The organism is Armatimonadota bacterium, from assembly GCA_036504095.1.
GTDB lineage: Bacteria > Armatimonadota > DTGP01 > JAKQQT01 > JAKQQT01 > DASXUL01.
Genome location: DASXVS010000017.1, coordinates 57,672 through 114,615, shown reverse-complemented (window position 1 = coordinate 114,615; position 56,944 = coordinate 57,672). Strand labels below are relative to the sequence as shown.

Genomic DNA, 56,944 nt, shown 5'->3' with positions numbered 1-56,944 from the left:
GTCGGGGCTCTCGGCGGCATCGCGGCGGCTTTACCTCTCCCCCGCCCTCGGCGCGACGGTGCGCTGAATGTAGGAAGTGACCACGTCCACCGCCATCTCGTTGTGCCCGCCTTCCGGCACGATCAACCGCGCGAACTGCTTGCTGGGTTCGACGAACTGAAGGTGCATCGGACGAACCGTGGAGAGGTACTGGCGATAGACGCTGTCCAGCGACCGGCCGCGCGACTGGATGTCCCGGCGCAGACGGCGCATAAAGCGGATGTCATCCGGCGTATCGACGAACAGCGGCACATCGATGATGGCCCGCAACGCCGGTTCCGCGAGGATCAGTATGCCCTCCAGCAGGATGATGGGCGCGGGTTCCACCTTGGTGTAGCCGCTGCGCGCGTGCCGCGAGAAATCGTAAACCGGGTGGTGCACCGCCCGGCCTGCCTTCAGCGCGGCGAGATGCTCCACCAGCAACGCGGTGTCGAAAGCGTCCGGATGGTCGAAATTCGTGCGCTCTTTTTCCTCCTCGGTGCAGGCGCCGGTGTCCTTGTAGTAGGAGTCCTGGTGCAGCAGGAGAGGCTGGTGCGGCGCGAGACGTGCCCGGATGGCGCGGGCGAGGGTCGTCTTGCCGGAGCCCGTGCCGCCGGCGATGCCCACGACGATGTTTTGGCGGGGTTGCATTCCAGATTCATCATAGCAGACAGGAGGCAGGAGGCAGGAGTCGCGCGGCGTGGCGGGAGTTGGCGGCATCTTGAGCGGTGCGCAGCGGGGAACGAGCGGTACGAAGTGGAAGGGCAGCGCAGTTCCCGACCTCGCCGGCCGGGGTCCGGCGGATAGCTAACGTGCTATGATTGCGCCTATGGAGGCTGAACGATGAACCCAAAGTACTTCCTGATCTTTGCACTGGCCGTCGTTTTGGCGACCATCGGTGTCACCGTCGGGTCTCAGCGAATCCGGCGGTGGGGACCCCATTCCTGGTCGGCCCAGCTCAAAGCAAACGCCCCCGCCGCCTCTAAAGGGACAGCGGGCTTGATCATCAACGGCCCCATGCCCAATTTCGCCCTGTACGATACCACCGGGGACCGCCATGCCCTTAAGGATGCGCGCGGCAAGATCGTCGTCCTGCTCGTTCAGGGAAACAGGTGTCCCTGCAGCGAGTCGTACGTTCCCCGGATCAACGCGATCAACCGGGACTACCGTCCCCGGGGCGTTGAGGTGTGGGCGTTCAACCCCAACCAGAACGAGACCGAGACCGAGACCCGCGCCTTCGCCCGCCGGCAGCATTGCGAATACCTGGTAGCCTACGACCGTGGCTTCGTGGCGGCGGGCGCGCTTCACGCGGCGTGCACGACAGAAGCGTGGATCGTCGATCGCCAGGGGATTCTGCGCTACCACGGCCGCGTGGACGACAACATTTTCGAGCCGAAGAAAGTGAAGGTCAGCGACCTTCGAAACGCGCTCGATGACCTTCTGGCCAATCGGCCGGTCGCGGTGCCCGAAACCCGCGCCTACGCCTGTTCCGTGCGCCGTCTGGGAGCGTGAAACTGGCCGTTAAGAAATATGTAGGAATGGTTGCCACAAATCGAGGGTATGTCAGTTACTGAACCGGCAGTATGAAGGCGGCGCCCAGGCCGGCCGCCTTCAACACCCGGGCAGAGCAACTGATTTACCCACTGGGCAGACACCGGCACAAACACCGTGGAGTTCGCGCGAAGCGCGTGCATTTAAAACGGGCTGTGCCGAAAGGGAGAACCGCCGGCGGATGGAAACGATGAGTGCGGGAGGAAACCACGCGTGGACCTGAACCGGCGACAATTCCTGAAGGTGCTTGGCATCACCGGCGCAGCCGCAACCGTTGAGGGGTGCGCCGGCACAAGCCATGACAAACTCATCCCGTATCTCATCCCGGTGGAGAGCATCAAGCCGGGCCAGTCCACGGATTTCGCCACAGTGTGTCGGGAGTGTCCCGCGGGGTGCGGCATGGTCGCCCGCGTGCGCGACGGCCGGGCACACAAGGTCGAGGGAAACCCCGACCACCCGGTCAATCGCGGTGCGCTCTGCCTCCGCGGCCACGCCGCCCTCCAGGGTCTCTATAATCCCGATCGCATCACGGGCCCGATGGCCCGCGATGAACACGGCCGCCTCCAGCCGATTTCGTGGGAAGACGCCGAGCGGCGTCTTCAGAAGGCGTTGTTCACCGCCTCCGGCGCGAGGGCGCTTTGGATCGGCCGGCTCGAAACCGGGTCGATGGATCGCCTGATCGGCGCGTGGCTGCCGGCGATCGCGCCCAATCACACGCGGCTGACCTACGAACCGTTCGCGCACGAGCCCCTGCGGGCCGCCGCCGGCCGAGTGCTCGGCAGCCCCGAGATCCCCCGATTCCGGATCGCCGACGCCCGCATGCTGATCTCCTTCGGCGCGGATTTCCTGGAGACCTGGCTCAGCAACGTGGAGTTCGCCCGCGATTTCGCCGCCTGGCGGGACGCCCGCCGCGCGGGTAAACACACCGGCCGGTACGTCTTCATCGGGCCGCGCCTTTCGCTCACCGGCGCCAACGCGGATGAGTGGATCCCGGTGCGCTCCGGGGCGGAAGGCCTTGTGGCGCGCGCCCTGGAAACCGCGGTGAACGGCGGCGATCCCGGCAGCCTCGCGGAGCAGGCCGGAGTGAATGTGGACGTTATTCGCCGGCTCGCCCGCGAATTCAAAATGGGCGGTCCGTCACTCGCGCTGCCCCTCGGGGTCGCCGGCTCCGGGGCGGATGCCACGGACGCCAACGAAGCGGTGCTCCGATTGAACAAGGCGGCGGGAAACGTGGGGCGAACGGTGGTCATGGGCGAACCCCACGCGCTCAGCGCGGTCAGTTCGCACGCCGAGGCACTGGAGGCGATGCGCTCCGCCGCCGGCGCCGTTGTATTCCTGCACCACGTTGATCCGGCCTATGACCTTCCGGGAACCGGCGCGCACCTTTTCGAAGGCGCGAAGGAAGTGGTCAGTTTCGCGAGTTACCTCGATGACACCACCGCCAAAGCGGCTACGCTGGTTCTGCCCGATCACACGCCGCTGGAGTCCTGGGGAGAGTATACTCCGCGCGCCGGTGTGACCGGCCTGATGCAGCCGGCGGTTGCGCCGGTGTTCAACACGCGCGCCACCGGCGACGTGCTGCTGGCATCGGCCTCGAAGATGGGCCGCGAACTGGGCGCCGCTTCATTCAGGGACTACGTCCGAAAGGCGCATAAGCTGGACGACGACGCATGGAACGCGGCGCTTCAGAAGGGCCTCGTCGCGGGCGGCGAAATCCCGTCAATCCCCGTTTCGGCGCGCGGTAAGGCGTCCCCCGCCAGCCGGCCGGCCGCCAATGCTGACGAGATCCTTCTCCACGTTTACCCCTCGCTCCACTTCTACGACGGCCGCTCGGCGAACCGGCCGTGGGCGCAGGAGATCCCCGACCCCATGGCCAAGGCCGTGTGGGGTTCCTGGGCCGAGATTCACCCGGACCTGGCGGGAAGCCTCGGCGTGCGTAATGATGACGTTCTCGTTCTGAAAACTTCCGCGGGGAGAATCGAAGTTCCTGCCCTGGTGACGGACAAGGTCCACCCGAAGGTGGTTGCCGTGCAGATGGGGCAGGGCCACGCGGAGTTTGGGCGATATGCCAAGGGAACCGGAGTCAGCGCCGTCAGCCTGGTCCCGGCGGACACCGAGGACGCCTCGGGCGCCCTGGTGCTGTCCGGGTTGCCGGTGGAAATCACGAAGATACCGGTGCGACGCACATTGGCAGTCCTGCAGACGTCCACGCGGCAGATCGGTTCGGCGATGGCGCGCGGCATGACGCTCGCCGGCCTCGTCCGGCTACGGAAAACAGGCGATTCCGGCGAGAAAGAGGGCGAGGACCTGAAGGCCAGCGCCTCGCTCTACGCCACGCGGGCGAAGGGCGAGCATCACTGGGGAATGGCCATTGACCTCGATCGCTGCATCGGCTGCAACGCGTGCTCCGCGGCGTGCTACTCGGAAAACAACGTCCCGATCGCAGGGGAAACCGAGTGCGGGCGCGGCCGCGAGATGGCCTGGCTCCGCATTGAGAACTATGAGGGCGGGCCGGAGGGCGGCAAGCTCCTGCAGATACAGGGGAAGCGTCCCGACGCTGAAGGCTCCCGAAAAGTGGACATGCGGTTCCTGCCGATGCTGTGCCAGCAGTGCGAAAACGCGCCGTGCGAGTATGTCTGCCCGGTGGACGCCACGGTTCACAGCAGCGACCACCTGAACCAGCAGGTCTACAATCGCTGCGTAGGCACGCGGTACTGCTCCAACAACTGCCCCTACAAGGTCCGCCGCTTCAACTGGTACGATTTCGCTTGGCCGACACCGATGGACCAGATGCTCAACCCGGACGTCACCAAGCGCGGGCGTGGCGTGATGGAGAAGTGCACCTTCTGCATCCAGCGTGTCCGCGGCGGTGTGATTGACGCGAGGGCGGACAAGCGCCCTGTTCGGGACGGCGAAATCGTGACCGCCTGCCAGCAATCCTGTCCGGCGAACGCCATCACCTTCGGCGACCTGAATGACCCCTCCAGCGAGGTGTCCCAATTGTCCAAAGATGCGCGCGGTTACGGCGTGCTATCCGAACTGAACACGTTCCCGAACGTCACTTACCTGTCCCGGGTGAGGGCGGACTGATTTCTGGATTTTGAGACGGATAATGCACGAGCATACCCACCAAAACGCGCCGAACGGCGAGGCATACAGGAAGGTCACCGACGATGTGCTGCGGCCCATGCAGTCGTACAGCCTCGGCTGGATGGCCGGCGTCGCGTTCTGCGCCTTCCTGATTCTGGTCGGAGCCATATCGGAAGGGTACCAGCTGAAGTACGGCATGGGCATGAGCGGCCTGATGCACCCGATGATGTGGGCGGTGTATATCACCAACTTTGTCTGGTGGATCGGAATTGCCCACTCCGGCACGCTCATCTCGGCCTTTCTGTTCCTGTTCCGTGCGCCGTTCCGCGCCGCGTTCAGCCGCGCCTCCGAGGCGATGACCCTGTTTGCGGTTATGACGGCCGGCCTGTTCCCTCTGATCCACCTCGGCCGGCCATGGCGGGCGTACTGGCTGATGCCGTATCCCAACGAGCGTATGTTGTGGATCAATTTCCGGTCGGCGCTCGTTCTGGACGTCTTCGCCGTCACGACGTACTTCATCGTTTCCACACTGTTCTTCTGGCTCGGGCTGATCCCCGATGTGGCGGTCGTCCGCGATCGTTCGAAGGGGTGGAAGCGGACCATCTACGGCCTGCTGTCGGTCGGCTGGGAAGGGCGCGGGAAGCAGTGGCGCCACTACTGGATGGCGTATTCCGTGCTGGCGTGCCTTGCGGCGCCGCTGGTTGTGTCGGTCCACTCCGTGGTATCCTGGGACTTCGCGTCCGCCATCGTTCCCGGGTGGCACTCCACGATTTCGGCCCCGTACTTCGTGGCCGGCGCCATCCTGTCCGGATTAGCCATGGTGCTGACGCTCCTGATCCCGCTACGCAAGAACCTGGCGCTGCAGGAATACATTACCATCGACCGGATGGAGCAGATCGCGAAGCTCACGCTGCTGATGTCGATGGTGGTGGGATACTCGTACCTTAGCGAACATTTCATGACGCTCTACGGGCGGGAACCCTCCGACCTTGCCGACCTGTGGAACAAAGTCCGCGGGACTTGGGCCTCGCCGTTCTGGGCCATGAACTTCTGCAACGTGATCGCCCCGCTCATCCTCTTCTGGCGCCCGGCGCGACGGAATATCCCCACGCTGTTCGTCGTTTCGATCATCATCAACATCGGCATGTGGCTGGAACGGTTCAACATCATCGCGGGCAGCCTGGCGCGGGACTACAACCCTTACGCGTGGGCGCCCACCTTCTATCACTTCCGCCCGGTTGAAGTCGGCATCACGCTCGGCAGTCTCGGCTGGTTCATGTTCTTCTTCCTGCTGTTCACCAAGTTCCTCCCGGTGCTGCCGATCGCAGAATTGAAGCGCGATATCCTGCTGGAGCATCGCGAGGACATCGCGATTGAGGAAGCGCACGAGCATCCGAGGGTGCCCGGCGGGGTCAAGCCCGCGGAGGCGACCGAATCATGAGCGAGCTTCGAGGAGTCGTGGGCTACTTCGACGATCCGGACGCCCTGCGCGCCGGCATCGACCACTTCAACGGCATCCGCGGCATGCGCCCGGAGGTGTACACGCCCATCCCGGACATGTCGGCGATCTACGCCCTGAACCCGAGCACCAGCGGGGTCCGGTGGTTCAGCCTCGTCGGCGGCCTGTCCGGCATCGCGGCCGCCCTTGCGATGACGATCTGGATGTCCTGGGACTACCCGGTGATCGTCGGCGGCAAGCCGATCACGTCGCTCCCGCCGTATCTGGTGGTCGCTTTCGAATTGATGGTTCTGTTCGGGTCGATCGCTTCCGTCATCGGGTTTCTGTTTATGTCGCGCCTGCCGGACCTGACCCCCAGCGACGCGTATCGCCCGCCGATGGGAGTGGACAGGTTCGCATTGTATCTGGCGTGCAGCGACGAGACCGAACGCGGCCGGGCGGCCGGGGAGCTGCTGGCAGCGGGCGCCACGGAAACCGTAGATATCCACCATGCCGGGCTCGGTCGATTGCAGGTGAACCAATGAGCGATCAACAACTGCAACCGGGCGATGTGCGGCGGCTGGAGCGCTACGCGTCCACGCTGTATTCCCCCGCTACCTGGGTTCAGGCGGCGGCTCTGGTGTGCATCCTTGTGGGGGTCATTGGTTTCGCGGCCGGCCTGACACTTTCGCCGGGGCGGGCCTGGGGCGCGTTCCTCGCCAACTTCCTGTTCTGGACCGGCCTGTCGATGGCGTCGATGGCCATGACCGCCACCTTCAACGTCAGCCATGCGTGGTGGGGGCGGCCGATCCAGCGCATCACGGCCGGATTGTCGGCGTTCACGCCGGTTTCGCTGATCGCGCTCGGCATCCTTTGGTTTGGCCGGCACGAGATATTCTGGTGGCTGGGCGACGCAGACCGGAGCCCGTGGCTGCAGATCGGCCCCCTGTTCATCCGGGACGCAGCGATTCTGGCCATCGCCTCGTTCCTCGCGATCTGGAGCCTTCGGAGCAGCATCCGGCCGGACCTCGGCGCGATGATCGAAGATGGGGTCAGTTCGCGGTCGGGCCTGGCGGGTTGGGCGACGCGGGGATGGAAGGGCCGGGGCGAAGAGAAGGCGCGGTCGATGCTGACGCTCAAGGTGCTGGCGCCGGTCTACCTTCTGGTGTACGTGTTCGGCATGTCGATCCTGGCGATCGACCTTGAGATGTCGTTGAACCCCGGCTTTCGCAGCACGATGTTTCCGGTGATCTACTGGATCGGGGAATACTTCGGAGCGTTTGCCGCCGCGACGATACTTCTTTGCAGCTGGCGCTCCCTGAAGCCCCTGAATGAGCTGTTCCCGGTGGCGACCATTCGCGATCTCGGCAACATGCTCTGGGGCACAAGCATCTTCTGGGCGTACGTGAACTGGTCTCAGTATTTCGTGATATGGATGGGCAACCTTCCCACGGAGGCTGCCTACGTTGCGGCGCGGTGGCGGACGCAGCCGTGGGAGCCGCTCGCCTATACGATGCTCGCCTGCTCGTTCATCGTGCCGTTCGCCCTTCTGTTCCTGCGAGGGCTGAAGCGAACGCCAAACGCCATCGCCGCCATCGGGGCGCTCGCCCTGGCCGGCATCCTGATCCAGCGATTCCTGGACATATTCCCCGGCATGCGCACGCTCGGTCCATCGGATTTCGGGCTGGTGGAAGTTGCCGTTACGATCGGCTTCATGGGTGCGGTCGCCCTTCCGTACCTGTGGCTGATGCGCCGCGTGCCGGTGTATCCGGTTGAAGATCCGCTGTTCCTGCGCGGGCTTGCCACACGGGGGGTTGAAGTATGAGGTGGGAGACGCGAAACGTCATCTTCGGGCTTGTCATCCTGATCGCGTTGCTCCCGCTGCTGTTCGTCAGGTCATCCAAAGCGTTTGGAGTGAACGCGCCGAAGCAGCCGGTGGATTTCTTCCATCGCGTCCACGCGGGTGACAAGCAGATTGCCTGCCAGTACTGCCACGCCCAGACGACGCAGTCGTCGTTCGCCGGCATGCCCGCCACCCAGCTCTGCATCCGCTGTCACAGGGTCATCATCCCGAACCACCCGGAGATCAAGAAGCTCAAGGCCTTCTGGGAAAAGGGCGAGGGCGTCCCATGGGAACGGGTGAACCGCCTCCCCGGGTTCGTCTACTTCACGCACAAGGCGCACATCTCGGCCGGCGTGCCGTGCGAGACCTGCCACGGTGATATGAGAAAGATGGACCGCGCGCGCCAGGCAACCCCGATGAACATGGGCTGGTGCGTAACGTGCCACCGCACCAATAAATACAAGAAAGCCCCTACGGATTGTGTCGTATGCCACAGATAACCGACAATCAGGACTACAGCGCGGGCGGATCGCCGATTCCGCCGGACGATGAAATCCGGGAGCGGCGCTTCCAGGAGCGTAACCTTCGCCTGATCACGGGGTTGGTGTTCGTGATCGTCGTGGTGGCGCTCGTCCTTCCGGGCGTTCTCTATTTCGGACACGAACTGCCGCCTTGGAGCATGCGCTACAACCAGCCGGCCGACTCCACGGGCTACCAGACGCCGCCAACCCAGCAGTTTGTCGTGGCGGGCGCGGTGCCGAGGACAGGCGTTCCGCACGCGTATCCGGACCAGGCCGACGGCGCGGTCCCTGCGGCGGCCGCCCGCATCAAAAACCCGCCGGCCGGCGACCCGAAGGCCCTCACAACCGGCAAAGTGGTCTACGCCGAGAACTGTGCCTTCTGTCACGGTGTTAACGGGCTGGGAGATGGGCCCGCGGGCGAGAGTTACATCCCGCGCCCGCCCGACCTCACGAACCGTAAGGCGCAGTCGCTGTCGGCCGGGACTATGTACTACAAGATTACCAACGGTATCCTGTCGACCCCCATCCCGGAGGCTCGGAAATACCTGCCGCGCGAGTGGCACGCCTTCCGGGGTACGATCAGCGAGCGCGATCGATGGGCTGTGGTTTCCTACATCAGGTCGCTCCGCCTGAGCGGCGCGGCGGAAGCGCCGGGACCCGCCGAATCGGCGGCGCCGATGCCGCCAACGGGGGATACGAACTAACTTTGCAGGCATTTTGAGGGAAGTATGCGATTACTCGACGATAGGCCGGGAAGCGCGGCACGAAACTGGATGGTCTCCGGCGCCATATGGATGGCGGTCGGCGTCACGTTCGGCCTCCTGGCGGCGACGGAAATGGCTTCGCCGGATTTCCTGGGCGGAATCCCGTTCCTCGTATTCGGGCGGATCCGTCCGATGCACGTGAACACGGTCTGGTACGGATTCCTGTCCATGGTGCTCATCGGCGCCGGCCTCCATATTGTGCCGCAGCTCTCCAAGACCACGTTGTGGTCGGAGAAGATAGCCAATGGGGCGATGTGGATCTGGAATTTCTCGCAGCTCGCCGGCATCTGTTCGCTGGCGGTGGGGATCACCACGTCGCACGAATACGCCGAGTACAAAGGCCCGCTCAATTGGCTGAGCATCATCGCGCTGGCCATGCTCCTTTACGTTCAGTTCAAGACCGTTGCGAACCGCAAGGAGCCGCTTATCTATGTGTCGGTCTGGTATTTCCTCGGCGCGCTCGTGTGGACCTTGACGGAGTGGGCGTTCCTCAACAGCACCGGAGTGCACCGCGGCCTGTATGATGCCGTGTGGCACTGGTTCTACGGCCACAACATCTTCGGCTTGTGGATCACCCCGATGGCGATCGGCGCCGCGTATTACGTGATACCGCGCGAAGTGCGGAAACCGCTTTACAGCCACACGCTGTCGCTCATCGGTTTCTGGCTGCTGGTGACGGACTACGCGCCCACCGGCACGCACCACTTGCTACAGGCGCCGATCCCGGATTGGGAGAAGGTTGTGGCGACGGTCCACAGCATGCTTCTGCTGATTCCGGTCTGGGTGTTCCTCTCGAACATCTGGCTGACGATGCGCGGGCGAATGGGGCGGATCGAGCAGTCGATGACATTGAAGTACATGTTCGCCGGCTCCATCTGGTACTTCATCGTGTCCACCCAGGGCAGTCTCCAGTCACTGATGTCGGTTCAGCGGCTCACCCACTTCACGAACTGGGTTATCGGCCACTCGCACGCCGGGCTGCTCGGATTCGGCGGCTTCATGGCGGTGGGAATCATTTACGACGTGCTTCCGCAGGTGACCGGCAAACCGATCTGGAGCGTGAGGCTGGCAAACTTCCAGTACTGGCTGATGCTTATCGGCCAGGGCGGATTCATGATTATCCTCACAACCGCCGGTCTCATCCAGGGAGGGGCCTGGCTGAATGGAGAGGCGGTTTACCGAGTGCTGCCGGAATTGAGCGTCTACATGACTTTGCGGGCGCTGGACGGCGTCACCATCTTCGCGGGCGCCTGGATTCTGTTGTACAACGTGCTCAGAACGCTTTACTCGAAGAAGCCCGACGTGGAGGAGGACGCGCCGCTGATGAGCACGCGCGACATCGCGCCGGTCGACCTCAAGCCGATAGGACTGGAGGCCGCCCAATGACCCGCAGAGATGATGCCGCGGCTCCGCCGATGCGCAATCGGAGGACGAAGCCATGCGCATGACGGAGAAGGTGATCACGGTCGGCGGCCTCCTGATCCTGGCGGCGGCGGGGTTCAGCGTCGCCGTTCTGCCCTGGATCACGCGTCAGGACGTGGATAAGCCATCGGATATCGCGAGGCCGTACACGGCGCTCGAGGCCAGAGGTCGCGCGATTTACATCCAGAACGGGTGCATCTATTGTCACTCGCAATACGTGCGGCCGCAGGACTGGGATAACACCGCCACGCGCATTTCGGAGCCGGGCGACTACTACTACGACAAGCCGCACCTGCTTGGCTCCTCGCGGAACGGGCCGGACCTCTCTCAGGAGGGCGGCATGCGGCCAAATGATTGGCACATCGCCCATTTCTTCAACCCGCGCTACACCCGCCCCGCATCGATCATGCCGGAGTTCAAATACCTGAAGAAAGACGAGCGCGACGCCCTCATCGCATACGTCCAGTGCCTCGGCGGCAAGCTGGCCGACGCGCGCGTGAAACGCATGGAAATATGGCACGCCGCGCTGGCGAAGGCGTATGAGCGCGGCCCGGATGCCAACTTCGCCTATTTGCATACGCTGGTCCCGGCGCAATGGCGCACCATGCCGAATCCGTACGGCGCGACCGCCGAATCTCTTGCGCGGGGCAAATTCGTTTACGAGCAGGAATGCATCGGCTGCCACGGCAATTTCGGCGACGGCAACGGGCCTTCCGCGAAGTTCCTGTACCCCAAGCCGGCCAACTTCAGCACGCTGAGGCGCCTCGGCGCTTCCGGCGGGCTGCTCTACTATCAGATCATGAATGGCATCAACGGCACGGCCATGATGCCGTTCAAACGTGAGCTTGAGAGCGAAAAGATCTGGGATGTCTCGAACTATGTCGCCACGACATTCATCGGGCACGACGACGGCAACACAACTCCGCGCGGCGAGGACGAAATTCAGGAGCCGGTGGACCTGAGCAACACACCGCCGGACCCAGACAAGGTGACGGCGCCGCCGCCCACTTCGCCCGCGTTACAGCCGGAGCAGGACGCCGCCAACAAGCGCAATAAGGAGAACGGCACGTCGTTCGTCCGGCCGTCAGGCACTCGCTCCAGGCTCACGCGGCCGGACCACAACGGACCGGCGTCGGAGGAGAACCCTCAATGAGTTACTTCAGGCAGGATGCCTTGACGTCTCAGAAGGAGTGGTTGTCATGCACTCACTAGGACATGTATTGCTGCATATGGCCCCCGGGATCGGGATGGTGATCGTCATCATCTGGGCGATGTGGCGCACGGGCCAGCTCTCGAATAACAGGCGGGCCGCGGAACTGCCGCTGGAGATACCGGGGTCGCCCGATGTACCCATCCAGGCAAGGCGCGTTCCGGTTGTCGCGCTGGCCATGGCGATTCTGCTCGGAATAGGCATCGGTATCCCCATCGCCGCTGTGGTCATCGGCTCCCACATCCAGGTGACTGATACGCTGCACAAGGGGGCGGAGGAACGCCATTGAACCGAGGCACCGGTTTCTATCCCTGGTTAACGGATTGGCATGTCATCGTTGCGATCATCGTGGGCGGCTTGATCCTCGTGCTTGGCCTTTACGCGGCCATGCGTCAGGGACGGCTGGAAAGCGATGCCCGCGACGACGACAAGGAACACATCGATCACTACGCGGGGATAATCGAGGGCGGCCACAGGAAGCCCACGGTCTTTGTGATCATCCTGAGCATCGTCCTGGTGATCTGGATGATCGGCTATGTCGCGAATATCGCCATCAATGGCCTGGGCTACTGAGGAGCGTCCCAACATGAAACAGGGAAAACTATCCGGTAACGGTGACGACAGGGACCATGGCATCCACCCCGCGGGGGGGGCAGCCGGGCCCCGGATTGACCACGGCTGGGGCGATTTCCGCACGTGGCTCATCATCGTGGGGCTCAGCGTGGCGGTGATTGTCACGACGCTCATCATGTATTCGATCATCGGCAAGCACACGCTGCAGAACTGGAACCTGGGAAACCCGCCAACGTCGACGAGCTTCATCTCCGGGCAGTAGGCAGGAGGCAGGAGACAGGAGACGGTAGGCAGTAGTCAGTAGTCAGTAGTCAGTAGACAGTCGGCGGTAGGCAGTAGTCAGTAGACAGTCGGCAGTAGGCAGTAGGCAGTAAGCAGTGGACAGTAGTCAATAGCAGGCAGGCCGAATTCGGTCGACCGAAGCATGAGTCCTGGAACCCGGAACTCGGAACCGGGAACTCGAAACTCGGAACCCGGAACTCGAGACCCGGAACTCGGAACTCGGAACTCAGGACTCGGAACCCCGAACTCGAAACCCGGCACCCGGGACCCGGAACCTCCTTTCGCAACCGGCCCCTCCGCTTTCGCGTCTAAGATGGGTACCAGGGAAAGCAGTATCCCGAAATCATCTTTGTCGCCCGAGTGGCGAAAGGAGTTGAGCATGCGAACTACGTTCATTCCCATTGCCCTTGCGCTCTCCGTTGTGGCAGTTGGGGCCCATGCCCAGCAGGCCAAACCGGGCGGAAAAGTGGCGGAACCGACCTCGACCGTCGCCTTGACGGTAAAGGGACCGCAGGCGACAATGTACCTGACCGTGAGCGCGACGTCCGCCGACGTTCGCGGCCTGATGCGGGACATCGCCAAGAAGATTGGCGCAACGGTCTACTTCTCCCCTTCCGTAACGGGGTCCTACACCGGCTCCATTGAGGCCGTGGAACCGGACGCGGCGATGTCCACGGTGGCCGCCGCGTTCGGCTGCAAGGTCGTGCGCTTCAATCTGCCTCAGGACGCCCCGGTTCTTACCGAAGCCGCTGCGGCCAAGGTATATGCCGGCATGCTGGCGCTGCCGACCGCCGCCATCGTGAGCGACGCCAAGTCCAAGCGATCCATGACGGTGAACGGCGCGCTCGGGGGCGTGATCCCGGACGGCCCGGTTGTCTACTACGTACAGGGCAAACTCACGCCGGACCAGGAAGAGGCGGGCGCGGAACAGCGCGTGGCCGCGAAGGCCGCACAGGCCAACGCACCGGCAACGGCTATCCAGAATGCCGTGACGGCATTCCAGGCGATGTCTCCGCAGGATCGGATGCAGGCGATGCGCGATGTGCAGCGCCAGATCATACAGAACATGTCGCCGCAGGACCGCCAGGCGCTGTTCAATAACATGCGCAGCGGCCGAGCCAACCGCGGGAACCGCGGCGGCTGAGCGGAAACGATGAGCGATGAACGATGAATGGCGTTCTCGTCGTTCGCTGCTCTTTTTGGTTGTCTACCGCAGTACCACGGGCGTGACGCCCAGCGGCACAAAGAGCGAGGGGTTGCCCAAATGGGCAACCCCTCGCTGATTTCAAGCCCGGTTGGTGGCTTACAGGCCGGACAACTGCTTGTTGATGGCAATGTAGCCGGTCCACTCCGCGGGAACTTCTTCTTCGAAGAAAATCGCGTCCACGGGGCATTCGGGCTTGCACAGTCCACAGTCAATGCACTCATCGGGGTTGATGTAGAGCATATCGGGCGTCTGGCCCTCCTCTACCTCGTAGATACAGTCTACCGGACACACCGCAACGCACGCGCGGTCCTTAACACCCACGCACGGCTCGGCGATTACGAACGCCATTGGCTGACCCTTCCTTTCGTTAACTTGCGGTTGGCAAGGCGCTGCGGCAGGCGAGATGCCCGGAACCCGCTCTTCCCCCCGTTCAGGTCAATATACACGCGGAGTCGTGAGTCAAGTCAAGACGGTGAAATCGTGCGAGTTGAAAGGATTGGCGGAGCATGATAAACTGTGAAATAGGACATTTGTTCGCCCCTCACAGGGGAGGGCGGCTGGGGAGGTACCGATGGCCGGGATCCGCGTGATTGATCTGGTGGACGGGGACATGGTGGACGACGAGTTCGGCGTGGTGGAACGCTCGCGTCCAACGGGCAAGAACGGCGAACCATACGCTCTACTTGAAATCCGGGACGCCACGGGGAGCATTAGCGCGAAGCAGTGGAAGGTGGGCGACACGGAGTGGAACCGTATCGCCAGCGCAAACTGCGTGCACATCAGGGGACACGTCCAGCTGTACAATGGAAAGCTGGGTATCATTGCGGACTGGATACGGCCCGGCGCCGACCCCAATCGCACCGACGGCTTCATCCCGGAGTTCCCGGGAGATCGCGAAGCGATGTGGAAGGCTTTCTGCGGCCTCGCCCACACAGTGAAGGACCCGAACCTGGTGGAGCTGTTGCGCCGCGTCTTCAAGCTGCCCGGTTTCACCGCCGCGTTCCGCCAGGCAACGGCGGCACAGAAGATGCACCACGTAGGCGTCGGCGGCCTGCTGGCGCACACGCTGGAAGTGTGCGACCTCTGTATGGCCGTCTGTGAACGCGCCCCGGGCCTTCGACGGGACCTGCTCCTCACGGGTGCGATCCTGCACGACATCGGCAAGACGGGGGAAATGGACATCGGGCGCGCGGACTTCGGCACCACCGTTGAAGGCGGCCTCGTCGGGCACGTAGTGATGGGCGCGGCGATGGTTCAGCGCGTCATCGAAGGCATCCCGGACTTCCCGCCGAACCTGCGAGCCGCGGTCCTGCACCTTATCCTCACGCACCAGGGCACCCGCGAGTGGGGCGCGCCGATGCTCCCGGCGATTCCGGAGGCCGTCGTGCTGCACGCTTGCGATAACGTGAGCGCCAAAATGGATGAGTTCGCGTCCGCGAAAGGCCAGGCGGTGGGCGATTCCCTGTTCAGCCGTGCGCGCGGAATCGAGAATCGAGTGTACGTTGGCGAGATCGAGCTGACCGGCGGCGATGGCGCCACCCCGTCGCACTGGACGCTGGACGACGACGAAGAGACCGGACGGCCCGTGCTGCGCATCGTCGCCGGCGGCCTCTCCAGCGATGAATCCCTGCCCGAAATGGCCGCGCTTCCCATCCTCGGCAGCATTGCCGCCGGCATCCCCATCAGCGCGCAGGAACACGTGAACGGCTACTTCGCGATGCCGATCGACGCCCGGGGAGACGCGGGAGACTTCCTACTGAAGGTCACCGGAGACAGCATGCGCGACGCCCACGTCCTCGATGGGGACCTACTGCGCATCCGCCCCCTCGAAGGCGAGCCGCGCGAGGGCGAAATCATCGCCGCGCTTCTGAACGGCGAAGTGACGGTGAAGCGCCTGCACCGCTCGGACGACGGCGTCATCCTCCACCCCGAGAACCCGGAATTCGGCGACATCCCCGTGGGCGCAACGGACGACTTCCAGATCCAGGGCCGCGTGGTGGGCCTAATCCGCGACCGCGTGCAATAGCCCGTTCGCCCCGTCCGCCGGTTTACGCGTTTCACGGAACGGCCGGCGTCCCGCCGGTTCGCGATGGGACGGGGTCGCCGTTGACGCCGTGCCCACCGGTCGCAGGCACGTTACTTCGTTTCATATGCGTGTAACCGCGCGGATTATGTGGTAGTAATCCTCATGAGGCCCGCGGAAACCTTTTCGAGTGCGGGTTCGTCATAACGCATAAGACACAGCAACAAGCGCCTATTGAACGCGAACGCGACAACTGTGTCCGTGCTGAATTCGAAGCCATCGTGCCCATGGCCCTGCCGGGGGCACGTTGAGACGCCACCACCCGTCCGTAAGGACGGGGCCTGCCACGCTGGAAGGAGGAGGCCCATGTCGGTGGAGGATGCCCGAATGAGTAGTGCCATCCGGCACGAAATCGTGAAGCGCGCGATAGATTCATCGCGCCTTGAAGTTCGCGTTTGTCACGGTATTGTCTACCTGTCCGGGGAGGTTCGTGAGCTCCGCGGTGGAGCGGAAGATCTGCGCAAGGAGATGGACATTCTCCATCAGGTGATTCGAGGAAAGCCCGGGATCCGTGAAGTGATCAACGAGGCATTCCTGAGGTCGCGCGCGGTGTAGACCTCACGAGGTCCATCGCAAGGTTGAAGGCCGGTCGGTCGCCGAGAGCGCCGCCGGCCTTCCGCCGTCATTGAAGGTATTGGGGTGCTTATTCCAGGCTCATGCGTGTGAGAACGCCGCTGAGGACCCGCGCGATCGACCGCACCGCGGGCACCGTGTGCGAATACGCCATGCGGGTGGGGCCGAAAACGCCGATCACTCCGGACATGCTCATCCCCACGTAATACCGGGTGGACACGAAACTGAGTTCCTGCAGGCCGGGCAGCGGGTTCTCGCTGCCGATGACCACGTCCACGCCTTCGTCCATCGCCCGGAGGCTTTCGAGGAGGGCTCGGCGATCTTCCAGGGCGCTCAACAGGCGTTCCCGCCTGTCATCGTGCTGGAATTCGGGCTGCCGGAGCACCTGGGTGGTGCCTTCCACAAACGCGGTGTCGTCCTCGTCCCGCGCGACCATCTGCCCGATGGCGTCCATCATTCGCGCGGCGGGAACGGCGATGCCCGCAAGATCCTCGGGCAATAGCGGCTTGGCGGATCGCGCTTGCGGGAGCGTGAGGCCGGACAACTCCTCGTTCAGGATCCGCTCCAGGCGCGAGAGTTTGGCGGCCGGGATGCTTTGCCCCACCTCCGCGATTCGGTGCTGCACGTCCCCACTGCTGAAAATCACGACCACCAGCACCCGGGTCATCGTTACCGGCGTGGTGTGAACCTGCTGAACGGTGACGCTTTCCCGCTGCGGAGGCGCCGCCACCGCGGCACAGCGGGTGAGGCCGGCCAGGATGCGACAGGTCTGGCGCAGCACCTCGTCCAGTTCCGAGTCGAACCGCGCCCGCGGTGGGCGCGGGGCGGGGTCCGGCTGCATCAGGCGGTCCACATAGAACCGGTAACCTTTGTCCGACGGGATGCGTCCGGCCGATGTGTGCGGCTGGAGAAGGTAACCGAGGCTGGAGAGGACGGCCATCTCATTACGGATGGTGGCGGATTTCGCTGAAAACGCGGTTGATTCGGCCAGCCTCTCGGAGCCGACAGGCTCAGCCGTGCGGACGTACTCGTTGACGATTGCCTCAAGCACGAGTTGTTTGCGAATATCCAGTTCCATGCCGATTTTACCGGGTGTTGAGGCCTTCGAACCCAACGCCATTCCTTACGCAAATGGTACCACGGATGGCCCCCCTTGTCAATCTGGAGGCGGGAGTGCCAACGGCCGGGCGCGCGGCGGCGGCCGTATCATCCATCCGTTCTCGTTTCACTTTTCAATTGCCGCGCAAACAGTCTACCGTTGGTGCAGCATCCGCTCTCATACTCATAACGAGGTAACCCATGCCGATTGTATTTCGCTGTCCGGCCTGCGGCCGGGATCTCGAGGCTCCCGACGCCGCATTCGGCGTCGCCGGTTCCTGCCGCTTCTGCGGCGCCCAGATTGTATCCCCCAGCGAGCCGGACGGGCCGGCCACGCTAGTCGCCGCCGGGCCCGCGAGCATGCAAGCCGCGCCGGGCGATGTCAGCCAGCCCACGGGAGAGATAGATCCCGGCGGCATTCTGTCGGAAGCCTGGGCGCTCCTCAAGGTCCACTGGGCGATCATCCTTGCGGCATACCTGATCGTCGGCCTGATCACGGTTGCCGCCATGGCGCCGTGGTTCGTGCCGTTCTTTCGCGAGACTATGCGGCATCCGCCGGCCCCCGGAACGCCGACGGTTATGCCGGTCTCGACGACCCTCGGAATCATGGTGCTCAGCATCCTCTTCGCGCCTTTGCTGGCCGGCCCGTTGTACCTGGTCGATCGGATCATCGCCCGCGGCGATGACAGCATGGGTGCGATCTTCGCCGGGTTGCGGCACTATGGTCCGCTGGTGCAATTTGCGGTGGTCTACAACCTGCCGCTGTACGCACTGCAGATAGCGCAGTCCGCGGCGGCGACGCGCGCTCCAAGACTATACACGCCGTTCATGATTGCGTACTGGCTCGTCATGATCTTCATGATCGTTACTCTCATGGCCGGTCAGATGGAGGTCATCGACCGCGGTGTTGATGGGATCAGCGCGCTGAAGGCAAGCTGGGAGTTCACCAAAGGCCATCGGCTGATGATCCTGGTTACCGGGCTGCTGCTGACACTCTGCTATCTCGCCGGGCTGTTTGCGTGCTGTATCGGGGCACTCTTCACGATGGGGTTCATCCCGCTTGGCCAGGTGCTCGTCTACCGCCACCTGCGCGGGCTGCAGGGCACGCCGGACTGAGCCTGTTTGCCGCACCTGCCGCAAACAACATAGGGTATCAGTAACGACCGAGCCAATTCCATTGCCGAGGTGCCCTATGTCCATTGTCTTTCGCTGTCCGGCGTGTGGTCGAGATCTGGAAGCTACCGAAGATGCGTACAACGTCGAAGGATCCTGCCGATTCTGCGGCGCCAAGGTTATTTCGCCAAACGGTCCGGACGCATCGGCTACGCTTGTTCCCCTTGCACCTCATAATGCGCAATTCGCCCACGCGGACATCATCCGGCCCACGGGCCGCATCAAGCCCTTCGACATCGTTTCCGAGGCCTGGAGAGTGTACAGCGCCAACTCAGGCTTGCTGATTGTGACCATGTTGTTAGCCAACCTGGCGCAGTACATAGTCGGCCAAGTTGTGGGACACCTTGGCTGGGGATCGCTGAGCCGCCCCACTCTATTGGTCGATGGGTTCGCCACCATTCTCCTGGCTCCTTTGGCGACAGGACCATGGTACGTTTGCGCGAGGGCCGCGAGCGGACGCGCCGCCCAGTTTCGCCATATGTTTCAGGGCTTTCGTCACGCCGGCCCGCTGATGACCGCGACTCTGCTGGTTGGGATTCCGTGGATTATGGTCTATGCCTCAGTACCACTTCCACCAACAACGCACAGCGGTGAACCGAGCTACACGGCGATGTCCGGCTGGTGGGCGATGGAATGGCCGAGGCTTGCGGTGGTCGTACTCTTGATCGCACTCATCATGATTCCGGTCAGCCTCGTGATGATGGAAGTCATCGACCGGGGCTGTGGGGTTGTGGAGGCCGTCAATGCGAGCCTCGAAGCGACGCGCGGGCACTATGCCGCTTTGCTGGCAACGCGCGTGCTCCTGATGCTGATTGGCCTGAGCGGGGTGGTTCTCTGTTGCTTCGGCATCATTCTCACTGCGCCAATGGCGATTGCCGGCGATGTCGTCATTTACCGCCACCTGCGCGGATTGCAGGGCACGCCGGACGCGTGATGCAACCGATTGTGATCCACCGAGTCAATGGGTGAATGAGTCAACGGGTGCAATGAAGCGCTTCGAATGTTGATTCATTGACTCGTCCATTGGTTGCCGCGCTAGGCTTTGTTCCGCTTCGCGTCCAGATAGAGATAGACGAACACGCCGGAGAGGCCCGCCAGCGGCAGGGCGATGAGCATAACGATCCAGGCCGGAACGCGCCGCGCCGGCCGCCGGGCGGGCGCCGTACCGGGGGCAGCCGGCGTTGGCGGAGCGCTCATAGTGGCAAACTTCAGGCTCTGGATCCCGGGATTCTTGATGCGCACGAAGACGTTCAACGCGTTCGAATGGGACGAGACGTCCATCGTGGCATCGGCGTTCTCATAGTGCGGCTCCCCGGTGTAGCGGAACCGGCCGTCGTGCGCAACGGTAACGTACACGCCGCCCCATTGCTTGAACGCCATCGCCAACGCTTCGATCGGGAACTCGCCGCGCGGGTACAGCGTGTTCACGCTGAATTCGACGGAGGTTTCGGCCGGAAACAGTTTCACCGCCGGAATCTGAATCCATTTGACCGCCCCCGGTTCCCATCCGGAGCGTCGCCACAGGTCCTCGACGGCCGCTTTGCCGCTCCCGTCCCGCAGCAGTGTTGGAAACAGGACCGAAACGCGGTATGTGCCGCCACCGTACGGCAGCGCGGCCACGCTGACCACGTCCGTATTGGCGGCGGCCGCCGCTCCGCAGGCACCCGCAATCAGCGAAAGGGCGATCAGAACGGGGGCAAATCGCGCCGGGCGCCGTGTGTCCGATGTCGATCTCATGTGCCGAGCAGCTTCGCGTTCTGCCAGAAGGCTTCAAGGTTGTAGAACGCGCGCTCGTCCGGCGCAAATACGTGCCCTACCACGTCCCCCGAGTCCAGAAGCACCCACTTGGACTGGTCCTGGCCTTCAACTCCGGGTTTGCGGAGGTCGGATTCGCGGAATTTCTCGCGCACGCTGTCGATCACGGCGTTGATCTGTGGACGCGAGGTGGCTGTGCAAATAACGAAGTAATCCGCCATCAGCGTCTTCCCCCGCAAGTCAACCACCACCACGTCGAGGGCCTTCCTGTCTTCCATTGCGGCCTTCATCACGGCCACTTTCCGCTCGGTCTGTTCCGATTTGGTCATATTTTCCTGTTCTCTTGCCCGCGCCGATCCCTCGTTCGGCCTGCGGCGTTCACGATCCGTCCACGATATCAACCGTATTATCGTCCGGCACAAGGGTGCCGGGAAATGACTTCAAAATCGTCTGCTTCATCTTATAGCCGTACGGCAGGAAATAATCCGCCCCGCCGATCGTCCGGCTTTCACCTTCCAGTGTATCAAACATCAGGTGCGACGACTGCACTCCGCGAAGCTCCCTCGCCAGAAACAGCAGGTCGGTGTCTTCCATATCCGTCTGAACCTGCTTGCGCAACTCCTTCGCAATCCACGGCAGCTTGGGCAGGTTCCCCGGAGCGGAGATCTGCTTCGCCAGCGCGGAAACGAATTGCTGCTGCCGGTGCATTCTCGCGATGTCGCCTGTGCGGTCATGCCGGAACCGCAGGAATTGGATCGCGTGCGCCCCGTCCAGGCGCTGCTCTCCTGGATCGAGGTGGATGTGCAGATCCTGCCAATTGTCGTCGTAGTCCATCTTGTGATCCACCGTGACGTCCACGCCGCCAACCAGGTCAACCAGATTCCTTGTGGATGACGTATCGACCACCACGTAGTAGTCCGGCCGAACCCCCGTGATGGCCCGGACGATGTCCATCGATGCCTGATATCCACCTTCCGAATAGGCCGCGTTTACCTTGATCCAGCGCTTGGCTTCCGGGAACCGAACCCGCGTGTCGCGGGGGATGCTGAAGCCAGTAACCATCCTGGTGGGCAGATCAACGTGCGCGAGAAGCATGGAATCCGTTCGACGGCCCAGTTTCGGGTTCAGCTTGTCCGGCTGATCCAGGCCCAGAATCAGCACGTTGAACTCTGTTCTTCCACCCAGAGGCGGACGCGTGACCTGAAATCCGAATAGCCTCCCGTGTGTGAGCACCCGCAACGCGGGCGCGCCCCCGAGCCAGAGGAGCGCAAGCAGCGCACCCAGCAAAGGGTACTTGATCCACATCGGCACGCGGCCACGGCGCCGCGTCTTAAGGGCGGTAGAGTCGGTTCTTCTCAATGTACATTTCCACTGGGGCAGGCAGGAGATAACGCACCGATTTTCCGGCTGTCAGACGGGCCCGGATGTCGGTGGAACTGATACCTATAAAGATCGGCGGCAGAACGTCCATCGCATCGATGACCCAGCGCGGCAGCGCGGCCTGCAATTCCGCGGCATCGATGCCCGGCCTCATCGCAACGGCCAGTCGGGCCTGCTTCACGATGGTGCGCGGCTCGCGCCAAGTTGGGTAGATGGCGGCTTCATCGGCGCCGATGATGAGACGTATTTCCGCGTCCGGGCGTTCCATGCGCAACCGGGCAAGCGTGTCCACGGTAAAGCAAGGCGACTGCGCATCCGTTTCGATTCGACTCACTTCAAAGGCCGGATTGTCCTCGGTGGCGAGGCGACACATCTGGTAGCGCGCTTCGGCCGAGCCGTGCGGGGCAACCTGCCTGTGTACCGGAACTCCCACCGGAACGAACATCACGCTGTCAAGGCTGAGCGCCTCCCGCGCCGCCTCCGCGATGCGGAGATGGCCGTAGTGTATCGGATCGAATGTGCCGCCAAAAACACCCAGTCTCATAGCGTCATTATGGTGCGAGTTCCGAGTTCCGGGTTTCGGGTTTCGGGTTCCGAGTTCCGGGTTCCTAGTTCCTGGTTTCGAGCTCGGAACTCGGAACTAGGAACTAGGAACCCTAATTCACGTAGTCGAACTCGACGTCGCCGATCCGAACGCTGTCTCCGTCTTCCGCGCCCATCTCGGCCAGTTTGTCCAGCACGCCGCGCGATTTCAATTGGCGGTGCAGTTTCCGAACGGCTTCCTCACGGCCCAGGTCCGTCATGGCCACCAGTTTCTCCACCGGCGTGCCGCTCACCACCCACGTGCCGTCGTCCTCGCGGATGACTTCCCACGTTTCGCGTTCCGGTGCGGAGATCAGCACCGTGTCTACAGCGTCCGGCGAGACCAGCGGCTTGGGAATCTCGCGGAGGCGCTGCGCAAGGTGGTACACCACATCGCGCACTCCCTTCCCGGTGGCCGCGGACATCTCGAACACAACGGCATCCTCGGGGAGCGTCGGGCGGACCGCGTCCGCAATCTCCCTGGCGCCGGTGACGTCCATTTTATTGAGAACCACGATCTGGGGAAGCCCAGCGAGGCGTTCGCTGTAGGCGGCCAGTTCGTTGTTCAAAGAAACGTAATCGACGGCGGGATCCCGGCCGGTGCCTCCGCTGACGTCCAGGATGTGGACCAGCAGGCGTGTGCGTTCCACGTGTCGAAGGAACTGATGTCCCAGTCCCGCCCCTTCGCTGGCGCCCTCGATGATGCCCGGGATATCCGCCACAACGAAACTGTCTTCCTCTACCTTCACCACGCCCAGGTTTGGGATCAGCGTTGTGAACGGGTAATCGCCGATTTTGGGCCGCGCCGCCGAGATCTGGCTGATCAACGTGGACTTGCCCACGTTGGGAAAGCCCAGCAGGCCAACGTCTGCCAGCAGCTTCAATTCGAGGCGCAGGCCACGCTCTTCGCCCGGCTCACCCATCTCCGCGAACGCCGGCGCCTGACGGGTGGGACTGGTGAAATGCATGTTGCCCCGTCCGCCGCGGCCACCTTTCGCCACGACGGCGCGCTGCCCGTGGAGAACGAGATCGAAAATAGGCGCATCGTGCCCCTCTTCGAAAACGAGGGTTCCGACCGGCACCTTGAGTACAACATCCCCGCCGTTTTTGCCGGACTTCTGGACGCCAAGGCCCTGCGTTCCCGAGGGCGCCTTGTACGAGCGGCGGGAGCGGAATTCAACCAGCGTGTTGATGCTCTCATCCGCTTCGAGGATGACGCTTCCGCCTCGGCCGCCGTCGCCGCCATCGGGCCCGCCGCGCGGCACGTATTTCTCGCGCCGAAACGACGCGGAGCCGTCTCCGCCGCGGCCCGATTTCACGTGTATATTGACTTCGTCCAGAAAGACCATGTTACGAAGGGTCTCGGGGAGGATTTCGGGTCCGAACCCTAACCCCAACCCCCAAACCCCATCCCCCAAATGAAGGGGGCACGGCAAGCCGTGCCCCCGCATTCCGCTATTTCAGTACGCTCAGGCGGCGGCTTCGACGGCCGGCTCTTCCTGGCGAGGCGTGTTCGGGTTCACATCGGAGATGCTCACCTTGCGGCGGCCCTTCTGATGGCCATAAAAGGTCACGTAGCCCGCCTTGAGAGCGAACAACGTATCGTCCTTGCCCTTGCCCACACCGGTGCCGGGCGCGAATTTGGTGCCGCGCTGGCGGACGATGATCGAGCCGGCTTTGGCCAACTGGCCGCCGTACAATTTAACACCCAGCATCTGCGGGTTGCTGTCGCGAAGGTTCCGCGATGAGCCTACGCCCTTTTTGTGTGCCATATCTGTTCCTCGTTCCGAGTTCCTGGTTCCGAGTTCCTTGTTCCGGGTTTCGGGTCCCGTAACTCGGAACCCGGACCGCGGAAGAAGAGAGACTCGTCGCTACGCTGTAATATCCGTAATCTTTATCTGTGTGTACATCTGGCGATGCCCGAAGGTGCGGCTGAACCGCTTCTTCGCCTTGTACACGAAACCGCGGATGTGTTCGCCCTTACCGTGCGCGACGACTTCGGCCTTCACGCTGGCGCCATCCACAACCGGCGAACCGGTCTTCGGCGAATCACCACCCACATAGAGGACCTCGCCGAGTGTTAACGTATCACCCACTCCGCCGTCGAGTTTCTCAACCTTCAATGTGTCTCCGACTTTGACAGAATACTGCTTGCCGCCGGTCTTGACCACTGCGTACATGATCGCTGTTCTCTCTTCCACCGGCGGCTCGTCGGCACGCCGAAAATTGGGGCACAAAGCGCCCTCTATTATAAACCACCTGAAAGCGGCCCGTCAAACGACGCGCTCCGGCGCCGCGTCAGAAGCGCTACTCGCCGCCTTTGCGGCGTTTGCGCCACTGCCAGCGCCTCCGCGGGCGAGGAGCCGATTCCGTAACGGTGAGCGTGTGTTCCGTGGCCCCATCCTGGGCCATCAAAACCGGGATAGATACCCGCGGGAACGGCTCAAGAACGGTGATCCCGAGGCTGTGGATGGCTTCGCTGGACGGCGCCACCGTGACCCGGGTCTCCGGGCTCATTTCCGTGTCGTCCCGGCGGCCACGGCGGCGACGGCGACGGCGCCCTCCATCGCGTTCCGGTTTCGCCTGCGTCTCAGGCGCTTCGGCCACCGGTGCGGCCTCAACGGGGACCACAGGCGCAGCCACCACTTCTTCCGGCTTTTCGGCATCGCGCGGCTTTTCGTGACGGCGGTAGCGGTCACGGCCCCTGCTCTCGGCGGAGAACTCGCGCTCCAGAGCGGTTGAGGGCACTAGATCGCGCTCTTCCTTGATCGCCGCCTTGGTGTAAATCTCCTCGATATCGGGTTCCGGCGCAAGTTGCAGGTTCGCGATAGGCGGCACACCCACAAGGTCACCGACCATGTAGGAGCGGGATACGTGGGTGAGTTTCACCGCGTGAGTCTGCCCGACGTGGGCGGCGCCGTTCGGCACATCCACGAGGACGCCGTTATACCAGGCGATTGGCCGCGCGTCGTCGCCGGTCCCGTGCATTTCGATGGCCAGGTCCAGCGTCTTGCCAGGCTTCAGGCCCTTCATCAGCCGGTCCATGGAGGGTATGTCCGCCGGTGCGATGGCGAACTTCTCGCGGTGCGCCGTTGGGTCAGGCCGCACATAGATAGCCTTCCCCATCTCCTTTTCCAGCTTATCCACCGCGCTGCCGTGTTCACCGACGAAAACCACCGCCACATCCGGGTGCATCGCCACCAGGTAGGCGAAGGAATTGTCCTTGGCGGAGCGATCCCGCACCTGCCGGTCGATGCCCACGGCGGTCGTTACGGTGTCCTGAATCGTTGCGCGGCCCTCGCAATAGGGGCACTTATCGCGCAGGAATTCTGTGAGGTTCTCCCCGGTTCGCTTGCGCGTCATTTCGATGAGGCCCAGCGGCGAAATGCTGGCGACCTTCGTCCGCGTCCGGTCGTCCTTGAGGGCGGTATCCATGGCGCGCATCACCAGTTGGCGGTCGGAGGCGCTGGACATGTCGATGAAGTCGAGCACGATCATGCCGCCGAGGTCCCGGAACCTGAGCTGCCGGACGATCTCGGTCACCGCCTCGAGGTTGGTCCGCAGGATGGTCTCATTCAGGCTTGTGCTGCCGACGAATTTGCCGGTATTGACGTCGATGGATGTGAGCGCCTCCGTTTCGTCGATCAGCAGGTATCCGCCCGACTTCATCCAGATCTTGGGCTTCAGGAGGCGGTCGACTTCTTTCTCAATGCCGAACGCATCGAAAATGGGGACCTTCTCCTCGTAGTGCTGGACCTTTTCCGCGAGGCGGGGAGACATCGCCTGCGCCAGTTCCAGGGCTTTCTGGTAGTCGGTCTTATCGTCGATGACCACCGCATACACGTCGGAGCTGAGCATATCGCGGATCACGCGGAAGAGAAGGCCCAGTTCCTGATGGATGATGCTGGCGGGAGGGGCGGTGCGGGCGCGCTCCAGAATCTGCTTCCAGGTCCGCAGGAGGTAATCGTAATCGTCCTGCAGGTCGGCCTCAGAGCGACCTTCCGCTTCGGTGCGGATAATGATCCCGCCTTCCGTGCGGATTTTCTCGCCGATCCGTTTGAGCCGGTCGCGCTCCTTGCCTTCCTCGATTTTGCGGGAGATGCCGATATTGCCGGCATCCGGCATGAATACGAGGTAGCGCCCCGCGATGGACACGCGGGTGGAAACGCGGGCGCCCTTTGTTCCGCGGGGGGCCTTGACGACCTGCACCAGGATTTCCTGGCCGGTTTTGACCAGATCGCGAATCTTGGCGTTCGGATCCGTCCGGCGGCGCGAAGAGCGGGCCTTGGACTTTTCCTCGGTGGTTACGGGGGGAAGTGCTTCGTCTGCGAGAATATCGCCCACGTAAAGGAACGCGTTTTTCTCGAGACCGATGTCAACGAAGGCGGCGTCCATGCCTGGCAGCACGTTGCTGACCTTCGCTTTGTAAATGCTCCCCACCACGCGCTCTTCGCGCTCGATGTGGAGTTCAACCAGTTGTCCGCTTTCGACGACCGCCACGCGAGTCTCGCGCAGGTCGACGTTTACGAAAATTTCTTTCTGCAACCCTTTGCCTCTTTCAGGCGCGGGGCGCGCGTTCCGGTTTCTGGAACTCCTGGCTTGCGGGCCGAAAGGCCCGAGTGCGTCCCGATCGGGACGCTATCTATCTCGCTGCGCTGGTTTTCCCCAACGGCGAGGTATGTCAAGTTTCAGTTGGCCGGTTAGGGCAGACTCCTCAGTCTGTCGCGGGCGGGACGGGTTTGCAGCCCATCTCAGCGCCCAACACAGCCTATGACCAGGTGTATGACAGAAGTACGGCGATCACTTCGCCGAACGCACGCACCGTGCAAACATAAAAATCCTGGACCTTACAGTCCCAATGCCAGTCTACCACGCATGGCTCGCCGTGTCAAATCCCGGCGCCAACTGACGTTTTTTGACCCAACCGGCATACAACCAGCGGTGGAAGCGGCATCATCTATCGGAACTAACCCGCCATGGGTCCAATGGTTCAGCACGGATGCAATCTTTTTTACCGTCCGTCCGCTTGTGGCGCGGTTCTTGCCATTCTTCAGTTTGGGCGCCGAAAGGCACTCCCGACGGGAAATCGAAGCGCTTGTGCCGGATCCATCAATAGACCAGGCCCAGTGGGATGTTGGCTGAGCCGGCACGCAAAGAGCGCCTAAGATCAACCGCCGCTCTCATAGCGGTTATTGCCGCGTGGGATGACTTCCCCGGTCGTGTGTCAGGAGCCAGGGACCAGGCACACGACCGGGCGAAGACCGTAGCCGCCATGACAGGCGGCCTTCTTCGTATTTGCCCCCAGGGCCTATCTTCGACATCCGGCCGTCTCTCCCCCGCCCCGAACTACAAACCCTCAATCCCGGTCCACACAGGACAACGGGAAGGCTGCCGGTGATGGCTGCCTCCCCGTTGAATCTGTATTTCCGAAGCCGTTGTTACTTCTTGGCCTTGGGGTGCGCCTTCGGCGCGGTCTTGCCCATCTTGCCCATCATCGGGCAGGCGCCGCTCTTGCAGGCCGCGATTGAGCATGAACCCTTCATGCCCTTGGCCTTCATGTGCTGCGTGCAAGCCGCCGAGCACTGGGCCGCCGTCATCTTGGTGCCCTTGGCGGGCATCTTCGGGGCGGCGAACGCGCCGGCGGTCATTCCTAGAAGCACAACAAGTGCTGTAATCTGTCGCATAGGTTGGAATCCTTTCTACCCGTTGGGGCGGGTGCACTGGGACCGTGAGCCTTCGCTATCGAGATCGCGAATAGCATCCACTACATTAGAACGACTGAACGCCCCCTCGCGTTCCGGCGCAATTTGGCGACGGAGGGAGGCGGACGCAGCGAAGGGGGTGGCACGGTGGAATCCCGAACCCTGAATCCCCGGGTGGGGGCTCAGACGGGACGGGTGGGCACGCGGGGCCGGCGCGTCGCGTGGATGCGTTGTTCCCGAACGCTGGGACCGTGAAGTTGAGTGCGGGCGGAGCGGAAGACGATCACGGAGCCCTGGCGAATCCGCACCAGTTGACGGCTCTGAACCATCCGGTCCAGAACACAGCTCATTTGCTCCATATCCACTTCAAAATGGTCGGCCAGATCCTCCGCGCCGGCTGCCGCGCCCGCGTTCAGAGCGAAGTAAAGATCTGTTTGAATCGTTAGATGCGTGTCGTCCATAGCTGAGACTGGAAGGGAGAATTCGCATGCCCTGGTCGAATCCCCGTCAAAGCCGTTCCGGTCATCGGCGCCGGATTCGGATGGCGGAGCAGGGTTATGCTCGGAGCGGACCGCCTCCCGCAACGCCAGGATCTGTCGAAGGGACTCGCGGTCATACCGTCCGCCTTCGGCCATCCCGGTCGTGCGCACATAGCCGCACGTTGTCCACTCCCAGAGTTCGTGGGCAGACACGCCACAGAGCGCTGCAGCCTGATTCAGGCTGAAGGAGAGGGGCGCATAAGCATCGCCCGACGGTGGCTCTGGTGACGTTGGTCGTTCCATCTCGGTCTACAGGTTGTTCGCGGTTGGCCGCGAGATTCCGGACAGCGTCTACCACCATGATAATATCACCATGAGCCCACCGGTCAAACTTTCTGTCCTTATACTGTGCTTATTATGTCTCCCCGCTTATTTGTTGGGCGCCCGGAGGGCTTTGAATCCCATGTCGGCGAACGGGTCGACGAGGTTAACAGGACAGTTGACGGAACGCGAATGATCACGCCCGCGCGCCGTGCATGGAAAGAATTGCGGCCGTTTCCAAGTTGCCGGAACGCTGAGCCAGCGCGAGCGGGGTTTCGTTGTCCGGATTGAGGGCGTTGATGTCCGCCCCTCGGGCAATGAGATATTCCGCGGTATCCGGCAGGTTGTTGGCGGCCGCGTAGTGCAGGGGCGACCAGCCGGAAAGGTGGATATTCGCGCCGTGTTCGATGAGGTTCCGCGCGATCCCTTCCGCCCCCGCAGCCAGCGCACTCTGAAGCGGCGTGACGGCGGTGGGGTTGGCGGATACGATTTCGGTGTCCGCGCCCATCTCGAGGAGCACTTCTACGACAAGAGGTTCATTGAAGAAGCACGCCAGGTGTAGCGGCGTCCATCCGTCACCGGAGAGGAGGTTTGCGTCGGCGGCGTGCCCCTGCAGCAGCGCCTTCAGCGCGTCGACCTGCCCCAGCGCGGCCGCCTCGGATACGGTGAGCAGCGGCAGTTCATTCAGAAGCATCTCGAGGATGTCATCCTGCCGGTCGTACAAGGCCGCCAGGATGGGCGACAGCCCGTTCCGCGACTCGGCGAGAGTCGGATCAATGAGCAGCAGAGACTCCACGGTCTCGGTGTCCCCCAGGTGAATCGCGGCAATCAGATCTTCTGTTGACGGCATTTTTCGTGTCTCCTTTCAGTGAGGTGTTCCGAGCGGGAAACACGAAGATGCCCGGGCAAGTTACAGGAGAGTGGCTGAACCCGCGGCTCTTTCCCCTCTGCCCTCAATTCCCAGGCATCACTTCACCGCGCCGGCCGTCAGGCCCTCCGCCAACCGACCTTCGATGGCCGCGAACAGCAGCACTACCGGGAGGATGGCCCAGAGCGAGGCCGCCATCAGCAGCGGCCACTGTGGGGCGTAGGCGCTGGCGAAATCGTAGATACCGACCGTCAGCGGCTTGTTCTGGGGTGAGGAGAGGAACGTGAACGCCACCACGAACTCGTTCCAGGCGGCGATGAAGACGAACACGACCGTCGTCACCACTCCGGGTCCCGCCACGGGCAGAATCACGCGCCAGAACGCGCCCATGCGGGAACACCCGTCGATCCTCGCGGCCTCTTCCATCTCCTCGGGGACAGCCGCCAGATACGCGGTTAGCAGCCAGACCGCGAACGCCAGCGAATAGGCCGCGTTGACCAGGACCAGCGCGCCCAGCTTGTCCGTCAGCCCCACGGTCGCCGCCAGGCGGTAGAGCGAGACCACGACCACGATGGGCGAGAACATCTGGGTCGCCAGCAGCGCGTGCCGCCACAGCCGCGCGCCGGGCACCGGAAGGCGCGCCAACGCATAGGCCGCCGGCAAGGCGAGAGAGAGGTTCAGCAGCGTGCTTTCCGTCGCCAGAATCAGGCTGTTGCGGAAGTATCCGGACAGCGGTCCGTTCCACGCAGAAATGAGGTTGCTCCACATCCAGTGGTTTGGAAGGAGAGGATGAGTGGCAACCTCGCCGTCCGGCTTCAAGGCGGTGAGAAGCATGACGAGGAAAGGAGCCAGAGCGAGGGCGAGGTAGGCGGCGAGAGCGAGAGGGCGGATGAGACGGGCATTTGCCATCAGTCATCATCCATTTGACATTTGACATTGGCGGGAGCAGCCCCCTTCTCTCGACGCCTGTCATTTTCGCGGGCGGTGTTGATCGATTGGCCGAGAATATTGCAGAGCTGATCGCACTCGTCGAGCGAGGGACGGAGGAGTTCCAGAGGCACGAGTTGGGCCCGGTCAAGCATTCTCAACCAACAACGGGACTCCCTGAGCTCCTTCAGAGAGATGCTCATCTTGTGAATGAAGTCGCCTCGACTCTCGGCAGCCCGAGCTTCCTCATAGTTGGGCGCCGGCGAGGTCGCACTTCGTACGATCTGGCCGGCGATATGCCGGCCTAGTCGCGTGTCCGGAATCTTCTCACAAAGAAGCCCAACGTCCGCTGCGAAACCCATAAGCCTTTCGGAAAGATCATTCGGCGTCATTGGTAATCCTCCGTACCATCACTCAGGCCTGCCCCCACTCGCACAATGTCAAATGTGAATTGGCCGATGCTCAATGGCAAATTCCGCTGGCCATCCCTGCCAGTCCCTTACGACCCGTCGCTGCGCCGCCAATTCACGCTCAGCGCCGACGCTCCGTTTTCCTGGCAGTATCTCACCTCAATCGAATGTACTCCCGCAGAAAGCGCGACGGTGCCCGAGTCATTCATCCCGCCGTGGTGCGTCCAGTTGTCCACCACCGGCTTGCCATCAACCAGCACGCGGATGCCGTCGTCGGACAACGTGTCGAACCGGTACTTCCCGGCCTCGAACTTTATATGCGTGGTCGCCACGAGTGCAAAGTACGCGGACGGGAGTCCGGGGCCGGGTGAGCCGTAGCCTGGGATGTTGGGCAATGCCGGCAGGACTTCTTCCTTGAGAGGCTTCCCGGCGAACAGCGCTTCCCACGCAGCGGTATCCGTGTAGGCGTCCGGGTCGTTCCGGAACCACTTGAACCATTTGACCTGCCAGTCCGCGTCCAGCAGTTTCCCCTGTATCGTCTGCCGCTCGCCGCGCTTTCCGGTGACCTGGATCTTGAACGGACGGTACTCGCCGGTCGCGCGCACTCCCACCTTGATGGTGGCGAACCGCTCGTTCGGCGCCATCCCCGGCTTCATAGTCATCCAGTCCGGCAATGCGATCTTCTTGACCAGTTTCGGGCTGACGAGAAGACGCAGCGTCTTTGCATCCTGCATCATCCACGGAACGGCCATTCCGCGGTAGTCCCGCATCCCGTACTCCGTCGCCGCCAGCCAATCCCAGCCCTTTGGGCCATTTGTGTCCCGGTACAGTGCGAATCCCTTTGGCTTCACAGCCATTATCTCCAGCATCCGTGCGATCCGGTAGTCGGCCGGCGCGTTCGGTCCCGAGGGGAGCTTGAACCCTGCCGGAATCGGCGCCGTGCGAACGACGTTCCCTGACGCGGAGTTGCCCGGTGAATTTGTCAGGTCGAACGCGCTCCTCGCCTTCGTGATCGTGTTGCCGATGATGTGGTTCCGCGTGGAAGGCGTTTGCGCGTAGCGCTCGCCGCCGCCGCCCCACAGGTGGATCGCCGCGCCGCCGGTCCGCTCGATGACGTTGTTCACGTACCAGTTGTCCGCGCCGTGCTCGGTCGCGATGCCGTCGTTACGGCTTCCCACGATCTGGTTGTCGCGAATAACGTTGTTTACCGAATAACCCAGCCAGAAGCCGTAGTCCGACTCGTTTGCCCAGTTATGGTAATATTTGTTGCCGGAAGCGAGCGTGCTCTCAAACGCGTTGTGGGGCGACCACGAGCCGTCATTATACGCCACCACGTTGTTGTCGCACGATCCCTGGGTGAACCATTTGCCCTGTGCGTTGAACCCGCCGTCCCGGGTCGCCAGGAAGTAGCCGTCGCCGCCGTGCGTGAAGGAGTTGTACGCGATCACGTTCCGGTTGCTGCCGGAGCATAGAACAAAGCCGGAGGAGTCGCCTCCCCAGCCGCCGCCCCACGGCCGGTTCACAAAGTCCGCCTGGTTCCAGCAGATGAGGTTGTCGCTGGAGTTCCACATCGCCAGCCCCCAGCCGGATTCATAGGAGAAGTCGCACCCGATGACGCGATTGCGGTTCGAGTTGACGAGCATCAGGCCGTTCTGGCACTGATTGGCCCGCATCCCCTCCACGGTCGAGCCGGTGCAGTCCTCCAGCCAGGCGCCCGCGCCGTAGCTCTTCCACGCGTTCAGATCGCGGATGACGAGCCAGATGTAGTTCACGCTTCCGCCGTCCATCACCTTCTGCGACCGCGACCACCCGAGCGCGCAGTCCAGCAGCTTCAGGCCCGAGCATTTCAGCGCCTTGACGTTGTACTGGTAGCCGTGGACCACCGCGTTACGGATCGTCACGTTCCTGTGCCCGTTCACCGATATCCCGACGCCCTCGTACATCTCCTGCCGCCCTCCGGGGGTGGCGGGAGACTGAAGCGTTGCGCCCTGGAAATCGACCGTCACGCCGTCGGCCTCGATCTGCACGGCGCCCTTGCCCGCATCGGCCAGCGTGTATACGCCCGGCTTAACGCGGACCGAAGCGCGGATATGCGCTGTCTGCAGGGTCAGCATGATCTGCTTTGCCGCCAGGGCCGGATTGCCAATCAGGCAAAGCCCGGCGACCGCCGTTACAATCCACGCAAATCGGTTAGCACCACTCATGTCTCACGATTTCCTTCCGTCACCCGCAAATAGACCAGACTGAAAACCAGCAGAACACAGAACGAGACGACTCCCATCGCCTGCGCCGGCCCCGGCCTGCTGAACCGGAATGCCGTCTTGTAGAGGTATGTGATCAGCGTATCCGTGCTCCCCGCCGGACCGCCCTGGGTCAGCACCCAGATGATCGGGAACGAGTTGAACACGTAAACCGTATTCAGGACCACCGCCACGTTCAATACCGGGCGCAGCAACGGCAGGGTAATGAACCGGAACCGGCTCCAGCCGACAGCGCCGTCCAACGCGCCCGCCTCAATCACATCGGAGCCGATACCCTGCAGCCCCGCGAGAAGCGTCACCACCGTGAACGGTATGCTCGCCCACACTCCGACCCAGACCACCATGGGAAACGCCGTTCCCGCCTGGGCCAGCCATACCGGGCCTTGAATTCCTGCTTTGGCAAGGAGGGCGTTCAGCGTCCCGATCTGGCCGTCCAGGATGAAACGCCACACGATGGCGGCGATGGGAAGCGGTACGGCCCAAGGCAGCAGCATCGCGGTGCGCGCCCATTTCCGGCCCCGGAACGGAGCGTGCAGCAGCAGCGCGGCGGGCAAAGAGAGGGCCAGGGTGAGCGTCACTACGCCAACCGTCCAGAAAATCGTCCGTGGCAGCACGCCCCGCACGAAGACGGCGTCCGCGAAGATCGCCCGCCAATTGTCCGTGGTCCCAATGTGTGTACGGCCGGCGAGCGCGGAAACATGCGAAACGGAGTCCAGGAGGGTTGAGAGGATGGGGTAGACGAACACAACGGCGAGCAGCGTGGTCGCCGGGGCGAGACAGAGAAGCGCCAGCCAGGCCGTGCGATGGCCCTTCCCGCGGCGAGTGTGCGCTTGCGTTTGCATTGTCGATTTCACTATGACGGGGCATCGCCGACCGGAGCAAACCTACCGAGAGACGGATGTGAGAGTCCCGATGGTCATATTGAGCGAAGCGAAGCATCTCGACGTCACGTTGAGATTCTTCACTTCGTTCAGAATGACAACCCACGCGCCCCTGGGTCCTGACTCCTGCCTACTTGTCCGAGATCGTCACGATGTCCGCCATGGGGATCATCGGCGAGACGACTGTCTTGCCGCGATGGTACAGGGCCGTTGCGCCTCCGCCGTCGAGGTTCACGGCATCCACCGCGCCGGCCTTCCGGCAGACGGCGGCGAATTCGTTCAGCGTGACAGCGTCCTCATCCACGATCACCAACGCCATCCCATCTCTGCGGACACCCAGCGCCACGCGGCTCGCCCGTATCTTGCGCGCGGCCGCGCGGAATCCTTCGGATTCGGGGTTAACGCAGTTGGCCCCATCTTTGAGGAGTCGAGGGCCGGCCGCGATGGCGAAGGGGTACCGGGACGGATCCTTGCGGACGGCGTCGCGGGATAGCAGCAGCGGGCGGCCACTCCGGTCCACGGCGAATACGGTCTGCATGCGCCCGCCCCGGAACACCCATTTCCCCTCGCTGCGGAGGATGCCGAGGGGCTGGCCGTCTTCGCCGTAATATGTGCCGTTGAACGCTGCCCTTGGCCGGACGGTTGAGACGTATTTCTCGAACGTCTCACCGGTGGGCGTGGCTGCCCTGTGGATGCGGAGCACAAATCGGGAAGTGGAGAACGGGACAACGTGAACGCGGGGGGACAACGCGGCGATCCCGCCCGCCACGGGCAGAATCACGCTCACCAACGCCATCTTTCCCAAGCCCCGCATACCGCACCCCCGGGTGTGAAATCGCACACTTAGATTAGGCCGTTCCGGGGCCAATCGAGAGTGCTAAACTCCACGGGTTGCGGTAACACGGACGGCCGCACGACAACACCGTCAATGGAACGGCCTCGTTCGCTTGCCAGTCTATGTCCGTGATGCGTCCCGCAACCCAACATTTGAACATGGGACGACTCGGTGAGGAGAGTACTTCAATGAAATGGTTATCACGCCCAGCCATCCTGTTGGCAATCATCGCCGCCTGCCAGGTATCCTGTCACGCCGCCGATCGGGGCGCACTCCCGCGCTATGATTTCATTCCCTTTACCGGTACCAACGGCTTGATCACCCACATGAGCCCAAATGGACAGTGGATCACTACCAGCGACGGTACCGTCCTGAAATCTGGTCGAATTGTCGGCAAATTCACCGGTTCACCTGCTCAGGTCACCGACACTGGGATCATTCGATGGGCGAGCAGGGCGGCCGGCACAACACTGGCCATTCCCCAACTCGGTTCAATCTCGAACCGAACCGGTTTCGCCTGGAGAATGGCCACGTTCCAAGGCGCCACGATTCGCGACATCAACACCAAGGGACAGATGGTCGGATACGCATACACCGCTGATGGTCAGCCTATTCCCGGCGTATTTGGTATAGATGGAAGCCGTACGATCTTTCCCTATCAGAGGTATCTACCCGTGCGGATCAACAACCGAGGCGACAGCCTATGGCGTTACGCCGAAGATGGGTATGTCTCAGGCATGTTCATCGTCACCCGGAAGGGTGAGCACATTCCCATCTTGAACGATATAGTAGATAATCGCCGGAATCAGACGTCGTTTAGCACGAGCCGCGCGGTGGCAGGGACAGGGCGCACTCCCAACATGAATGCGATTTACTACTATTGGGATCCGGACATTGGTACCAAGATCCTCAGCACGAAAACACGCCTCTTCGCAGGTGGTGTTATCCGTGGAATGCAGATGAATGAAACTGGGATGCTCGTGGCGGAAAAGCTGAACCCAGACACGGTGCTGATCTGGCCGGACCCTCGGAGGGATCAGACCCCCTTCGAGATAAACGACAGGCTTGCTCCGAAGACCCTGGCGAGATACACGATGGGCACGCCGGTCGCCATATCGAACGAGGGTGTCATTGCGCTGTGGGGCCACGACAATATGACAAAAAAGCCGATCTCAGGCCTGCTCATTCCCGTCCGACGGTGAGAAATCAATGGCAGATGGCGGTCAGTCGTCTCGCACTGCGCGCCTGTACCGGGGCGCCCGCGTCACGAGAACTGGGATTGAAGCCAAGGCCAACGGGCACTCTCAGCCCTCGAACGCTTCCAGCACGACGCGATGCGTGATGGAACCGCGCGGGGGCAGGATGCCAACCTGGTTCGCGGCGCGGGCGGCCGCGCGCCCGCCGGGACCGCAGTTCACGGGTTCCAGCCCCATCACATAGTCCCGCTCCGCCATCATTTTCCACTGCCACAGGTGCGGCAGCTCCGCCTTGCGATAGCGCACGCGAAAGCCCAGCCCGATCCGCTCGTTCCAGAGCTCCGCCTGCGCCATCCCCTCCGCGTCCGGCACAACGTCGTGAACGTAGCACTGTTCGGCGATGTTATGGACAGGCGCGATCGCCCGCGTCCACGCATCGAGACCGGACGCGGCGAACTCGCCCAGCGGCGTGACTCGCGAATCGATGCGCACCTCAGATCCTTCGTCCAGCACGGGGAACCCGGCGTTGACGTGGTAGAGGAGCAGGAACGGCTCTTCGCTGAACCCCTCGTTCTCAACGGTGTCCTCAATCGTCACGGATGACGATCCCAGTACCGTCCGGATCTGCCGTTTGAGGACCAGGCGCGGACCGAAAACGCGCGTCTCGCGGACCTCGCCGGCGATCCGCAGCACGTACTCGTCGCCTTCCCAGCCGGCGCTCCATCGAACGCGCTCCGCCGGGGTGTTGGCGATGCGGCCGTGCAAGGGGTAGGCTCTGCCTTCGTCCTCGCAAGCGCTGCCGGCGTTCGTCAGCCCGCCCGTTGTCAGCATCCCCCCGAAGAACGACCGAAGGAAGTTGTCGCCCTCGGCCTCATAGTACGCCGGGGACACCGGCCCCACCCCGGAATGCCAGCACAATGAGCGCCCGTTGTGCCGGAAATCCAGGATATCCAGGCACCTGTCCGCGAGAACGTTGAACTCGAGCCCTCCCCCGGTGGAGACCTGGAAGCCTCGGACGCCATGCCCTCGCCCATCGGTCAGAGCCATGGGCCTGATGAACGCTAATTGATCCATGCACCCGACGCGCTGTTCGATCTCACGCCGCGTGAAGGCCCTGCCCAAGAGGTTCGCCATTGGGAGGTTATTTCGGCAGGGCGGCGCGCTGCTTGTTGGTGAGGATGGCCAACTCAGCGGCCTGCTGCTCTTTCTGCAGCGCCATGTATTGCGCCCTCTTCTGTGCATCGGACAGCTTGGGGTCGGACTGGATCTTCCGCGCCTTGGCCCCGATTCGCGCATTGATGGCCTGCGCCTTGGCCTTCTGTTGGGGCGTCAGAGTTTTCTGGACCGCCAGGATCTGCTGAATCTGCTTCAACCTCGCCTGCCGGCGCGCCTGGACCTTCGCGCGCTGGGTCGGAGTGAGCACCGCCATAGCATCGTCATCGTACTTCCGGGTGAGCTGTGCGATCTTGGCGGTCTTCTCCTCCCGCTTTCCCGTTCCCATCTGAACCGCAGCGACCTCTGCGCGCGCCTTCTTGTTGATCGCGGTGATCTTTTCCTTCTGAGCCGGGGTCAAACCCAGCGGATTCGCCGGTTGCGCCGGAAAGGCCAGCGCCGCCGTTGCCAGCGCCAGCACAGCGATGCCCGTCGCCGCCATCGTGCCAAACCGTATCTTCATTTTGATTTCCCTTTTCCGATCCGACCGCCCATCCGGAGGCCGTTGCGGGGACGACCACAGCGTCACGCTTTCTCAAGCCGATTGGCCGTGGTCTCCCCGGCGCGTACCGATGCCTGCTATTTCCTGGGGGCGACCCCGGCGTGAGCAGCGGCGGCTTTGTCCCGCATCGCGGCTTCCGCCCTGAGCGCACGGAATTTCTTCTGCTGGGCAGGCGTGAGAATCGCCATCACTTCCGTATTCATCTTTTTCTCAAGGGGCGCCAGTCTCTTCCGCACATCCGCGGATGTCTTCGCGCCCCGAATCGCCTTGATGGCCTGCGGCTGGTATTTCATCTGCAACGCCGCAAACTTCTTCTGCTGCGCGGGGGTAAGGTTCAGCGGATTGGGGCCATGGGGCGAGCCGACGGGCCGTACCGCGTGCGGGTCTGCCGGAGCGGCGGGCGGGAATGCTCCCGCGGGGGAATTGGCGAAAATCAGACCTGCCGCGAGGACGGCCGCGCCCAATATCCAGTGTTTCAAATGCGTTTTCCTTTCTAGGAACGATGTAGACAATCCAGTATAGGTTATGTGATGCGCCCGCGAGAAAAGCCTCCGGCGCCCCGTGGCGGCCGCTCGCCCGGTTGGCCGCCGGCGAACGCGCGGCGTTCTGTACGCCGGCGAACGCGCCACCCGGACTTCCAAACCCCCATCCGAGTAGACATGCGCACGGCCACCATACAATAGTTTTTGTAGCCGCCAAGTACCGCCCCCCGCTTTTGGGGAGCCCGCAAGGAGTATCTGTTGTGAATTGGACATCCGGCTTTGACGTTCGTCCGGCCTTTACGCCACCTTTGGATCCGGACTTTACGCCAGCCTCTCTCGTGAATCGCGCCTTCAGGAAGGCGGCGGCGGAAAGCGGCGGCATCCCGCTGAAACTCGGCCTCGAACGCGCGGACGGTTCGGTATCCGTCTACGAGACGATCGTTTTTCCCCCGGGGGATCCACGGTTTGAACTCAACCTGCCGTATGCGGAGCGGATCGTCAAGTTTCTGCTCTGGCAGCGCGGCGCTTGGAAGGTGTACGCGGGCGGCCCCGCCGCCGTCGGTGATTACCTTCGAGGCGGCTACCGCGAAGGCGGCGCCCGCGCCTTCGACGCTGACTTCATGGGCAAGGTCTACGAGCACCCGTTTACCGTTGTGACATGCGCGCCCGAAGACGTGCCGGCACAACGGGAAACCTCCGTGCCTCTGGGCCGCCACCTCGCCGGCAATCGCATCGGCTTCGACCTCGGCGGCTCGGACCGCAAGGCCGCCGCTGTCAAAGACGGCGAAGTCCTCTTCAGCGAGGAGATCGTCTGGGACCCCTACCATCAGGCGGATCCGCAGTATCATTACGATGGCGTGATGGACAGCATAAAGCGCGCGGCCGCTCACCTGGAGCACGTTGATGCTATCGGCGGAAGCGCCGCCGGGATTTATGTGAATAACCGGGTCCGCGTCGGCTCGCTCTATCGCGGGATTCCGCGCGACATCTTCGAGGCACAGGTCGCCGATATGTTCCTCCGTATTGGCAGGGAGATGGGCGTGCCCATCGAAGTTGTCAATGACGGCGAAGTGACCGCGCTTGCCGCTTCGATGAGCATCGGCGAAAACCCGGTCCTCGGGGTCGCCATGGGAACGTCCGTAGCCGCGGGTTATGTCACCGGCGAAGGCAACATCACCGGCTGGCTGAATGAACTGGCCTTCGTGCCGGTGGACTATCGCGAGAACGGTCCCGCTGACGAGTGGTCGGGAGATGAAGGCTGCGCGGTGCAGTATTTCTGTCAGCAGGGTACGGCGCGGATCGCGGCGCAGGCCGGTTTGGACCTGGGGAGCGGCAAATTGCCGAAGCGTCTTGTGGCGCTGCAAGGTATGATGAAGCAGGGCAACGAAACGGCCCGCAAAGTCTACGAATCCGTCGGGATTGAGTTCGGTTACGCCATCGCCCACTTCGCCGACTTTTACGAGATGAAACACCTCCTGATTCTGGGCCGAGTAACTTCCGGCGAAGGCGGGAACCTGGTGGTGAAGAAAGCGCAGGAAGTGCTGAACGTCGAGTTCCCCGAAATTGCCGCGAGGCTGACGCTCTCAACGCCCGATGAAAAGATGAAACGGTTGGGGCAGAGCATCGCCGCCGCCAGTTTGCCCGCTTTGAAGTAATAGGATTCAGTATCCGGGATTCAGGATTCAGACCGAGATCCGGAAGCTGAATCCCGAACCCTGACCTCTGAATCCTCCAAAGGAATGTGACAATGCAATTCAAAATACCGACCGCCGGCGTATATGTGCCGGATGAAAAGCCTGAGGCCGAAGCCCTCTCCCGGACAACCCATATGGGCATCTCGGCCCATCAGGATGACATCGAGATCATGGCCATGGAGGGTGTGATCAACTGCTTCGGCCTGGCGGACAAATGGTTCGCCGGCGTGATCGTCACCAACGGCGCCGGCAGCGCCCGCGATGATATGTACGCCAACTACACCGATGCCGAGATGCAGAAAATCCGCCGCCTCGAGCAGAAGAAGGCCGCATTCGTCGGCGAATACGGCGCCCAGGTCTTCCTCGATTTCCCCAGCAGCGCCGTCAAGGACCCCGCCGCGACCGGCCCGGTCGAGGACCTCGCGGCGCTGCTTCTGGCCGCGCGGCCGGAAATCGTGTACACCCACAATCTCGCGGACAAGCACCCGACCCACATCGGCACCGCGATGAAGGTCCTCGCCGCCATCCGGTCGCTTCCCAGGGATAAGCGTCCCAAAACGCTGCTCGGCTGCGAAGTGTGGCGAGACCTGGACTGGATGATCGACGCGGACAAACACGTGATGCGCCTCGACGCGCACGAGAACATCCAGACCGCCCTGGTGAGCGTGTTCGACTCTCAGGTCGTCGGCGGCAAGCGCTACGATCTGGCCACCATGGGCCGCCGCCGCGCTCACGCCACCTACCATGAAAGCCACGCGGTTGACGCCAGCCACCTTCTCAATTTCGCGATGGACCTGACGCCCCTCATCGAGGACGATACGCTCAGCCCCATGGATCACGTTTTGGCCCACATCGAGCGGTTCACGGGCGAAGTGAAAGCGAATCTGGCGAAATTCGCATAGAAGACAGAGTACAACGGGATTGGGACCCGTCGTAACAGGTCAAGTCTCAATTCCGTTGTCCCGATTCTCAACTTGAAAGGAAGCACGGAGCCGCCTCTCCGTGCCGGACCCATAAACATTGAAAAGAACCATCCACTCCACGGCGCCCGCGAGGATAGACCTTGCCGGCGGAACCCTGGATATCTACCCCCTTTACCTCTTCGAGGAGTTCGGCCTCACCGTCAATGCCGCCATCAACGTCGGCAGCACGGTGAAGATCGAGGAACGTGATGACAAGCGCATCGTTCTGAGGGCGGAAGACATCGATCTCGAACAACACGCTGACTGCGTGCAGGAACTGGACGTGAAGGGCAAGCTCCCGCTTCTGGCCCGCGTGGTGAAGCATTACCTCAAAGACTACGATCGCGGAGTTAACGTCACCACGCTGAGTAGAGCGCCCAAGGGGAGTGGCCTGGGCGCCAGTTCGTGTTTGCTCATCACACTCAGCGGCGCCCTGAACGAAATCGCCGGGAAGGGCCTGGACAAGAGCCAGATCGTGCACACAGCCTCCCACCTGGAAGCCCAGGTGATCGAGATTCCGACCGGCAATCAGGATTACTACGCCGCGGCCTACGGCGGTGTGAACGCGCTCTGGTTTCTTCCGGGTGAAGACAAAGTGGAATCGTTGGGCGACGCCGCCCTTGCCGAATTGAACAAGCGCGTGGTTCTCTCCTATACCGGCGAGACGCGCTTCAGCGGCACCAGCAACTGGATCATGATGTGCCGCTACATCGATGACGCCGAGGGCGAGCGAGACAAACTGCGCTCCATCAAGGACACCGCCGTCGCCATGCGCGAGGCTATCGTGCGCGGAAACTGGGACCATTTTGCCCAGCAGGTTGATGACGAGTGGCGCAACCGCCGGGGCCTCGCTCGTGGTGTCACCACGCCGAAAATCGACCGCATCATGTCCTCCGCCAAAGAGGCCGGGGCGTTGGCCAGCAAGATCTGCGGCGCCGGCGGCGGCGGGTGCATGATCTCCGTTGTTGAACCGGGCAGCCGCGAGCCGGTTGAGAAGGCCATCGCGGCCGCCGAGGGACAGGTGTTGCCGTTTGAGGTGGTCGCCCAGGGTCTGCGCGTCTGGGAAGACTAGCCCCGCTCCCTGTGCTTTCACACACCGAAGTATCGCACCGGGGCACTCCAGCCCCGGTGTCGCCATCTGGAGGTTTCTAAATGCAGACGAAAATGTCACTGATTGCGCTGCTTCTCGCGGCGCTGACGCCCCACGCCGGCGCTCAGGAATCCAGCCCCGCGAATCTCCCCTTCGTAAGCCCCATGTTCTCCAGCCACATGGTCCTGCAGCGCGACATGAAAGTGCCGGTCTGGGGCTGGACCACGCCCGGCGCACGCGTGAACGTCATTATGAACGGATCGGTCTCCCAGGCCAAAGCCGGCGCCGACGGGAAATGGGAAGCGCGCATCGGACCGCTGAAGGCCGGAGGCCCTTACTCGCTCTTCGTGACCGGCCCCCGCTCCGTTTCCTTCGAGGACGTGCTGGTCGGCGACGTGTGGCTCTGCAGCGGCCAGTCCAATATGGAAATGGGCATCGGCCTTGTGAACGACGCCCAGAAAGAAATCGCCGCCGCGAACTACCCGAAGATCCGTCTGTTCAACGTTGCCAAGACCTTCAACACCGTGCCGCAATCCACCCTCAAGGGCGAATGGCTCCTCTGCACGCCGGATAACATCAAACGGGGTCCGTGGGAGGGCTTCAGCGCAGCCGCATATTTCTTCGGACGCGAACTGAACAAGCAGCTGAACGTACCGATCGGCCTTATCCAGAGCGCCTGGGGCGGCACGAACGCCGAGTCGTGGACCGGCGCCGAAGGCCTCGCCGCGATGCCGGATTTCGCCGCCGATCTCAAGCTCAGGGCCGATTACAACGCCGCGCCCGCCGGCGCCACTCCCCCCGGTCCGATCAAGGACAATGTCAACTTTCCAACGGTGCTCTACAACGGGATGATCTCGCCGGTTATCCCCTTCGCCATCAAAGGCGCCATCTGGTATCAGGGTGAAGGCAACGCGGGGCGGGCGTACCAGTACCGCACGCTGCTGCCGACTATGATCGGCGACTGGCGCCATCGCTGGAACGAAGGGCGCTTCCCGTTCCTTATCGTCCAGCTTGCCGGCTTCATGCAGCGCAAAGCGGAGCCCGCCGACGATGCCTGGGCCGAACTCCGCGAGGCACAGTACCTGACCGCCGCCACGGGGAAGAATATCGGAATCGCCACCGCCGTCGATATCGGCGACGCGGGCGACATCCACCCGAAGAACAAGCAGGAAGTTGGCCGGCGCCTCGCTCTCGTTGCCCTCGCCAGGTTCTGCGGCAAGAAGGTGGCGTATTCCGGACCGGAGTACCGCTCGATGAAGATCGAAAAAGGAGCAATCCGCCTGACATTCGACCATGTGGGCGGAGGCCTGGTCGCCAGAGACGGAAAGACGGGCGGCTTCGCCGTCGCCGGTGAAGACCGCAAGTTCGTGTGGGCTGACGTGAAGGTCGAGGGCGACACCCTGGTCGTCTCGGCGGCCGGCGTGCCCAATCCGGTCGCCGTCCGCTACGCCTGGGACGCCAACCCCGAGACCAGCATATTCAACGGGGATGGCCTGCCGCTCTTCCCGTTCCGAACCGACAACTGGCCGTTGAGCACGCAACCGAAGTGAGCATTGAGATCTGAGACTTGAGAATTGAGTGACGGATCGGAAGTCGTCCCTCAATTCTCAAGTCTCAATACTAGAGTCTGCCCTTCAGTGCGGTATCGTTTCTCCGCGCTCTGAGCCGACCCAGCGTGCGACGTCCTCCAGATGAGAATCCGCCAGCGCCTTCGAGAACGGCCCGTTCGGATCGTCCACCACTGCGTGGTACGTTGCCTCATCCTTGTAGCCGTGGACCGCGGTATACTTGCCGTCGCTTTTGATGGCCTCCATGAACTCCACGCCGGGGGTGGACCGCAGCGCTTCCCTCACCTTTGGCCCCGTCCTCTCGAAGTCCATGTCCCTACCGGGCAAAGGCTCCCAATGCGATATCACCAGGTACATTGTACCGACCTCCTTTGATCTCGTTCCGGCCGTTTGGGCCGTACGCATCGCTATACCCAAAATCGGCCGGAGCAAACACCGGAGAGGCTGGAATTGCGAGATTTACGTGGGAGGTTGGAGCGGATGGCGCAACCGACAAGCCGCCATTCGGGGAATCAGCCCGCGGAGGCTGAATCCCGAATGGCGGCTTACCGAATCCCGGCCTCTGCCCCCTATGTGCGGGCGGCCAGTTTCTGGGCTTCCACCACGGCCACGGCGGCCGCGTTGACGATGTCCTTCACCTCGTCGCCGCGCTGTACGACGTAGACCGGTTTACTCATCCCGACGAGGATCGGGCCGATGCACTCGGCGTTGGCGGTCCGCTGCACCAGTTTGTAGCCTATGTTGCCGGCTTCCAGGTTCGGGAAGATCAGCACATTGGCGTCCTGCTTCAGGCGGCTGAACGGGTAGATCGAGTGCAGGAAATCGGCGGACAACGCAGTGGTCGCCTGCATCTCGCCGTCCACGATCAGGTCCGGCTCCCGCTCGCGTATGATCTCGACGGCGCGGCGAACAATGTCCGACCGCGGGTGGCGCGTGCTGCCGAAGTTGGAGAAACTGAGGAGCGCGACGCGCGGCGTGATGTCAAAATCGCGGGCAAGCCGGGCGGTGAGTATGGCGACCTCGGCAAGCGTGGCAGAGTCCGGGCTGATATTGACCGTGGTGTCGGCGCAGAAAAGGACACGGTTTCGCGTGGTCAAAACGTATACGCCCGCGGCGGTTCGGCAGCCCTCGGCGGCGCGGATGATCTGGAGCGGCGGTCGGAGGGCGTCGGCGTAGTGGAACGTGACACCGGTGACCATACCGTCCGCCTGGCCGGTCTCCACCATCACGGCAGCGAGATAGTTCGGGTTGCCGGCCATTTCCCAGGCCTCGGTGCTGGTGATCCCCTTCCGGCAGCGCAATTCGTGGATCCGCTGCGCGCACGCGGCGCGGGTCTTCGGGTCTTCGGGGTCCAGAATCTGGATACCGGTGAGGTCTGCCTGCAGATCGGAGGCCACCCGGCATACGACGGATTCGCTGCCCAACAGCACGGGCAGGGCGATGCCGTCCTGCTTCATACGCACGGCCGCGCGAATGGTTTTCTCGTTGTCGCCCTCGGCGAGCACGATACGTTTGGGGTGAGCGCGGGCTTTGTTGATGATGATGCGCATCAGTTCGCGAGAGGCGCCGAGTCGCGCTTCCAGTTGTTCGCGGTACTTATCGATGTCGAGGGTCACGCGCGCGACACCGGTGTCCATCGCGGCTTTGGCCACGGCCGGGGCGACCCAGAGCAGCACGCGGGGGTCCAGTGGTTTGGGGATAAGGTAATCCGGGCCGAAGTGAAGCACATTCACGCCGTACGCCTTGGCGACGGAGTCCGGCACGTCCGCGCGCGCGAGTTCCGCCAGGGCGCGGGCGGCGGCGATCTCCATCGCACCGTTCACGCCGGTGGCGCGAACATCCAGGGCGCCCCGGAAGATGAAGGGAAATCCCAGCACGTTGTTGACCTGGTTCGGCTTGTCCGAACGGCCGGTGGCTACGATGACGTCCGGGCGCGCTGCCAGCGCGTCTTCGTACGAGATTTCGGGCTCGGGATTGGCGAGCGCGAAAACGATGGGCTTGTCCGCCATTGAACAGAGCATCGCCGGCGAAACGATTCCGGCGCCGGAGAGGCCGACGAACACGTCGGCGCCCACGAGCGCATCGGCCAAAGTGCGGGCATCCGTCTCGGCGGCGAATTCCGCTTTCACCGAATTCATGCCCTCGGTGCGGCCCTTGTGCAACACCCCCTTGCTGTCGACGAAGAGAATGTTCTCGGCCTTGGCGCCGAGGATTTTGTAGAACCGGGCGCAAGCGATGGCCGCCGCGCCGGCGCCGCTGAAGACAATTTTCACGTCCTCGAACCGCTTCCCCACCAGGTCCAGCGCATTGAGCAGCCCTGCGCCGGAGATGATGGCCGTTCCGTGCTGATCGTCGTGGAAAACCGGGATGTTCATCTCCGCGCGCAGACGCTCCTCGATCAGGAAGCACTCAGGCGCCTTGATGTCTTCGAGGTTGATCCCGCCAAACGAGGGCTCGAGCAGCTTCACCGCGGCGATGAACGCCTCCGGATCCTCCGTGTCCAGTTCGAGGTCCACGGCGTCGAGGTCCGCGAATCGCTTGAACAGCAGCGCTTTGCCTTCCATCACGGGCTTGGCGGCCAGCGGGCCGATGTTGCCGAGGCCGAGCACCGCCGTTCCGTTGGTGATGACGGCGACGAGGTTGCCGCGCGACGTATAGAGGAACGCGTCGTCCGGGTTGGCAGCGATGCGGCGGCAGGGTTCCGCGACGCCCGGCGTATAGGCCAGGGCAAGGTCGTGCTGGGTGGAACAGGGTTTGGTGGGTGTGATTTCGAGTTTGCCGGCAGGTTTCCGGCTGTGGTATTCCAGTGCTTCTTCGTTAAGCCCCATGTGCAGGCTCACTTTCCGGCATCATCGCCAGGTTGTTTTTTGGGTTTCGGTCGGAGCGGCGTGAAGCTGCTTTCGTGCGGATCACCCCGCCGAAGCGCTTCTCTTGGCCGCGAGCCGATCTCTCAGATAGCGATAGAAGGCATCCATGCCTGCCCCGGTGCGGGCGGAGACCTCAAAGATGGGCGCGGCGGGGGAAACCGCCCTGATGGCCGCCAGGGCCGCCTCGCGGTCGAATCCCAGCACCTCGGAGATGTCGCTCTTATTCAGGATCACAGCGTCCGCCGTCCGGAACATTGTCGGGTATTTGAGGGGCTTGTCTTCACCCTCGGTTGTGGCGAGGAGAACGATTCGAATATCTTCCCCCAGGTCATAGGCCGACGGGCAGACGAGGTTGCCGACGTTTTCGATGACAAGGATGTCCAGGCCGTCGAGTCCCATGTCGTTCGCGGCGCGGGCGACCATTTCGGCTTCGAGGTGGCACACAGTCCCGGTGGTGATCTGGATGACGGGGCCACCGGCTTCGCGAAGACGTTTGGCGTCGTTGTCCGTCGCCAGGTCGCCAACGATGACGCCGAGCGCGAGTTCCGGTGAGAGCTCCGCGATGGCGCGATGGATGAGCGTGGTTTTACCGGACCCGGGCGAAGACAGGACGTTCAGCACAAGCATTCCGCGCTTACCAAAGAGCGCGCGATTGCGGGCGGCGATGTCCTCATTCTTGCCCAAAAGGGCTTCCGTGACTTCGATGAGACGAGTGGGTGGTTCAGGCATAATCGATTATGAGACTTCCAGTGAGGCCAGTTCCATCTCCGTGCCTTGAAGCATTTCCAGTGCCGGGGCGCCGCAGTCGGGGCAGAAATGGATGATATCATCCGGCTGGAACTCGGATTCACACGTGCGGCAGAAACAGACGGCCGGAACTCGGAGGATTTCCAGGGCGGCGCCGTCCGCCATCGTGCCCTCCGTTACCGGGCCGAACGCGAACTCGAGCGCGTCCGGCACGACACCGGACTCCGCGCCAATTCGCAAGACGATCCTGTGGATCCGCGTGGCGCCCTGCTCAAGCGCGTGGCGCTCGGCGGCCTCCAGGGCGCTCTGCATAATGCTGACCTCGTGCACCGGACGCTATACCAGCCGCGAAACGAAGCAAAGGACCATAACAAAATGGCACGCGCTGCCGCCGATGACGAAGATGTGCCACAGGTCGTGCGCCGAGAATTTGCCCGGGTAGAGGTGCGGCCAGTCGGTAGCGTACACAATCATCCCGACGGTGTACGAGATGCCGCCGCCGATGAGCCACCCAAGTGCCGCGGGAGGCAAAACGGCGCGCATCGCGGGCAAGGCGATCACGGTTAGCCAACCCATCAGAACGTAAAGCACCACACGCACCCACTCCGGCGCGCCTTTCCAGGCGAACGTGGCGATGATGCCGAGGGCGGCTATCCCCCACTCGATCCCGAACATCGTCCAGCCCAGCGTGCCCCGCAGCGCCACCAGGCAGACCGGCGTATACGTTCCGGCAATCAGGAGAAAAATCCCAATGTAGTCGAGACGCTGCAAACGCTTAATACCGTGCTCATGGGTTTGAATGGAGTGATAGAGCGTGCTGGCGGTGTACAGCGCGATGAGCGTTGCCCCGTAGATCGAATAGGCAACCACGTGCCAGGGGCGGCCGTGCGCGACAAAGAGCAGGGCGACAAGGCCCGCGATGGACAAGCCAACACCGAGCATATGCGATATGCCGCAGAACGGCTCGCGAAGCCAACTTCGTTTCGAATCCAATGGTACTCCTCGCACGCCGGTGCGGCGCGCACGGTATTATTATGTGACCGCGCGCAGCATTTGAAACATGGTGCTGGGGCGAATCACTCGGCGACTCGCCGTGAAGACCGGCGGCGTGCGGCGATCACCACGCCACCAGCCACGAGAGCGAAACACGTAAGGACGGCGCTTAGTGCCGCGGACATCAGCGCCAGGCCGGGTCCGAAGTAGTGCTGGTAGGAGGTCGCAACCACGTGGTTTCCGACCACCTGGTACCATCCGACCCTCATATAGTCGCTATCGAGGGTGTCCTCAACACGCATGACGGGTCCGGTTGGGCTGTCTTCACGTCGAACCGTCCCTGGCCGACGAAGTGATATGCCCGGGCTGGCGTCGGGTCTGTGGTCGTAACTGGAGGCGATCAGGTCGTTGATTATCCGTTCTTCACCGACGTTTGCCTCAAATGTGCGCGTGAGTTTGGGTGGTGGAATGGAGGCCAGGTAGCGATAGGGAATTATCCGCGCATCCACGGGCCGGCCCTCTCTGTCGCGGTCCACAACCAACAGAGGCATCGAGGCAGGCGGCGCCGGGCCAACGGCGTTGCGGTTGAAGTTCTTCATTTGGAGCTTCGTGAGACCAAGGGTGAGCAACAGGAATATCGCAAGGGCGCACGCGATGAGAGCGAACACCCGGACGAGGAATCTCATTCACTTCACCTCCGCAGCTGATTATAGCCTGCCCGCCAGCCCGGCGCCGCGCCGACCGGGTACGGGCGGGGCGCCCGCGCTCCATCCAAGCCTCCGTTTCCTCCGTGGTAATCTCCCCTTCGCGAACCTCTGCGGTCCTCCGCGTCCTCCGCGTTGGAATCCGGGACCAATGCAAAATGGAAAATGAAGAGTGCAAAGTGAGGCCGGGCGAAGCGCCCGCGCTACATGCGGAAGGCACGGAGGAAGGCGCTCGTCATGCGGATGCTGCCGCCGCCGAGGGCGTTGGCGCCAAGCTCCATTTCGTACACGCGGGATGCCTCCGGTGACGATAGCGCATCGGCCACCGCGCGAAGCGCAACGAGGTCGTCGTCGGGGTGGTTGATGGCGAACGTCGAGACGGCGCCGATGTACTCGCCGCGGGCGTCCAGGAAGCACTCGATGCGCGACGAAAGGCCGGCGACGATGACGCTGGGCCGGCGCGCATTACACAGTCTGCGTTGCAGGGCCGGTGTGAGGCGGGAATCCTCCCGCACGCGGGGGTGGCGGTAATCCTCGCCCAGATACCGGCATGTTCGCGCCCCCCACAGGCACTCATCAGGGTCGATGAGGCCGGTCGTAACCAGCTTGAGTCCGTTGCCGGCGCGCGAATCAACAATGTACGGTTTCACGTGGTAGGCATCCGCGGCGGTCATGCCGGCGGTCACCTGGAACAGTTCGCCGATAACCGGCCCGTGCCCGTCCAATATAGGCGCCCCATCGAGGAGCCCGCGCAGGCCGCGCCACCAGTTGGCGCCTTCCATAGTGCTGGTGGCGGAGCGGCCTTCCGCTGACACCTCGCACGGGCCGGGCGGGCCGAGCGTGAGCAGGCATACGTAGACCTGGCGGCCGGGGAAGTGGTCGGAACGCGAGAGGACGCGAATGCGCCGCGGATGACGCGCCGTCTGTACGGGGTCGCGAAGGGCCTCGGCGGCGGGAGCGTTGAGGACGGTGCGCGGCAGGACCATCCCGATGCGTCCTCCGGGCCTGGTGATCCGCATCGCCAGCGCGAGGAAATGGAACGATTCGTCGGCGGTGCCGCCTAATTCCGGCGCGATCCCGGACAGCGCGGCGCGGCGCTCCACGCGCCCTGCGCGCTCGATGGCGTTCAGAAACGGAGGGTTGCCCAGCACGCAGTCGAACGGCCCAGCGAGCAGCACTGGCGGAGGGGCCAGCAGGCTGTCTCCGAGTTGAACGCCGGTCACATCCTCTGCCGGCACGCCCGCAATACGCGCCAGACGCTCGCGGCACAATTCGACCGCCGAGGCATCGTTGTCTACGCCGGCGATGCAACGGCGAAGGACCTCGCGGCGCGCATCGTGAACCGTGACGCCACCCACTGCTGACAACCTTTCGGCGAGCGCTTCCAATGCGGCGACAAGGAAGGCGCCCGCGCCGCACGCGGGGTCTACGACGCGGATCGAGAGGAGCGCGCGGACCGGAGCGGCGGCGTTCCTCAGGGCATCCTCAATCACCGGCGCCAGCGCTGACTCCACCAGTTCATCGACGAGCTCAGATGGCGTGTAGTAAGCGCCCGCGCGACGCCGCTCGGATTCCGTGAGCCAGTGGCTGCGATCGGTAATCATAGGGTGGTGCACATCCGCCAGGCCTCGCAGGCGTCGTAGAGCGCGCCTGACGGGAATCGGATGGGGTCCTCGACGGGAAGGCCTGTCTCCCGCGAGGTAGACTCCAGGATGGCGCGGGCGTCTCCCTCGGACAGGTGCCGGGTGGCGATGGCGATACCGATAACAGGCGCCGGTTTCACCCAGGCGGCGGCCTCCTCGTAGATCGAACGCACCCGGGCCAGATCACTGCATATCGGCGTGTCGCAACTTCGCATCGTCTGGCGTCCGGCGACGTGACAGAGGATCATTGCATCCGGAAGCGACCCGTGGAGCAGGCCAAGGGTCACACCGCTGTACATTGGGTGCAGCAAGCTTCCCTGCCCCTCCACGAGAACCAGTTCCTTCCCCGGCGCCGCCTCGCACACCAGGCGTTCCGCCGCGCCGGCGACGTAGTCGGCGATGACCCGGTCGATCGCGAACCCCTCGCCGGTAAGAAGGCGGCCGGTCTGGCCGGTGGCCGCCATCGCATATGATCGTCCCGCCGCAGCGGCGCGACGCACGATTTCCCAGCAGACGGTCATTTTGCCCACGTTGCAGTCGGTCCCCACCGTGAGGATGACCGGAACGCGGACGGTCGCCCTGCTTCCATTGGGTGTGGACAAGTGATCGGGGACGGCGCGCAGATCAACCAATGCGCGCCCGGCGCTCAGGGCCGCCGCGGCGAGTTCGGGGTCGTCGCGAAGGAACGTGTGGAGGCCGTTGTAAAGGTCGAGGCCTGCGCTGAGGGCATCGAGCAGGACGGCTCGCCACGCATCGGGCAATCTACCGCCCGCAGGTGCGATGCCGATGAGCAGGCGGTTCGGACCGTAGCGCAACGCCGCCTGGAGGTCGGCGACCACAGGCACATCGCCGCCGAAGCCCACAACATCGGATACCGTGGAACCGGCGTATCGGCTGTCGATCACCGCAGCGATCTGCTCCGGTTTGTAGCGGAGCAGGACACAGGCGGTCTTTGCATGATGCACGTCGAACGCGCCGTCGGCCAGTACCACGTAAGACGGACCCGCCATCGAGAGACTCCCGCCAGTGAAAGGGGACAGGAGCGTCCCGCATCCACATTATGGCGCTCCGCCGACGGATCCAGGTTCAACGCAGAGGACGCGGAGGAACGCAGAGGTGTCGCAGAGGATTTCCTATCGCGGACGATTGGACGGAGCGCGGCCGCCCCGCGCATTTCCTATGGTCCTGCGACCGTCGCACTTGATAGAATCCATGGTGATCTGTCGACGTCGTCAACTTCTTCGACCTCTCGATTTCGGGGTAGCGACATGAGCGCTTTCTATCGCAGCGGCATCCCATATCGAATTGCCATCTGTGTGATGGCGTTCGCATTGATGACCGCATCGGGCGTTCACGGCGAAAACGCCACCGGTCCCGGCAGCCCACGGGTTACCTGCGACATGCAGGGGACTGACCTCCGCACGCTCGCCAAGTCCCTCACGGCAAGGACCGGTGTCCGGTTTCGGGTGGGCTATGACATCGCCGACGAGAAACTAGATGTCTTCGTGAAGGAATACCCCTTGGCGGATCTACAGCGCAACATCGCGCGCATATTCGGCTACCAGTGGTCTAGCAAGCGGCTCGACGATGGGACGGTCTCCGAGTTCTCACTCGCGATCCCCGCATCCGCCGCGAACAGGAGCGATTGCGCACCGTGTTGGCCAAAGTTGACTCGGCTCACAAATCCGCGGCGTTCGCGCGCCTGCGCAAAGTGTTGGCAATGACGGATGAGGACGCCGACAACCTCACGCCCGAAGAGACGGGGTTTCACAACTACATGAACTGGGAGCCCAGGAAGCCGCTTTATGACGCGTTCGCCGCGCTCTCGGACGCCCAGATCGGGCAACTTGCCGCAGGCCGGTCGGTTACAGTCGGCCTTTCCGGCAAGGGCAACGAAGAGCGGAGCGCCCTGCTTGCCGGCCTCCTGCGAACGAGTGAGAACGCTGACCAGTTCATCGATGCAACCAGCATCGAATTCACAGGGGAACGCCGGTTGGCGGCGGAGAGGTTGTATCCCTCGGATGCGTTCTTCCTGAAGATCCGCGGAGATAATGGTTCGGATTTCACCGATGTGTGCTACCTGACACCGGAGGCGACCGCTCGCCGGCCGGCCAAACTAGACAGACCCACCCTCGCGGAAACTCTGAAGGCGTTCAAACCGACACAGCAACTTGCCGCAAAACAGGCAGACCGCCTGGACCTAATCGTCAAACTGGACTACAAGTCGGCCATAGGGTTTCACTCAGGCATGCGCGCCGTCGCGCACGCCACGGGTATTCCCATCGTCAGCGACTACTACACAAGCGGTTACGGTTCGGTGAACGCCCGCGACCAACGGGCCAGGGACCTGATCGTATCGCTCGCCGCGAAGTATGGGCACTCATGGGCGTGGGATGGGAATGCGCTGGTCTTCCGCACGGACAACTGGCCCGCCATGATGCTACAGGAGTTGCCCAACAGCACACTCGCGGCGATGAAGGATACCGGCGGCGGCGGGAAGCTGAATCTCGCCCAATCGCTGATCGCGTCGGATCTGAGCGTTGAGCAGAGCACCTGTCTGCCGAAATACGGCTACTCAGCCCCGTGGATCGCGGATGACAAGCTGACAGCCGCGTTCCGGTTCCTCAGCCGGTTGTCTTGCGCGTCTTTCAAACAGACTGGCACGGCGCAAGGGTTGTCCGTCGCACTGATCCCCCGATACGCCCGCGCCGCATACGCCGACTTAGTGGGGGCCTGCTTTGGCGTCGGCGCGGCAACCCCGCCCATCGAGGCGGTGAGAGCGACTGCTACGGCGCTACCGGCATCCCCCGACGGCGGGACATCGTCGCAATTCACGTTTGAGTTCGTATTCGGCAGCAGCGCTGAGCGGCGGCGGGACGCTCTGACGTGCACCTTGGGACCGGCAGGTCCGCCGAAGTCGCCTCCTGCGAGCATGCCGGCGGAATAAGACGGTTCACCGCCCGCCCATATCCCGCCGGCCAGCCGCAGAATCTCGTCCACCGCCGGTTCCACCTGGCTTGCGCACGTCTCGGTGAGGGTTTTGCAGTAGTCGAAGTCATCGCCGCGGATGGAGACCAGCCAGCCCCGAGGGGTTGCGCCGGATTGGGCCTGGGCCAAGGCGAAGACGTAAGAGCCGGATTCGCTTGCAGGTCCGCTAGCTCCGAGCGCTGCGATTAGTCGTTTTCGGAACGGCCCTGCATTGGTCGTCAGGGCGCCGTCTTCGCGCGGACGGGCCGCCTTGAAGCCAAAGGCCACCCGGCCACGGCTCTAGCCAAGTTCCTCCGGTTGGTCGCCATGGCGATCATCGCACGAATCGCAAAGTCAGTTGAGACGCGGGGGTCACCGGCCTCCAATTTGGCGACCCTAGACTGAGTGGTTCCCATCAGGCCGGCAAGTTGCGCCTGTGTGATGTGTCTACTGTTACGAAGCTCGCGAACTGCCCGTCCGAGGTTATCCTTCAGATCCAGAAGAGCCGACTCTTGCGGTGTAAGGTGGGCAAACGCATCGGCATACCCCACGACCCAGCCAGCGGCTTCGAGGCGCGCTCTCGTATCCTGCTCCATTTCAATCCACCTTCCGTTTGGCTGCCTGGTAGGCGTGCAAGCGACGTCTGCACTCCCTGATCACGTTGTCCGGCGTCTGATTCGTCTTTTTCGACCAGACGTCCAATACGACGATCTCATCAGGGCCAACGTAATAAATCAGTCTCCACGAATGGTCAACGTCACGCACTCGCAACTCGTGGCAGCCGGGTTCGACCGAAGGCATGGGACGCGAGTCCGGCATCGCCACGGTCTGGCCGCGCTGGAGCAGGCGGAGGAGATGGCCAACCAAGATACGCGCACGCTCCGAAAATGGAGGCGAAGCGACCTGCCCCTTTAGCCAAACGATCCTCTTGTCGGGAGGTTCCCCCCTTGGAGTATATGCCATATTTGACCTATTTAACCAAGCGTTGTGTTGAGTATGCCCCGATCTACCGGCCGATTGGCGGCCCAGTCAGTTCGTATCGGCCAGCCGCATAATCTCGTCCACCGCCGGTTCCACCTGGCTTGCGCACGTCTCGGTGAGGGTTTCGCCGTAGTTGAAATCGTCGCCGCGGATGGAGACCAGCCAGCCGCGCGGGGAGGTGCCGGACTGGGCCTGGGCGAGCGAGAGCAGCATGCCCGGGCCGAAGTGGTGGGTGGTCGCCTGAAACTCGCCGCCCGGTTCAACCTCGATCACCCGGAGCGGCACAGGGATCTCGCCGATGTGGGCGTCCACGAAGATCACTCGCGAATATGGGGGGAGCAGCAACGCGACTTCGGGGACCAGTTGGTGAGCCATCACGGTGTCGACGGCGTGGCCGAGGTTGTCTTCGCCGGTGTCATCCAGAGCCAATGGGGGCCGGCCGAGGCGTGCGCGGAGGGCGTTGATGACGTGCCAGGCCACACCGTCGTCGCGGCGGTAGGGGTTGCCGTAGCCGATGATGAGGGCAGGAGACAGGAGACAGGAGTCGGGAGTCAGCCCGGTGCCGATGACTTCGCCTTCTTTGGAAAGGATCGCGTTCCACGCTGACTCCTGAACCCTGAACCCTGAATCCTTCTCCACTATCCGCGCCGAAGCGTTTGCATTACGCTGCCGTCGGGGCCGAGTATCTCGATCGCGATGGGCATCTGGCCCGCGGCGTGCGTCGAGCAGGACAGGCACGGGTCGTGCGCGCGAACGGCGGCCTCCACCTGGTTCAGCATCGCCTCGGTGGGCTTGTTGCCGTCCACAAACGCCTTGGCGACCATCTCCACGGCCTTGCTCATCGCGTGGTTGTTGTGGCCCGTGGCGACGATCAGGTTGACGTGGGTGAGAAGGCCGTCGTCATCGACTTTGTAGTGGTGGAAGAGCGTGCCGCGAGGCGCCTCGATGCAGCCGATGCCCTCCCGTTTGGGGTTGTAGGCGGGCGCAACGAGATCGTTTGACAGGATGTCCGGATCGTGGAGTATTTCCTTCGCCCGTTCCAGCGCGTACACATCCTCGATCAGGCGGGCGTAATGGTACCAGAGGGTGCCTTCCACGGGCCGGCCGGTATTGATGGATTTGAAGTGCTTGAGTTCCGCGTTGGCGATCGGCGTCGTGATCTTCTCGGCCACGTTGCAGCGACCGAGAGGCCCGACACGATACGTTCCATCGGGCCACCCAAGTCTGCGGTAGAACGGGAACTTGAGGTAGCTCCAGTCTTCCACGTGCTCGCCGATGTAGTCGAGGTAGTTAGCGGCGGCGAACTGCTCGAGCTTCCGGCCCTGGCTGTCGATCAGCCTGATATCCCCGTCGTAAAGTTGAAGCGCGCCATCCGGGTCCACCATGCCGAGGTAGCCGGACTGGAACACGGCGAAGCGGTCCACCAGGTCCATATGGGAGTCGTACCAGCGCTTGGCCAGCGCGATGCCGACCTTCATGATCTCCAACATCTCGTCGCATTGCGCAAGAATGGAGTCGCGCTGTTCAACGGTGATCGCGTTGTTCACCCCGCCGGGAACCGCGTAGGTCGGATGAATGCGACGCCCGGACAGCGCCCGGATGATCTCCTGCCCGAACGCGCGCAGCCGGATCGCCTTCACCGCCAGGTCCGGGTTGGCCTGCGCGATGCCCACCACATTGCGGATGGCGGGGGCGGCGTCGAATCCTAGCAGCAGGTCCGGACCGGCGAGCTCGAAAAAGTGCATCGAATGGGACTGGATGAGTTGCCCCATATGCATCAGTTCGCGCAGGAGAGACGCCGGGCGTGTGGGAACGGCGCCGATGATGACGTCGCACGCCTTGGCAGCCGCCAGGTGATGGCTTACCGGGCAGATACCGCATATACGCGGGGTAATCTGGGGCATTTCGAAGTAGGGCCTGCCCTCGCAGAATTTCTCGAAGCCGCGCCATTCGTTTACGTGCAGGTAAGCCCGTTCCACCTTGCCGTTTTCATTGGTGTGGATGGTTATCTTCGCGTGCCCCTCAATCCGGGTCACAGGTTCAATGGTTATCTTCTGCATTCCTCTAGTCCTTATTCGCTCGGTGGATC

At 62.9% G+C, this 56,944-nt stretch carries 57 protein-coding genes (1 of these 57 running past the window's edge); 23 read left to right on the top strand and 34 right to left on the bottom strand.

What is annotated here, in order from left to right; translation table 11 throughout:
• Positions 1-20: the 5' portion of an N-6 DNA methylase gene (locus tag VGM51_03175; protein HEY3412040.1), read on the bottom strand. The gene continues 1,978 nt to the left of window position 1, outside the view; only the first 20 of its 1,998 coding nucleotides appear in the window; the start codon lies at positions 18-20; the stop codon falls past the left edge of the window.
• Between the two features lie 10 nt (positions 21-30).
• Positions 31-669 carry a uridine kinase gene (gene udk, locus VGM51_03170; GenBank protein ID HEY3412039.1) on the bottom strand — a complete coding sequence of 213 codons (639 nt, stop codon included), beginning with the start codon at positions 667-669 and terminating at the stop codon, positions 31-33.
• A 192-nt stretch (positions 670-861) separates the two neighbouring features.
• On the opposite strand from udk, the gene VGM51_03165 reads away from it, so the two are divergent.
• The 13 genes from VGM51_03165 (at position 862) to VGM51_03105 (ending at position 13,856) form a co-directional block, all read left to right on the top strand.
• On the top strand, positions 862-1,530 hold the full coding sequence (locus VGM51_03165) for a redoxin domain-containing protein (GenBank protein HEY3412038.1): 669 nt from the start codon (positions 862-864) through the stop codon (positions 1,528-1,530).
• 252 nt (positions 1,531-1,782) lie between these two features.
• On the top strand, positions 1,783-4,659 hold the full coding sequence (locus VGM51_03160) for a 4Fe-4S dicluster domain-containing protein (protein HEY3412037.1): 2,877 nt from the start codon (positions 1,783-1,785) through the stop codon (positions 4,657-4,659).
• A 22-nt stretch (positions 4,660-4,681) separates the two neighbouring features.
• Positions 4,682-6,100: an NrfD/PsrC family molybdoenzyme membrane anchor subunit gene (gene nrfD / locus VGM51_03155; protein HEY3412036.1), complete on the top strand. Its 1,419-nt coding sequence runs from the start codon at positions 4,682-4,684 to the stop codon at positions 6,098-6,100.
• On the top strand, positions 6,097-6,642 hold the full coding sequence (locus VGM51_03150; GenBank protein ID HEY3412035.1) for a DUF3341 domain-containing protein: 546 nt from the start codon (positions 6,097-6,099) through the stop codon (positions 6,640-6,642). The genes nrfD and VGM51_03150 overlap by 4 nt, the downstream gene beginning before the upstream one ends.
• The gene (locus tag VGM51_03145; protein ID HEY3412034.1) at positions 6,639-7,922 is read left to right on the top strand and encodes a hypothetical protein; all 1,284 of its coding nucleotides are present in this window, start codon (positions 6,639-6,641) and stop codon (positions 7,920-7,922) included. The genes VGM51_03150 and VGM51_03145 overlap by 4 nt, the downstream gene beginning before the upstream one ends.
• Positions 7,919-8,440, top strand: coding sequence for a cytochrome c3 family protein (locus VGM51_03140; GenBank protein HEY3412033.1), 522 nt, complete (start codon positions 7,919-7,921; stop codon positions 8,438-8,440). Before VGM51_03145 ends, VGM51_03140 begins: the two co-directional genes overlap by 4 nt.
• Positions 8,428-9,165, top strand: a complete 738-nt coding sequence (locus VGM51_03135; GenBank protein HEY3412032.1) for a cytochrome c — start codon at positions 8,428-8,430, stop codon at positions 9,163-9,165. The genes VGM51_03140 and VGM51_03135 overlap by 13 nt, the downstream gene beginning before the upstream one ends.
• Before the next feature lie 24 nt (positions 9,166-9,189).
• Entirely contained in the window at positions 9,190-10,611 is a 1,422-nt protein-coding gene (locus tag VGM51_03130; GenBank protein ID HEY3412031.1) for a cbb3-type cytochrome c oxidase subunit I, read from the top strand.
• Between the two features lie 52 nt (positions 10,612-10,663).
• A complete protein-coding gene (locus VGM51_03125) occupies positions 10,664-11,800 on the top strand; it encodes a cbb3-type cytochrome c oxidase subunit II (protein HEY3412030.1) in 1,137 nt (378 codons plus the stop codon).
• Positions 11,801-11,846: 46 nt separating this feature from the next.
• Positions 11,847-12,146, top strand: a complete 300-nt coding sequence (locus VGM51_03120) for a hypothetical protein (protein HEY3412029.1) — start codon at positions 11,847-11,849, stop codon at positions 12,144-12,146.
• A complete protein-coding gene (locus VGM51_03115) occupies positions 12,143-12,430 on the top strand; it encodes a hypothetical protein (protein ID HEY3412028.1) in 288 nt (95 codons plus the stop codon). Before VGM51_03120 ends, VGM51_03115 begins: the two co-directional genes overlap by 4 nt.
• A gap of 13 nt (positions 12,431-12,443) precedes the next feature.
• On the top strand, positions 12,444-12,692 hold the full coding sequence (locus VGM51_03110) for a hypothetical protein (protein ID HEY3412027.1): 249 nt from the start codon (positions 12,444-12,446) through the stop codon (positions 12,690-12,692).
• A 399-nt stretch (positions 12,693-13,091) separates the two neighbouring features.
• Positions 13,092-13,856: a hypothetical protein gene (locus VGM51_03105; GenBank protein ID HEY3412026.1), complete on the top strand. Its 765-nt coding sequence runs from the start codon at positions 13,092-13,094 to the stop codon at positions 13,854-13,856.
• 159 nt (positions 13,857-14,015) lie between these two features.
• Here the strand turns inward: VGM51_03105 and VGM51_03100 are convergent, their stop codons facing one another.
• Positions 14,016-14,267, bottom strand: a complete 252-nt coding sequence (locus VGM51_03100; GenBank protein ID HEY3412025.1) for a ferredoxin family protein — start codon at positions 14,265-14,267, stop codon at positions 14,016-14,018.
• A gap of 223 nt (positions 14,268-14,490) precedes the next feature.
• Between VGM51_03100 and lexA the strand changes: the two genes are divergently transcribed.
• Both lexA and VGM51_03090 read left to right on the top strand, forming a co-directional pair.
• Positions 14,491-15,945: a transcriptional repressor LexA gene (gene lexA, locus VGM51_03095; GenBank protein HEY3412024.1), complete on the top strand. Its 1,455-nt coding sequence runs from the start codon at positions 14,491-14,493 to the stop codon at positions 15,943-15,945.
• A 384-nt stretch (positions 15,946-16,329) separates the two neighbouring features.
• A complete protein-coding gene (locus VGM51_03090) occupies positions 16,330-16,557 on the top strand; it encodes a BON domain-containing protein (GenBank protein HEY3412023.1) in 228 nt (75 codons plus the stop codon).
• An 88-nt stretch (positions 16,558-16,645) separates the two neighbouring features.
• Here the strand turns inward: VGM51_03090 and hrcA are convergent, their stop codons facing one another.
• Entirely contained in the window at positions 16,646-17,653 is a 1,008-nt protein-coding gene (gene hrcA / locus VGM51_03085; protein HEY3412022.1) for a heat-inducible transcriptional repressor HrcA, read from the bottom strand.
• 221 nt (positions 17,654-17,874) lie between these two features.
• On the opposite strand from hrcA, the gene VGM51_03080 reads away from it, so the two are divergent.
• Complete coding sequence (locus tag VGM51_03080; protein HEY3412021.1) at positions 17,875-18,789, top strand: hypothetical protein; 915 nt, start codon at positions 17,875-17,877, stop codon at positions 18,787-18,789.
• Between the two features lie 76 nt (positions 18,790-18,865).
• Positions 18,866-19,780: a hypothetical protein gene (locus tag VGM51_03075; GenBank protein ID HEY3412020.1), complete on the top strand. Its 915-nt coding sequence runs from the start codon at positions 18,866-18,868 to the stop codon at positions 19,778-19,780.
• A gap of 101 nt (positions 19,781-19,881) precedes the next feature.
• On the opposite strand, the gene VGM51_03070 is transcribed toward VGM51_03075, so the two are convergent.
• From VGM51_03070 to VGM51_02995, 16 genes are all read right to left on the bottom strand, one after another.
• Complete coding sequence (locus tag VGM51_03070; GenBank protein HEY3412019.1) at positions 19,882-20,583, bottom strand: hypothetical protein; 702 nt, start codon at positions 20,581-20,583, stop codon at positions 19,882-19,884.
• Complete coding sequence (rsfS, locus tag VGM51_03065) at positions 20,580-20,930, bottom strand: ribosome silencing factor (GenBank protein HEY3412018.1); 351 nt, start codon at positions 20,928-20,930, stop codon at positions 20,580-20,582. Before rsfS ends, VGM51_03070 begins: the two co-directional genes overlap by 4 nt.
• Positions 20,931-20,979: 49 nt before the next feature.
• Positions 20,980-21,960 carry an LCP family protein gene (locus VGM51_03060; protein HEY3412017.1) on the bottom strand — a complete coding sequence of 327 codons (981 nt, stop codon included), beginning with the start codon at positions 21,958-21,960 and terminating at the stop codon, positions 20,980-20,982.
• On the bottom strand, positions 21,932-22,525 hold the full coding sequence (gene nadD, locus VGM51_03055) for a nicotinate-nucleotide adenylyltransferase (GenBank protein ID HEY3412016.1): 594 nt from the start codon (positions 22,523-22,525) through the stop codon (positions 21,932-21,934). The genes VGM51_03060 and nadD overlap by 29 nt, the downstream gene beginning before the upstream one ends.
• A gap of 112 nt (positions 22,526-22,637) precedes the next feature.
• The gene (obgE, locus tag VGM51_03050) at positions 22,638-23,912 is read right to left on the bottom strand and encodes a GTPase ObgE (GenBank protein HEY3412015.1); all 1,275 of its coding nucleotides are present in this window, start codon (positions 23,910-23,912) and stop codon (positions 22,638-22,640) included.
• A gap of 120 nt (positions 23,913-24,032) precedes the next feature.
• A complete protein-coding gene (gene rpmA / locus VGM51_03045) occupies positions 24,033-24,335 on the bottom strand; it encodes a 50S ribosomal protein L27 (GenBank protein HEY3412014.1) in 303 nt (100 codons plus the stop codon).
• Between the two features lie 99 nt (positions 24,336-24,434).
• Positions 24,435-24,743 (bottom strand): 50S ribosomal protein L21, encoded by a 309-nt coding sequence (gene rplU / locus VGM51_03040; protein ID HEY3412013.1) that lies wholly within the window; start codon positions 24,741-24,743, stop codon positions 24,435-24,437.
• 127 nt (positions 24,744-24,870) lie between these two features.
• Positions 24,871-27,108: an Rne/Rng family ribonuclease gene (locus VGM51_03035; protein ID HEY3412012.1), complete on the bottom strand. Its 2,238-nt coding sequence runs from the start codon at positions 27,106-27,108 to the stop codon at positions 24,871-24,873.
• An 893-nt stretch (positions 27,109-28,001) separates the two neighbouring features.
• Entirely contained in the window at positions 28,002-28,247 is a 246-nt protein-coding gene (locus VGM51_03030) for a hypothetical protein (GenBank protein ID HEY3412011.1), read from the bottom strand.
• Positions 28,248-28,447: 200 nt separating this feature from the next.
• Positions 28,448-29,047: a hypothetical protein gene (locus tag VGM51_03025; GenBank protein ID HEY3412010.1), complete on the bottom strand. Its 600-nt coding sequence runs from the start codon at positions 29,045-29,047 to the stop codon at positions 28,448-28,450.
• A 214-nt stretch (positions 29,048-29,261) separates the two neighbouring features.
• Positions 29,262-29,915 carry an ankyrin repeat domain-containing protein gene (locus VGM51_03020; GenBank protein HEY3412009.1) on the bottom strand — a complete coding sequence of 218 codons (654 nt, stop codon included), beginning with the start codon at positions 29,913-29,915 and terminating at the stop codon, positions 29,262-29,264.
• Between the two features lie 117 nt (positions 29,916-30,032).
• Positions 30,033-30,842: a carbohydrate ABC transporter permease gene (locus tag VGM51_03015; protein ID HEY3412008.1), complete on the bottom strand. Its 810-nt coding sequence runs from the start codon at positions 30,840-30,842 to the stop codon at positions 30,033-30,035.
• The gene (locus VGM51_03010; GenBank protein HEY3412007.1) at positions 30,842-31,252 is read right to left on the bottom strand and encodes a four helix bundle protein; all 411 of its coding nucleotides are present in this window, start codon (positions 31,250-31,252) and stop codon (positions 30,842-30,844) included. Before VGM51_03010 ends, VGM51_03015 begins: the two co-directional genes overlap by 1 nt.
• A gap of 107 nt (positions 31,253-31,359) precedes the next feature.
• Positions 31,360-33,474, bottom strand: a complete 2,115-nt coding sequence (locus tag VGM51_03005; GenBank protein ID HEY3412006.1) for a NosD domain-containing protein — start codon at positions 33,472-33,474, stop codon at positions 31,360-31,362.
• Positions 33,471-34,373 carry a sugar ABC transporter permease gene (locus VGM51_03000; protein ID HEY3412005.1) on the bottom strand — a complete coding sequence of 301 codons (903 nt, stop codon included), beginning with the start codon at positions 34,371-34,373 and terminating at the stop codon, positions 33,471-33,473. Before VGM51_03000 ends, VGM51_03005 begins: the two co-directional genes overlap by 4 nt.
• A gap of 169 nt (positions 34,374-34,542) precedes the next feature.
• Entirely contained in the window at positions 34,543-35,226 is a 684-nt protein-coding gene (locus VGM51_02995) for a phosphodiester glycosidase family protein (protein HEY3412004.1), read from the bottom strand.
• A gap of 239 nt (positions 35,227-35,465) precedes the next feature.
• Here VGM51_02995 and VGM51_02990 point away from each other — a divergent pair, with 239 nt between their 5' ends.
• Positions 35,466-36,449 (top strand): hypothetical protein, encoded by a 984-nt coding sequence (locus VGM51_02990; protein HEY3412003.1) that lies wholly within the window; start codon positions 35,466-35,468, stop codon positions 36,447-36,449.
• Between the two features lie 102 nt (positions 36,450-36,551).
• Here the strand turns inward: VGM51_02990 and VGM51_02985 are convergent, their stop codons facing one another.
• From VGM51_02985 to VGM51_02975, 3 genes are all read right to left on the bottom strand, one after another.
• On the bottom strand, positions 36,552-37,577 hold the full coding sequence (locus VGM51_02985) for an aldose 1-epimerase family protein (protein HEY3412002.1): 1,026 nt from the start codon (positions 37,575-37,577) through the stop codon (positions 36,552-36,554).
• A 7-nt stretch (positions 37,578-37,584) separates the two neighbouring features.
• The gene (locus VGM51_02980; GenBank protein ID HEY3412001.1) at positions 37,585-38,118 is read right to left on the bottom strand and encodes a hypothetical protein; all 534 of its coding nucleotides are present in this window, start codon (positions 38,116-38,118) and stop codon (positions 37,585-37,587) included.
• Positions 38,119-38,234: 116 nt separating this feature from the next.
• Positions 38,235-38,636, bottom strand: coding sequence for a hypothetical protein (locus VGM51_02975; GenBank protein HEY3412000.1), 402 nt, complete (start codon positions 38,634-38,636; stop codon positions 38,235-38,237).
• 263 nt (positions 38,637-38,899) lie between these two features.
• Between VGM51_02975 and VGM51_02970 the strand changes: the two genes are divergently transcribed.
• The 4 genes from VGM51_02970 to VGM51_02955 all read left to right on the top strand — a co-directional run bounded on the left by VGM51_02970 (position 38,900) and on the right by VGM51_02955 (position 43,935).
• Complete coding sequence (locus VGM51_02970; protein HEY3411999.1) at positions 38,900-40,294, top strand: ROK family protein; 1,395 nt, start codon at positions 38,900-38,902, stop codon at positions 40,292-40,294.
• Between the two features lie 92 nt (positions 40,295-40,386).
• Positions 40,387-41,235, top strand: coding sequence for a PIG-L family deacetylase (locus VGM51_02965; protein HEY3411998.1), 849 nt, complete (start codon positions 40,387-40,389; stop codon positions 41,233-41,235).
• A gap of 118 nt (positions 41,236-41,353) precedes the next feature.
• Positions 41,354-42,367, top strand: a complete 1,014-nt coding sequence (locus VGM51_02960) for a GHMP kinase (protein ID HEY3411997.1) — start codon at positions 41,354-41,356, stop codon at positions 42,365-42,367.
• 80 nt (positions 42,368-42,447) lie between these two features.
• A complete protein-coding gene (locus tag VGM51_02955) occupies positions 42,448-43,935 on the top strand; it encodes a sialate O-acetylesterase (protein HEY3411996.1) in 1,488 nt (495 codons plus the stop codon).
• Positions 43,936-44,019: 84 nt separating this feature from the next.
• Here VGM51_02955 and VGM51_02950 read toward each other — a convergent pair whose 3' ends face one another.
• From VGM51_02950 to VGM51_02915, 8 genes are all read right to left on the bottom strand, one after another.
• Positions 44,020-44,310 carry a hypothetical protein gene (locus tag VGM51_02950; GenBank protein HEY3411995.1) on the bottom strand — a complete coding sequence of 97 codons (291 nt, stop codon included), beginning with the start codon at positions 44,308-44,310 and terminating at the stop codon, positions 44,020-44,022.
• Positions 44,311-44,522: 212 nt separating this feature from the next.
• Positions 44,523-46,781, bottom strand: a complete 2,259-nt coding sequence (locus VGM51_02945) for an NADP-dependent malic enzyme (protein HEY3411994.1) — start codon at positions 46,779-46,781, stop codon at positions 44,523-44,525.
• Positions 46,782-46,862: 81 nt separating this feature from the next.
• Positions 46,863-47,549, bottom strand: a complete 687-nt coding sequence (gene hypB, locus VGM51_02940) for a hydrogenase nickel incorporation protein HypB (GenBank protein ID HEY3411993.1) — start codon at positions 47,547-47,549, stop codon at positions 46,863-46,865.
• Positions 47,550-47,555: 6 nt separating this feature from the next.
• On the bottom strand, positions 47,556-47,897 hold the full coding sequence (gene hypA / locus VGM51_02935) for a hydrogenase maturation nickel metallochaperone HypA (GenBank protein ID HEY3411992.1): 342 nt from the start codon (positions 47,895-47,897) through the stop codon (positions 47,556-47,558).
• 6 nt (positions 47,898-47,903) lie between these two features.
• Positions 47,904-48,560, bottom strand: a complete 657-nt coding sequence (locus VGM51_02930; GenBank protein HEY3411991.1) for a hemolysin III family protein — start codon at positions 48,558-48,560, stop codon at positions 47,904-47,906.
• A gap of 83 nt (positions 48,561-48,643) precedes the next feature.
• Positions 48,644-49,246, bottom strand: a complete 603-nt coding sequence (locus tag VGM51_02925; protein HEY3411990.1) for a hypothetical protein — start codon at positions 49,244-49,246, stop codon at positions 48,644-48,646.
• 221 nt (positions 49,247-49,467) lie between these two features.
• Positions 49,468-50,868, bottom strand: a complete 1,401-nt coding sequence (locus VGM51_02920) for an N-6 DNA methylase (GenBank protein ID HEY3411989.1) — start codon at positions 50,866-50,868, stop codon at positions 49,468-49,470.
• Positions 50,865-51,917, bottom strand: a complete 1,053-nt coding sequence (locus tag VGM51_02915; GenBank protein ID HEY3411988.1) for a DUF1611 domain-containing protein — start codon at positions 51,915-51,917, stop codon at positions 50,865-50,867. Before VGM51_02915 ends, VGM51_02920 begins: the two co-directional genes overlap by 4 nt.
• 647 nt (positions 51,918-52,564) lie before the next feature.
• Between VGM51_02915 and VGM51_02910 the strand changes: the two genes are divergently transcribed.
• Positions 52,565-53,854 carry a hypothetical protein gene (locus VGM51_02910; GenBank protein HEY3411987.1) on the top strand — a complete coding sequence of 430 codons (1,290 nt, stop codon included), beginning with the start codon at positions 52,565-52,567 and terminating at the stop codon, positions 53,852-53,854.
• Positions 53,855-54,471: 617 nt separating this feature from the next.
• Here the strand turns inward: VGM51_02910 and VGM51_02905 are convergent.
• From VGM51_02905 to VGM51_02895, 3 genes are all read right to left on the bottom strand, one after another.
• Complete coding sequence (locus tag VGM51_02905; GenBank protein ID HEY3411986.1) at positions 54,472-54,837, bottom strand: type II toxin-antitoxin system RelE/ParE family toxin; 366 nt, start codon at positions 54,835-54,837, stop codon at positions 54,472-54,474.
• A gap of 66 nt (positions 54,838-54,903) precedes the next feature.
• Complete coding sequence (locus VGM51_02900; protein HEY3411985.1) at positions 54,904-55,494, bottom strand: hydrogenase maturation protease; 591 nt, start codon at positions 55,492-55,494, stop codon at positions 54,904-54,906.
• Positions 55,494-56,915, bottom strand: a complete 1,422-nt coding sequence (locus VGM51_02895) for a Ni/Fe hydrogenase subunit alpha (GenBank protein HEY3411984.1) — start codon at positions 56,913-56,915, stop codon at positions 55,494-55,496. Before VGM51_02895 ends, VGM51_02900 begins: the two co-directional genes overlap by 1 nt.
• Positions 56,916-56,944 lie beyond the last annotated feature (29 nt).

Bases quoted from the DNA above. Each gene is read 5' to 3' on its own strand.
- udk (HEY3412039.1), bottom strand. From the start codon at position 669: ATGCAACCCCGCCAAAACATCGTCGTGGGCATCGCCGGCGGCACGGGC.
- VGM51_03165 (HEY3412038.1), top strand. From the start codon at position 862: ATGAACCCAAAGTACTTCCTGATCTTTGCACTGGCCGTCGTTTTGGCG.
- nrfD (HEY3412036.1), top strand. From the start codon at position 4,682: ATGCACGAGCATACCCACCAAAACGCGCCGAACGGCGAGGCATACAGG.
- VGM51_03150 (HEY3412035.1), top strand. From the start codon at position 6,097: ATGAGCGAGCTTCGAGGAGTCGTGGGCTACTTCGACGATCCGGACGCC.
- VGM51_03145 (HEY3412034.1), top strand. From the start codon at position 6,639: ATGAGCGATCAACAACTGCAACCGGGCGATGTGCGGCGGCTGGAGCGC.
- VGM51_03140 (HEY3412033.1), top strand. From the start codon at position 7,919: ATGAGGTGGGAGACGCGAAACGTCATCTTCGGGCTTGTCATCCTGATC.
- VGM51_03135 (HEY3412032.1), top strand. From the start codon at position 8,428: ATGCCACAGATAACCGACAATCAGGACTACAGCGCGGGCGGATCGCCG.
- VGM51_03130 (HEY3412031.1), top strand. From the start codon at position 9,190: ATGCGATTACTCGACGATAGGCCGGGAAGCGCGGCACGAAACTGGATG.
- VGM51_03125 (HEY3412030.1), top strand. From the start codon at position 10,664: ATGCGCATGACGGAGAAGGTGATCACGGTCGGCGGCCTCCTGATCCTG.
- VGM51_03120 (HEY3412029.1), top strand. From the start codon at position 11,847: ATGCACTCACTAGGACATGTATTGCTGCATATGGCCCCCGGGATCGGG.
- VGM51_03110 (HEY3412027.1), top strand. From the start codon at position 12,444: ATGAAACAGGGAAAACTATCCGGTAACGGTGACGACAGGGACCATGGC.
- VGM51_03105 (HEY3412026.1), top strand. From the start codon at position 13,092: ATGCGAACTACGTTCATTCCCATTGCCCTTGCGCTCTCCGTTGTGGCA.
- VGM51_03100 (HEY3412025.1), bottom strand. From the start codon at position 14,267: ATGGCGTTCGTAATCGCCGAGCCGTGCGTGGGTGTTAAGGACCGCGCG.
- lexA (HEY3412024.1), top strand. From the start codon at position 14,491: ATGGCCGGGATCCGCGTGATTGATCTGGTGGACGGGGACATGGTGGAC.
- VGM51_03090 (HEY3412023.1), top strand. From the start codon at position 16,330: ATGAGTAGTGCCATCCGGCACGAAATCGTGAAGCGCGCGATAGATTCA.
- hrcA (HEY3412022.1), bottom strand. From the start codon at position 17,653: ATGGAACTGGATATTCGCAAACAACTCGTGCTTGAGGCAATCGTCAAC.
- VGM51_03080 (HEY3412021.1), top strand. From the start codon at position 17,875: ATGCCGATTGTATTTCGCTGTCCGGCCTGCGGCCGGGATCTCGAGGCT.
- VGM51_03075 (HEY3412020.1), top strand. From the start codon at position 18,866: ATGTCCATTGTCTTTCGCTGTCCGGCGTGTGGTCGAGATCTGGAAGCT.
- VGM51_03070 (HEY3412019.1), bottom strand. From the start codon at position 20,583: ATGAGATCGACATCGGACACACGGCGCCCGGCGCGATTTGCCCCCGTT.
- rsfS (HEY3412018.1), bottom strand. From the start codon at position 20,930: ATGACCAAATCGGAACAGACCGAGCGGAAAGTGGCCGTGATGAAGGCC.
- nadD (HEY3412016.1), bottom strand. From the start codon at position 22,525: ATGAGACTGGGTGTTTTTGGCGGCACATTCGATCCGATACACTACGGC.
- obgE (HEY3412015.1), bottom strand. From the start codon at position 23,912: ATGGTCTTTCTGGACGAAGTCAATATACACGTGAAATCGGGCCGCGGC.
- rpmA (HEY3412014.1), bottom strand. From the start codon at position 24,335: ATGGCACACAAAAAGGGCGTAGGCTCATCGCGGAACCTTCGCGACAGC.
- rplU (HEY3412013.1), bottom strand. From the start codon at position 24,743: ATGTACGCAGTGGTCAAGACCGGCGGCAAGCAGTATTCTGTCAAAGTC.
- VGM51_03030 (HEY3412011.1), bottom strand. From the start codon at position 28,247: ATGCGACAGATTACAGCACTTGTTGTGCTTCTAGGAATGACCGCCGGC.
- VGM51_03025 (HEY3412010.1), bottom strand. From the start codon at position 29,047: ATGGAACGACCAACGTCACCAGAGCCACCGTCGGGCGATGCTTATGCG.
- VGM51_03020 (HEY3412009.1), bottom strand. From the start codon at position 29,915: ATGCCGTCAACAGAAGATCTGATTGCCGCGATTCACCTGGGGGACACC.
- VGM51_03015 (HEY3412008.1), bottom strand. From the start codon at position 30,842: ATGGCAAATGCCCGTCTCATCCGCCCTCTCGCTCTCGCCGCCTACCTC.
- VGM51_03010 (HEY3412007.1), bottom strand. From the start codon at position 31,252: ATGACGCCGAATGATCTTTCCGAAAGGCTTATGGGTTTCGCAGCGGAC.
- VGM51_03005 (HEY3412006.1), bottom strand. From the start codon at position 33,474: ATGAGTGGTGCTAACCGATTTGCGTGGATTGTAACGGCGGTCGCCGGG.
- VGM51_03000 (HEY3412005.1), bottom strand. From the start codon at position 34,373: ATGCAAACGCAAGCGCACACTCGCCGCGGGAAGGGCCATCGCACGGCC.
- VGM51_02995 (HEY3412004.1), bottom strand. From the start codon at position 35,226: ATGCGGGGCTTGGGAAAGATGGCGTTGGTGAGCGTGATTCTGCCCGTG.
- VGM51_02985 (HEY3412002.1), bottom strand. From the start codon at position 37,577: ATGGCGAACCTCTTGGGCAGGGCCTTCACGCGGCGTGAGATCGAACAG.
- VGM51_02980 (HEY3412001.1), bottom strand. From the start codon at position 38,118: ATGAAGATACGGTTTGGCACGATGGCGGCGACGGGCATCGCTGTGCTG.
- VGM51_02965 (HEY3411998.1), top strand. From the start codon at position 40,387: ATGCAATTCAAAATACCGACCGCCGGCGTATATGTGCCGGATGAAAAG.
- VGM51_02955 (HEY3411996.1), top strand. From the start codon at position 42,448: ATGCAGACGAAAATGTCACTGATTGCGCTGCTTCTCGCGGCGCTGACG.
- VGM51_02950 (HEY3411995.1), bottom strand. From the start codon at position 44,310: ATGTACCTGGTGATATCGCATTGGGAGCCTTTGCCCGGTAGGGACATG.
- VGM51_02945 (HEY3411994.1), bottom strand. From the start codon at position 46,781: ATGGGGCTTAACGAAGAAGCACTGGAATACCACAGCCGGAAACCTGCC.
- hypB (HEY3411993.1), bottom strand. From the start codon at position 47,549: ATGCCTGAACCACCCACTCGTCTCATCGAAGTCACGGAAGCCCTTTTG.
- VGM51_02925 (HEY3411990.1), bottom strand. From the start codon at position 49,246: ATGAGATTCCTCGTCCGGGTGTTCGCTCTCATCGCGTGCGCCCTTGCG.
- VGM51_02920 (HEY3411989.1), bottom strand. From the start codon at position 50,868: ATGATTACCGATCGCAGCCACTGGCTCACGGAATCCGAGCGGCGTCGC.
- VGM51_02915 (HEY3411988.1), bottom strand. From the start codon at position 51,917: ATGGCGGGTCCGTCTTACGTGGTACTGGCCGACGGCGCGTTCGACGTG.
- VGM51_02905 (HEY3411986.1), bottom strand. From the start codon at position 54,837: ATGGCATATACTCCAAGGGGGGAACCTCCCGACAAGAGGATCGTTTGG.
- VGM51_02895 (HEY3411984.1), bottom strand. From the start codon at position 56,915: ATGCAGAAGATAACCATTGAACCTGTGACCCGGATTGAGGGGCACGCG.